Raw genomic sequence first — 56,966 nt, forward strand, 5'->3', positions numbered from 1 at the left:
GCACCGCCTCCACCCGCGGAGCCACCACACCACCCGGACCACCCTCAACCGACTGACCCGACCCCTGACCAGGAACAGCACCCTGCTGACCAGGCACAGCATGACCCGGAACAGGCGGAACAGACGAACCCGGATTGGCCTGCGACGGACCGGCCTGACCCGGATCGCCTGCTCCATTCGGCTGACCGGACCCCGACTGGCCCGGGCCTGGAGCGCCGGACTGCCCCGGTCCAGGGGACGGGCTACCAGGCTGTCCCGGCACCCCACCCGGCCGTTGCCGCTGCTGATCCGGCCGGTTCGACCACGGCGTCACCGGCCCCGGCGTCGCCTCGGGGTCCTCGCCGGTCTCTATCTGGGGCTCTACTTCTGTTGGCGGCATCGCTTACTCATCACATTCCACTGCCGAGCACTCGCTTCACCCGCACGTCGTCCGCACTGGGGATTGACCGTTCCACCAAGCCTCCGCTCGACGAATCCACGAAGACGAGCGTGGTGCCGCCGACCGCGATCCCGACTTCGGTCGGCGCATTGTTCCGGTAGTTCCAGAAGACCAGATCACCCGCCGATACGGCCGAGAGGTCCACCCGCTGACCGCAGGCACCCTGCGCCGCCACGGTATTCGGCAGTACGACGACGGAGGCGCCCGAGCTGTCGGATTGTCCGCACGCTCGCCGAACCGAACTGTCCTGCGGGCGTGCGACGTCCGCCGACGGCGTCTGCGCGCCGACGGGCGCGGTGAGTGAGCACTGCCCCGTCGACTGCGCGGCGGAGGCTCGGTAGATCACCGTTCTGGTGAACTCGGCGGCATCCATCCGCGCACCGGCACTGCTCTCCGCTCCGCTCGACGCGCCTCGTGACTGCGCGAGCGCCAGTTGACGCGCGCAATCGGCGCCGACTCCCGAGCCCACCGTCAGCAACGGCGCGTTCTGATACGGCGCGTCTTTCAGCGCCGTCGCACAGGCACGCTGCCAGTCGGACGCGCCGGTGTCGTCCGGGGCGATGGTCAGTTCCGCGTACGGGTTGGTGGTGGGAACGGTGGTCACCCCACCCGTCGGCGCGCTCTGCGCCGTCGGCCGCGCCACCGTCGAGGCGCGACTCGCCGTCACGGTCAAGGAGGGGTCGGGCCCCACCGCACTGTCGCACTGGTAATGCAGGTCGGACGCGATCGATGAGGTGGCGCCGCCGATGACCAGTACCAGGCCCATCAGAAGCAGCAACACGGCGCCGACGCCCCCCAGCACCACCCATACCCACATCGGCATCAGTATGAATGTCAGGAGACGACCAATCATCGAGAACCTTTCTGTGCGTTTCGACACGTTGCCATACGCTTCGAATCCCGATGCGGATCAGGGACGTCTGTTTCTGAGATTATCTATCAAATCCCACGGTATGCGAGGCTCGTCTGGATGCCTCGGGTCCGGCGGCGTGAACGGGCTGTGAGCGGTGTCCGGTTGCGCGAGCGAGTTGGCACCGGTACTCATCTTCCCTTGTTGATATTGGATTGTCTGGGTGCCGTTGTCGATCTCGGCACGCAGCACCCGAACCCGTTCGAGGTCGGTTGGATCCTGCGCCACCCAATTGGTGGCGGCCTGGATGCGAAGTGCATGCTCGTTGGTGATCCATTTCCCCAACCGGTCCGCTTGTTCGGGGTTGACGTCGGCAATATGGGCGCCGTGCACCAAGATAGTATCGGATGTATCGCCGCTCGCAATTTTCTGCAATTTTGTAATGAAATCCATTTCAGGATGCAAGACATACGATCTGCCGAGATTTTCCAATTCCTGACTCCGGAGCGCGACGCCACCGGGGAAATCGCCTCGATACCGATCGACGACGGCCTCCAGGGCATGGAACCTGGCCATCATCATATGCGGATCATGTCCGTTCACCAGATCGTTCTCGAAAAGCCCGTGAGCGGCGACGACGCTTCCGATGTGACCCGACTGAAGCGGCTCTTTATCAGTATGCTTGATGACATCCGTTGCGGCGTTCCAGGCCCGGTGCAAGACGCTCTGCCTGACACCGGCCATCTGGAGGGCGAAGGGGATATTGGACGACATACCTGTCATATGCACGACATTCTGCGCGGCGAACGCGGCTTCCCTATCCGCAGTCGAGGCCAACCGAAGGTCCCGAGCGCGCCGCCTGGCGCGTGCGATGCCGTCGCGGGCGGTATTCGCGTTGTGCACTTGCGTGTTCACCCCCGCGTGTGCAGCCGCTCGCAGGTCCTTGGTCTTCATGCCCCGCGCCTTGTTCTTCTTGTCCATATGGTCCAGCCAGGACCACGGACTGAACGGGTTGAGGCGCCCCCCGGCGAGCCACGCTGTGACCGGCGAACTGTTGATGGTGCTGACCGCGCCGAGCATCGCGAGCGCGGACATGGAGTTGGCCGCACCCGAGTTGCCCATGCCCAAGCCCATACCCAGTGGGGCGCCACCGCCGCCCCCTGACGATCCGCCGCTTTGTATCGCCGCCCCGATACGGTTGGTCACCCAGTCGTTGGCCTCGTCGATATTTCGGCTCAGGCGCCGCACCTGGATGATAGCGATGATCTCGACACCCGCACCAATGACGAAGACCACCATGATCTGACCGTTCGCGGCCCGGAACAGGCTGCCCAGCAACAGTTCGTAAACGCCGAGCGCGATCACGAAGAAGGCCATCTTCCCCGCGGAGATGAAGCCGTGCACCACGCAACGAACGGTGAACGTCTGCGTCGGGCCATAGATGTAGCCACCCGCGGCGAACCCGAAGATCGACGCGAACCCGTAGTAGATGAGGTCGAGCGCGGCCCACATGATCTTGATGGACAGATACGCGGCGAAGGCCAAGAGAATGACCGCGCACAGCAACAACAGCAGTCCGGCTCCGATCTGGCCGACGCCAGGATTCTGCATCGCGGAATATGCGGCGCTGTCGCCGCACGATCTCATCCCGTTGCGCACCCGGTCTTCGCTGCCTGCCGCCATGCCTGCGGACCACGCCGCCCGGCAGGACGGGTTGCTGTCCACGACGTGCCCGGTGTTCCACACCTGCAACGGATAGCGCACGAAATTGTCCGCCATGGTCATTTGTAGCGTGGCGACCAATTGGTTCGGATTAGGATTGCTGTTCCCGTTCAGACCCGCCGCGACCGAGAGTCCCAAGTCACGCCCTTGCACCAGCACCCCGTGGTCGGACAGTGCCTCACCCAACGGGTTCGCCAGGAAGAACACGCTTGCGATAGCGAAGAAAATCATCGTCACGACCTGCGTAACGGCCTTGGCGTACAGGGCACGAACGATGAAATAACCCACGAAGAAGGCACCGATCGCAAGCGCCGTCGCGGCCATCAGGGGCGTCGCGATCTGCGTTGTCAAGTTGCGGGCCATCGCTTGCACTGGGGCGCTGATCAGGTTCAGCCACTGGAAATCCAGCGCCTTGGCCGGGAGCCAGACCCCTGTGATGGATAAGAGCTGCCATACCGCGAACAACGGCATGAGGATGATCCACAGTGCGAAATTGCCCAGATTCAGCACTCCGCCGCGATCGACCACCAGCATATAGCTCGACACATTGACCCCGTAGGAGTCCCTGATGTTCATCCAGCTGGTCGCGGCGTTGGGTGCGGTTCCCTGAGTCGCGGTGCCAGGCTGGGCGCCGGACACCGCATGAACGAGGCCCGGAAAGACGAACAGCGCGAAGAGGGCCAGGACGATCCACGCGGTTCGCCGACGACGACGGGATGCGGCGATCCAAGTCCGGAATCGCCGGAACATTATCTGCGGCCGCCAACGGTCCGTGTCCCAGAACTGCGGTTCCCAGGGCATCCCGAAAGAAGACTGATCTGTGCGAATGCTCGAGCCGAGTAGAGATCTCATCAGCGCACCAATCGCTCCGGCAGGCTGGACCGCACACTGTTGACGCTGGTCGGGGTGCTCGTGATCGCCGCGGCCCGGTCGGGACGCGCCGGACCGAGCACCTTGCCGCGACCGATGCGGTTCAGCGCGTCACGCATGAACATCTCGCCACGGCGCTCCTCGGGGATCTGCCGACCGGGCCCGACCGGAGGCGAGGTCTCTTCGCGCAGGATCTGCAAAAGGAACGGGGCTTCCTCCAGATCGACGCCCAGCCACTCCAAACTGTTGCGCGCCAGCGTCTCGTCGCGCTGCCGGAAGACGAACCGGTTCGGGATGAGGTTGTGCGCCGCACCCTGGAAGTCCGTGGCCGGGTCGTGCGAGGCGAGCCCGATCGCGGCCAAGTGCTTGCGGCCGTCACGGCTGAAATCCGAAGTGACCGAGGAGCCGACCTGCGTCTGCGTGAAATGGTGTGCCTCGTCGCCGACCAGCAGGCCGAACCTGCCGTTGTCGGAGAGGAACGCCTCCCGTGCCGCCACGCCGACCAGTTCGTACAGCGCCGTGCCGAGCCGCTTGGTCAGCGGCAACCTGTTGTACAGGTGCGGGGTGGTGAGTTCCTCGGCGCTCGGCAGTTGCAGGTTGTGACTGCGGACCACCGTCGCGGCGGCATCCAGGCGCAGCGGTCGCAGCTTGGGATCGAACAGCACCGGCACCCGCTCCACCACGGTGCCCAGCCGCGCCGCCAAATCGGCGTACTCCTCGCCTCGCTCGGGATGCTCTCGCAAGCGGCGCACGACGTGAAACAGATCGAGCAAGCTCTTGATCTTGTGCTCGGCCATGCCTCGTGGTGACAGCAGATTGCTCGCCGCCGCGCCCGCACCCGAGGTCGGTGACAGATCCAGGAGCGGAAGGATGGAGTCCAATGCCCGTTCACCGGCGATCCGCGGGTTGAACAACCGCAACGGATCGAGGGACACCGTGGGATTCGCCAGATCGATGATGACCGCGTCATCGATCGACCGCGCGAAGTGCTCCCATTCGCCGACTTGACTGCGGTCGATGGCGAGGAACTGACCGCCCATGTCGTGTACGAGCACGGCCATCAACTTCAGGAAATACGACTTGCCCGAACCGAGTTCGCCGGTCACCGCGAAGGATGCGGACAGGTCGTGCAGCGCGGCTTCCATGATGCCGAAGTGGATCGGCTCGAAATGGCCGGACAGCAGGTTGACCCCGATCACCGGACCGCTGTCGTCGCCGATCTGACTGGTGGTGAACGGCACGAAGCCGGCCCACATGTCCGAGGGGACGATATGGGCGTAATCGTCGAAGGCCCGCCGCGGCGCGCTGCCGGGTATGAACATCGACCACAGGTCGACCTGCGCGCCCACCGGCGCGGTCATGTCGACCTGGAAACGCTTGTAGCGCCGCTTGAGCGTGTTGACGGCATCCATCGTGGCGTCCCGTGACGGGCCGCCGATGGCGATGACGGTGGTGAACGAAACCTCCGATTCACCGCCGTTGACTTCGAAGTGCTGGTTGTATTCGCCGAGCATCCGCGCTTTCGACGCCAGCGTGTTCTGCGCGAAGGAGACCTCCTGATCCCGCTGATCCATCTGCTCGCCCAGCCGGCGCAAACTGAGTTCGTTGTTCTTGAGGACCTGCTCGGCGGGCTTGGTCGAGATCCGCATAGCCCAGTCGACGGTGACGTCGCCGAGACCCTCCAGCACGTTGAGGAACTCGCTGCCCCCGGGAAACGTCATGCCCGCGTAGGGGAACGAGTGCGGCGTCAGCATCGCCTGATACGACGGACGGTATTCGAAATCCGGCTGCACCACCTTGACCACCGGGACGAACGACGGCCGGATACGCCGGTTGCTGTCGGCCTGCGCGCCCTCGTCGAGCGCCGCGGAGCGGAACACCGCCGCCGTCGCGTCATCCAACGCGCCCGCCCGGGTGGGCGCCACCGGATCACCTGCCGCGCCACGCGAAAGGTAGTGCTCCCAGAGCCATTGGAACAGGGCGGCGGGCACCGGCACCGGATCGAAGTCCCCGCCGACCCTGGACAGGATCTCGTTCGCCTTCTCGTCGTATTGGTCCAGGTCGGCACGGGAGATCGCCGTCGCGTCGATGGTGGTGGTGCTGCCCCGCCACAGCCGCGACAACGCGGAAATGCTGGAGTTGCTGGCCCCGACCGGGATCGACAGCAGGAAGATGCGAGTCTGCGGCATGATCGCATACACACGCTCGTAGGACGCGACCACCTCGTCGGCGTAGTCCTCGCACTCGTCCAGGTCGACGCCCTCGACCATCTTGGTGAGCACATCGATGGTGTTCAGCCGCGCCTGGATGCCCAGCAGCAGCGATCCGCTCGGCAAGTTGGTGACCAGCGCGTGATGCGCCAGCTTCACGTCGTACTTGTCGCTGGCCTTGCGCAGCCCGTAGCCGAGCGGATTGATGAAGTAGGTCGCGGTAACCAGCCCGGAATGGGTGAACTGGAGATTGCCGCGAATCGCCGCGGTGGGCTGTAGGTCTCGTCCGAGTGCCATCAGGGGCGTCCTCCGGGATTCGGGCCGTTGCCGTTGCCGTTGTCGTTACCGTTCAGCCGCCGCCACAGGTCGGTAGCCTTGCCGCCCCCACTCACCACCTCGAGCATGCGGATACCAGGCTTCGGCTCGGCGGCCACGGCCGCGCCGGGGTGGTCGGGCAGCAAGAGGACCACGGTCTCCTCGATGAACATGGTGTGGCGCACCGAGTCGCCGGTGATCGGCATACCGGAGGCGGACACCGGCTTGCGGTAGACGATGAGCCTGCCCAGCCACAGGGCCCGCGAGGTCATCCGGACACCCGTATAAGGGACGAGGCCCAGCACGAAGACCACCAGGATGGTCAGCGCCAGGCCCGTGATGAACGTGACGGCAGGGTTGAGCGGGAAAGTCATGGCGCACACCGAGGTCACCGACATCATCGCCACACCGGCGGCGACCTGGGGCAGGGTGTAGGGACCGAACGGAAGCTTCTGCCCGTTCTGCGCCTTGCCGATCATCGTGGGAACACGTTTGATCGGCGTGAACACCTTGATGACTTGGGTCATCGATAACCACCGATAGGGTGATCGGGAACGATCAGGTTCGCGTCCGTGCGCGCGTAGTTGATGGTCGTGGGCAGAATCCAGATCACCACCCCGGCCATCAATCCCGATCCGAAGACGACGATGATCCGCGCCGGCGACAACCTCGATTTCGCTGCCTCGGAAATCACCACACCGATGGTCACGATGGCGATGATGATCATCCCGCCCCATCGGACAAAGATCAGGATGCCATAGAGGATGTTGCTCAGATTACCCATCGGGCTGCCTCTCGGATCAGTTCTGTGTCGCCGGCGGAATCGTCACCGTCGGCGAGGAAGACGAGGTGGAAGTGGGCGGCGCTCCGCCGCGGGAATCCTGACCGACGACTACCGCCAGCGGACTCGACAAGGCGGGAATCGGATCTATGGACACCACCTGCCACTGGCCCGCATTGCGGATCATGGTGAGCGGGTAGGCCAGCGTCGCGGTCGCTCCCGTATCGGCTTTGGGGTTGACGGTGGCCAGCACTTGGGCCTTCGCGCCGCCGGAGCCGCAGCTCGAATCGTCCGTGGTGAGCGAGGTCAGTTCGACGGCGGTGAAGGGCGGCGGTTTCAGCGCGGCCAGCCCGGCATCGGGAGTGATGTAGCGGGCCACGTCACCGTTCCCGGCCAGCATGGCGCTCAGGAAACCCGCCGCGACCTGTCCGAGCGGAGTATCCGGCGCGCAGGGCGCACCGTAGGCCAGTTTGAGATCGACGCCCTTCGAAGGAGCCTGGACGAGGGCGGGTGTCGACAGCGCACGCAGCCGTCCGTCGGATATCGAGACCGCGACACGGTAGAACTGCCGCTGGTCCGGCGCGGTCGCGGCGCCGACTTTGCCGACTCGGACCGACACCGTCACCGACCAGACTTCGAGCCCGCCCGCCGAGAGCGCGCGCGATACATAGACGACCGACGGGTCGGAGACTTGACGCGCTGATGAAGGCAACGCGATCTGCTGATTGGAGCCGACGTATTCGCCGATCCGGTCCTGCTGTCCCGCGACGGCGCTGAGGTAGGCGACGACGAACTGCTCGGCGTAAGAACCGGCCAATTGCGCATGCCCGACGATTGCCGTCGTCGAATCATCCGACGGCGCGGGCGGACCGGAGTCGAAGACACTGAGAATCGCGTGGCCGCCGCCGAGTACGGCGAGAACGGCGAGCACCGCGACCACAATGTTGTCGCGACGGCGGCGGGCGGCCATCCGGCGAAGCAGTGCCTCACCCGAATCTGCCGACTCCCGAATGCCTGTCCTCACTCTCGAAATGGTAGAGAGCACAGGCCTTGTTAACCGGCCGGTAGTTCCCACTCATGGGAACTAAACTGTCAGCAGGCGGGGTTGCTTTTCATCCGGCCCGCGAGCCAATGACGCAATTGTTCGTCGTAGCCGATGGGCGCGTTTCGCTGCCGCGGTTCCAGCACCTGGCGAGGGGTTTCCAGCAACGGAACGTCGTCGGCGACACGGACCAGCTGGGCGATCGCCAGCTGTCTGCTGGAGTACCCGGGATAGGGGTAGAGGAGCAGCGACGTGGGCGTGTAACCGCCGCCGTAGTTGAGTACCCGCAATGTCACGCCGCAGCTGTCGCCCGACCGCAGCCGTTCGCCGAGCTCCGCCAGCCGGGGACGGTCGTCCGGATGGAAGACGTCGACCGGACGGAAGAGATAGTCCCACCGCACCCACGGCGCGGGATCGGTGAGCCAGTGCGAGATGCTGGTGTGCTCGAGCTGGACCACGGCCAGATGCGTACCCGCCCGGCGATGCGCCTCCCGCAATCCGATTCGTTCCAAGGTCGGCCACGCCGCCGGCGCGTTCTCCGAGGTCACGTCCTCGATCAGCCACCAAGCGCCGCGCGTGCGGTCGTCGTCGCGGGCACGAATGGTGATCCGCCATTGGGCCGGCCGCCCGAATCCGTGTATCACGGTGGTGTCGAATTGCATTCGCTCACCGGGCTTGGGGTCGTAGAGCAGATCGAGCATCTCGGCGTGCCGGTCGAAACTCGATACCCGGTGGAACAGTTCCGCGATCGACATCCTAGGGACGTACTCTTCGGCGGTACTGCCGGACAGCCGCGTGATGCCGCTCGGTTGCTGAATGGTCTGACTGCTCAGGTCCCAGATGGCGCCCACCGCCGGGCGCAACGTAGGCACCCGCTCGGACGCGGGGCCCAGCCACAGTCGCACCGCGTGCACGTCGCCCGCCGGGCCGAAGATCGGGCGGATGAGCAATTGGTGCCGCCCCGCCCGCGTCTGAATCGCGAGGTCGACGTCCTGCGCCTGATCGTGCGCGGCCTGGATCGCCTCCGTCAGCCCTGCGGTCGTGAGTTTGTCGTACAGCGCCGGTGTTTTGGACAGGGTTCGCTGCAGCACCCGCTGCCAGCTCGCGAACTCACGCGGTGCATCCCCCACCGACGCCACGGACATGCCGTCCGGCGTCAACGTCTCGATCGTCACCCATGGAATCACTGTGCCACTTCGCTTCGCACTTGCCCGACCAGCCGTTCCTCCGGGTCCGCCAACCCGTATGAGACATTGTGACTCAGGCAATGTACCGTTATTTAGCGGCGCAATCAACTCCGTGACATCGCCGCCTGTTCTTATGAAGTCTCCACCATGTCGACGAAGCACGCGCCGCCGAGTTCATTTTGTTCACGTCCAGTTCGGGAGAACCCCCTTGGACCGGCGCGCAGCCCAACGGCACATCCACCGCAAACTGGTCTACAAGATCAACGGAAGCCGTCGACCGCAGCCGACGGCATTCCGGCGGCAATCCATACGCGGCTCGAATACGCTCGCGCGCAGGGCATTACACCACCGCGCGATCGATCAGGCATTCCTTCCGGACAGGGCAAGCACACCCGCGCCCATGATCGTCGCGACGTCTCCCAGCTGCGAGGGAATCACCCGCAATCCGGGCAGAAAGCTCACCCTGGCATGCGTGGCGACCGCCTCGCCGAGTGGTTTCCACAGCGCGGGCCCCGCGGCGGCGAGCGAGCCGCCGAGCACGACGAGGTCGAGATCGAGCAGTGCCGCCGCGGAGGCGATCGCGCGGCCGAGCGCCGTTCCGGCTCGACCGAGCGCCGCGGCGGGAATGTCCTCGCCCACGCGGGCGGCGTCCAGCAGTTCCTGCACCGACGCGCCCGCCCAGCCCTGCTCCCGCGCCCAGCGCACCACGGCCAGGCCACCGGCGACCGCCTCCAGGCAACCGCGGCCGCCACACGAGCACCGATCGTCGAAGCCGGGAACCAGGACATGACCTATGTGGCCCGCGTTGCCGGTACGCCCCACCAACACGAAGCCGCCGACGACCACACCGCCGGTGACGCGATCGGAGACGTTGAGCGCCAGACTGTCCATCACTTCGCTCGTCGCGCCGAAACCTCGCTCCGCCAGCGCCAGGCAGACGCCGTCCAGCGCGAGCGGAACCTGCGCTTTAGGAAACAACTTCCGCGCGGCTCGAACGATGCCGAAACCGGCTCGCCATTCCGGCACCTCGGAAGGAGCGATCACCCCCGCCGCCATGTCGATCGGCCCGGCCGAAGCGATGCCGAGTGCGGTGACCTCGCCACCACCCGCGACCTCGAGCAGCAGCTCCTGGCATCTATCCCAGGCGCCCGTCACCGGGATCGGGATCCTCCGGACGTCGTCGGTGTCGACATCGTCCGCGACCCGGGTCGCCGCGAAGCCCGACGACCCGATCTCCAATGCCAGCACTGTCATGAGTTACGCACCACCGAAGGACTCGACGCGGAAAGCTGCACGCAGCATAGTCACAGACCGTCGGTGCCGGTCGGCTTCAGGGGCTGCCCGAGCACGATGTGCCGACGGGGCGCGGGAAGAGTGGATATGGTGCGCAGCGGACGCGGGCCGTTGCGAATGATGCGCATAGGGCGCTTGTGGTCGATCGGCGCGGCGCGATGCCGGTCCAGGTTCTCGATGACGCTGCCGGAGTTGTCATAGGCGACGCCGGCCCAGATCATCGCGCGAGGACCGTCACCACGGGTGGTCAGCGTCTGCGCCAATTGGCGGCACTGCGTGAGCAGCGGGCAACTCTGGCAGGTACGCACCGCCGCTCGCCAGGCATCCGGATTCCCGCTGTCCATGTCCCAGTTGTCCGGGACGTCGGCGCACGGGGGCCGCTGGTTCGACTTTGCCGGAATCGACGAGATCTTTGCTGACGCAATGGATCCCGTGTCCATCGGAAGGGTTCGCGTAATGCTCATAGCCATCTCCGGGGATGCCGAGCACACACCTCTGGCAGGTGCGTGGCCCATGGATCGGACGTCATCAGGGCTGCTCAACAGTCCCCGGAACCCAGCCGCGATAAGCTGGTCTACGCACGGTAGCCCACTGTTGCCCAGCACACAACCCTTTGTACCGCTATGTAACGGCTCGTTGACCTTCAAGCAACACCCAGCTACCGTCTTTAACGGCACGTTATGAAACGGACCGTTTTCCACGGGGGCCCGACTATGGTTTCCTTTTAAACATGGCTGCAGACTCTGAATTCACGATCGACGAACTGGCACGGGCAGCCGACACCACCGTGCGCAGCGTCCGCGTGTACCACGAGCGAGGCCTGCTGCCCTCGCCGGAGGTGCGCGGGCGGATCGGGTACTACGGGTCGGACCACCTCAACCGGCTGCAAACGATCAGCCGCTTGCTGGGGCGGGGCATGAAGCTGAACGGGATCAGGGAACTGCTCGAAGCCTGGGACCGTGGCGACGGACTCGCCGATGTACTCGGAGTGAAGAGTCAGAACGCAGCCGAAGCAGACCCGGAAGCCACCACCGAGCCACAGGACGGCTACGCAGAGTTGCCGGACTACGCGAAGCAGGCGCTGGCCTCCAGCGAGGACCCGCTCGAGGCGTATCGGGTCACGAATCCACGGTGCTGCGATCTGGCCACCCGGCTGCACGACACCGGGCTGCCTATGCAGGACACGTTCCAATTGGTCGAACGTCTGCGCGCCGACTGCGATCGCATCGCCGACCGCTTCGCCACCGAGTTGTTCTACCGGCTGGCCGGGCAGACCTACGAGGAATCCGCACGAACCCCGCGGGATCGCACGAAACTGGAGACCGATCTGGCGATCGCCCGGTTGATCGTCACCCGCGCCACGTCGGAGCTGATCGATCAGGCGTTCGCCCGGCACTCCGAGCTGCCGCCGGTGGCCACCAGCCCGCAGGGGCAAGCCGAACAGTGACGGCGCGGGCCGCGAACCGACCGTTCTCTTATTTCCATCCGGCGCTGTCGAATACTTAAGTAGGCAAAATCGTTCGAGCCTTTCGAGCGCTGCGCCGGTGACGGCGACCCGAATGTCTCGTATCCCGATCTCGCGCGTCGAACGCGACGGCCGGCGAATCGTCGAACTGGGCTACTCAGGACCGGTGCCGAAGGGTTGCCACGGGGTGCCCAGCGACCGCAGCGGCAGACGGAAGCGATGATGCGGGTACTTCTCCGGAGGCTCCTCGCCTTGCCCATGGCCGCCGTCCCACGTGGGCGAAACCCGCTGGGATACGTAGGTATACCGATCCGGTGATCCAAGACGGCGCGGCGGCGGCACCGCCTGCCGATCGAGATCCGAGCACGAACCTCACCCCCGAACGATGGTCGGGGTGACAGGATTTGAACCTGCGACCCTCCGCTCCCAAAGCGGATGCGCTACCAAGCTGCGCTACACCCCGTGGCCCTCGCGGCGACGCGGCGGCCGTCGACGAGGATGAATGCTCCGTGGAGCGGGTGACGGGAATCGAACCCGCACCATCAGCTTGGAAGGCTGAGGTTCTACCATTGAACTACACCCGCAGGCATACGACACCGATGGGATCGCCACGATGTCGTGTGCGATCCGACTGTACCGAACCAGGCTTCCGAAACGCCAATCAGCCCCCCGCGCAGCGCGATCTCGCAGGTTGCCCGCCGGAGCGCTCCAGGGTTGCCGCATCCAGTGTCGCACGGCGGGCGCGCGGGCACGCGGCACCGCGCGCGCCGGAAATTTTAAAGGTAATTTTTCATTGAAACTCTGGCGTGTCGGATTCCGGTGGGCGAAACTCAGATGACACAGATGTCACGCCAGGAACTTCGCTCGAGGGAATTCCGATGAGGACCGCACGACTCGCTGTCACAACCGCCGCGCGCGGCGTGTCGAGCAGCCACGGCCACGATACCGAGCAGGGTTCCGGGCGGTCTGCGCCGAGAAGTCTTTCCAGCGAACCCTCGGCCGAGCGCACGGCAACCCGATGGCGGGGAGAGCGGGATGACACCGACATCGTGCCACTGGGCGGCGAACGGTACCCGAGCCGGTTCGGCCCGAGGACAGCGAGCGGGCGCCCGCCCCGAGCACGCCCGGAACAACCATTCGCCACTCGACAGGGAAGACGAGGACGTCGCGTGCGAGAACAGATTCTCGTGAAGCAAGCGGCGCGGGGACGGTCCGGACCGCCCCCGTGGCTCACGCACCGCTCTCCGCACCCCTCGTACAGCGTGTCGCCAGCGCGTCGCGCCGCGATTTTGCAGCGAACGGGAATCCGGTGTAACACCAACGCGACGGGAACGATCACATACCCGATCGCCATTCGCCGGGCCTCGAGAACATGTTGCAAATCGCCGCTTTTCGATGCCGAGTGGCTTGCTAGGATCCTTTTTGCCGGACGGGGGTATCTGGAAAGGGGGCGGTGAACGTGTGCCGAACCAGGTGGACGCAACCGCGTAGCAGTGGGAACGATCAGGGTGACGCCGGCGCCTGTGTGACTACAGGGCACCTGGGTACCGACGTCGCCCACACCGGGTGAGTCCGATGTCGACCGACATCGAGCCCCCGGTAGCCGCCATGGCCCGAGCATGGGCCCGTGCGGTCTGTGCCGAGCCCGGTTCGGGCGCGGCGCCCCAGCAGTTGGAACCGGTGCTGATCGAGATCGTCGAGCGCCTGCTCACACTCGCGCGATGCGAGCCGTTCCCGGTTCCGGAAGCACGCATGCTCGGGGCCCGGCTCGCCGAGGCGCCGTTCGACCGGATCCGGATGCTGGCGCAGGCCACGCGCTGGCTGCTCGGCTTCCCCTCCGGCACGCCCGGCTCCCTGGTGGCCACACGCTGGCCGTTCATCGCCAGTCAGGCCATCGACAGCTACGCCCAGGCGCTTCAGGAGCGCGCTCTCGCGCAACAGGAACAGAACCTGTCGGCCAAGGTGTCGCTGCGCGTGCAGGAGATCGCCGCGCTGCAGCACCGGTTGCGCCACGAGGCCACCCACGACGCGCTGACCGATCTGGCCAACCGGACGCTGCTGCAGGACAAGGTGCGCCTGATGGCCACCGACCCGACGCGCGGCGTCGGGTTGCTGCTGATCGACCTGGACCGGTTCAAGCAGATCAACGACGGGTACGGGCATGCGATCGGTGACGAAGTGCTGGTCGAACTGGCCAGCAGGCTGCGCGAAGCGTGCCCGCCGGACACGGTGATCTGCCGGTACGGCGGTGATGAGTTCGTGCTCGCGACCAACCCCCACCACAACAACCTCGGTGACCTCGCGCATCGGATCGTGGCCGCGCTGCGTGACCCGGTCTGGTCGTCGGCCGGGCCCGTTCCGGTGTCGGCCAGCGTGGGCACCGCCTACAACCCGCCGGGCAGCCCGCTCGATTTCACCGATCTGCTGCGCCGCGCCGATCGCGCGATGTACTCCGCGAAGACGGCCGGTGGACGTCGCTTCGCCCTCGCGGACGAGCCGGACATCGACACCGCCGTCGCCGGCTGACCCGGCCGATCCGGGTCAGCCGGGTTGGCAGGTGGGGCACCAGAAGAGATTCCGCGCCTGCATCACCTGATGGGCGATCGGCGTCTCGCACAGACGGCACGGGGCGCCTTGGCGGCGGTAGACATAGGTGCGCGGGCGATCCGGGGCATACGAGGGCTCGCCGTGATCGTGTTCGGGCCGCACCACGACCATCTTCCCGACGCGCACCCCTACCCGCATGAGCGCGACCAGATCGGACCACATGTCCGCCCATTCGCCCGCGGACAGCTCCGTACCCGGACGATGCGGGGAGATCCCATGGCGGAACAGCAATTCCGCGCGATAGACGTTGCCTGCCCCTGCGACCACCTGCTGGTCCATCAGTAGCGCGCCGATCGGCCTGCGGGAACGATGGATGCGCTGCCACGCCCGGTCCGGATCAGCGCCGCGCCGCAGCGGATCGGGACCGAGCCGGTCGGTGAGCGCCGTCACCTCCGGCGGCAGCAGGATCTCGCACGCGGCAGGCCCGCGCAGGTCGGTGCCGAAGCCCGGCTGCCCGTCCGGCTCCCCGAACAGGCGCATCCTGACCTGCCCGACCGGCTCCCCCATCGGCAGCGCGGATTCGGTGAACGTGCCGTACAGGCCGAGATGCACGTGCACCGCCAGGCCCGAGTCGTAGTGGTGCAGGAGGTGTTTGCCCCACGCCTCGGACTTCGTCAGCACCTGCCCGTCCACCCGGGCAGCGCCCGCGGCGAACTTGCCTTGCGGGCTCGATACGCGCACCACACCGCCCGCGAGGCGACGCTGATGCAGCCGCGCCAGGCGGTGCAGCGTATGTCCTTCCGGCACAGCCGACTACGACCTCGATGCGCTCAGTACGCGGGAACCGCCGGCGCGATGCCGGTCTTCTCGTACTCGGCCAGGATGTCTATGCGACGCTGGTGGCGCTCCTCGCCCGACCAGGGGGTGGAGATGAACGCGTCCACGATGGCCAGCGCCTCCTCGGTCGAGTGCATGCGGGCGCCGATGCCGGTCAGCTGCGCGTTGTTGTGCTCGCGTGCCAGCTTCGCGGTCTCCACGCTCCAGGCCAGCGCGCACCGGGCGCCGGGCACCTTGTTCGCGGCGATCTGTTCGCCGTTGCCGCTGCCGCCGAACACCAGGCCGAGGCTGCCGGGGTCGGCGACGGTCCGGCGGGCCGCCTCGATGCAGAAGGCGGGGTAGTCGTCCAGCGCGTCGTACTCGAGCGCGCCGCAGTCGACGACCTCGTGGCCCGCCTGCTCCAGATGGGCCTTGACGTGATTCTTCAGTTCGAAACCGGCATGGTCGGCACCCAGGTAAACGCGCATGGCAGGCATTGTGTCAGGTGGCCGCCGCGCGGCGGCGAGAGGGTTTGCCCCGCGATTAACACCGCGGCGGGCCCGCGCGAATCGACTGATGCGCCAGTTGTGTTCGCGACCACAGTGCCCGATGACACGGCCGACGCGCCGACCCCGTTCCCGGCAACTGAATAGAGTTCATTCCATGCAGCCGTTCGAACCCCAGCCGTCCGACCAGGCGGGCCGACAGGCCGACCCGTATGCCCAGCAGGGCGGGTGGGTCTCGGACGCGAGCACGCCTGCCGCGTCGTACGGCCAGCAGTACACCTCGGGCTCCTATCCGTCCGCGCCCCCGGCTGCGTATCCGGCGCCCTATGGGTCCTACCCCGGCGCCCAGGTGCCACCCGCGGCGCCGCCGCAGCGGCAGCCCCGCGGTCTGTCGCCGTTCGGCATGCCCGCACGGCACAGCTGGGAGATACCGATGCTCGTCGTGGTGGTGGTGCTCACCGTGTTCGCGTATCTGGTCGCGCTGGTGCTGCTCGCCACCGGGAACTTCGACCAGTATGTCCTCGCGTTCGCGGCCGCCCCGCTGCTGCTGTGGTTCGGTCGCGGCATCAACTACGCGGGCCAGCGGGTGAACGGCGTGAAGATGTCGCCGACCCAGTTCCCCGAGGGCTATCAGATGGTGGTGGACGCCGCCGCTCGCTTCGGCATGGCGAAGGTGCCGGACGCGTACGTGGTGCTCGGCAACGGCCAGATCAACGCGTTCGCCAGCGGGCACGGGTTCCGGCGCTACGTAGTGGTCTACAGCGATCTGTTCGAGATCGGCGGCGCCGCACGCGAACCCGACGCGCTGGCGTTCATCATCGGCCACGAGGTCGGTCACATAGCGGCGGGGCACACGTCGTACTGGCGGCAGCTGGGCATGTTCCTGGTGCCGTTCCTGCCGGTCGTCGGCAACAGCTTGATCCGCGCGCAGGAGTACACCGCCGACAACCACGGCTTCTGCAACCGGCACACCGGCGCGTCCGCCGCCATGGGCACCCTGGCCGCGGGCAAGTACATGAACCGGCTGGTCGGCTTCGACGAGATGGCCGACCGGGCGGCCGTCGAGAAGGGCTTCTTCGTCTGGATGGTGAACGCTCTGTCCAGCCACCCCGTGCTCACCTGGCGGATGTGGGCGCTACGCGATCGCAGCAGGCACGGGAAGCTGTTCCTGCGCCCTGCCCCGCCCGCGGGCGCCGGTGTGCCCGCGGGCGGGTACGCGAGTTCCTACGGCCAGGTGCCCGCGAGCCCGCCGAAGTCCGCGTTCTGACCGGGCCGGGTGCCGCGCGACGGCACCCGGGCGCGGGTGCTCAGTCGAACGACGGATCTTCGGTCCGCGTGCGCTTCAGCTCGAAGAAGTGCGGGTAGGACGCCAGTGCCACCGCGCCGTCCCAGACCTTGCCCGCCTCCTCGCCGCGGGGAATACGGGACAGCACCGGACCGAAGAAGGCGGTCCCGTTGATGTGGATGGTCGGGGTGCCGACGTCCGGTCCCACCTTGTCCATGCCCGCGTGGTGGCTCTCGCGCAGCGCCTCGTCGTAGTCGGTGCTCTCGGCGGCCGCGGCCAGCTCGGCGGGCAGACCGACCTCCGCCAGCGCGTCGGCGATCACCGCGGCGAGGGTCTCCTTGCGGCTCTCGCGTTCGTACTCGGCCCGCCGGTTGTGGATGCGCGTGCCCATCGCGGTGTACAGCGGCGACAGCACCTTGTCGCCGTGCTCCTGCGCCGCGGCGATCGCGACGCGGACCGGGCCCCACCCCGTGTCGAGCAGTTCCTTGTACTGCGGCGGCACATCTCTGCCCTCGTTGAGCACCGAGAGGCTCATCACGTGGAACCGGGCTTCGATGTCGCGCACCTGCTCGACCTCGAGGATCCAGCGGGACGTGATCCAACACCACGGGCACAGCGGGTCGAACCAGAAATCGGCGACGTCCTTGGTGGCTTCGTCGGTCACGGGCGGCTTCCTCTCGATCGCATGCGGACGGGCGGCCGCACACCGCGCCGCCCTACCGAGCAACCACGGCGGCGCGCGATTCGTTCCCACCCGCGGCATCCGTTTTCCCGAGCGGCGCGCACGGCTGCCAGTAGGGTTGACCGGCAGGAGCTTGGTTCCCTTCGGAGAAGGAGTCCGCGATGAGTTCTGACCAGCATTTCGTCATAGTCGGCGGCGGACTGGGCGCGGCCAAGACAGCGGAAGCCCTGCGGGAGAAGGACTTCGAGGGAAGCGTGACACTGATCGGCGCCGAGGAGCACCTGCCCTACCACCGGCCGCCGCTGTCGAAGGAGCATCTGCTCGGGAAGAAGGCGCTGCCGGAATTCATCGTCGATCCCGCGCAGTGGTATCGCGACCACCACATCGACATCCGCCTCGGCACCACCGTCACCGGGCTGGACCCCGCGGCCAAGACGGTCACCCTGCCCGACGGTTCCACACTGTCCTACGACAAGCTCGCGCTCGCCACCGGCTCCACGCCGCGGACACTGCCCGTTCCCGGCGCCGACGCGCCGAATGTGTACACGTTGCGCACCATCGAGGACTCCGACACGTTGATCGAGCTGTTCGGCAGCGCGACGCGGCGGCTCGTCATCATCGGTGCGGGCTGGATCGGCCTGGAGGTCGCCGCCGCGGCCAGGGCGGCGGGCGTCGAGGTGACCATCGTCGAACACGCCGACCTGCCGCTGCTCGCGGTGCTCGGACCGGAGATGGGCGAGGTGTTCGCCGATCTGCACCGGGCCAACGGCGTCGACCTCCGGTTCGGCGCGCAGGTCGAGGCGATCACCACCGAGGACGCGATCGCGACCGCGGTCGCCAACGGCGTCCGGCTCGCCGACGGCAGCACGATCGAAGCCGACGCGGTGCTGGTCGCCGTCGGCGCGCGCCCGAACGTGGAACTGGCCGCCGACGCCGGTCTCGCCGTGGACGGCGGCGTACTGGTCGACGAACGCCTGGCCACCAGCGATCCGGACATCGTCGCGGTCGGTGACATCGCCGCCCAGCAGCATCCGGTGCTCGGCAGGCGGGTCCGGGTGGAGCACTGGGCCAACGCGCTCAACCAACCCGCGGTCGCCGCCGCGACCATGCTCGGCAAGCGGGCTTCCTACGACCGGCTGCCCTATTTCTTCACCGACCAGTACGACCTGGGCATGGAGTACACCGGGTACGCCGCGCCGGGCGAACACGCCAGGGTCGTCGTGCGCGGCGACACAGCGGCACGCGAGTTCGTGGCGTTCTGGCTGGACGGGGACAACCGCGTGCTCGCCGGGATGAACGTGAACGTCTGGGACGTGACCGACCGGATCAAGGAACTGATCCTGGCGGGCGAACCGGTCGATCCGGATCGGCTGGCCGACACCTCGACCGAGCTGTGATGTGGATCACCGAAGAGATGTGTCGAACGCACGCGACGTGCTCCGACCTCCTCGCGGGCGCCACCGGAGCGCTCCCAGCGACCGAACGCCGGAGAGGAAATCGACCATGAAATACATGCTGCTGAAGACCTACGCACCCACCAAGTACTGCGACACACCGATCAACGAATGGTCCCCGGAAGAGATCCAGGCGCACATAGACTTCCAGCGCGCGCTGGGTGCGCAACTGGCCGAGGCGGGCGAGTTGGTGGACGCGCAGGGATTGGCCGGGCCGGAGGAGGCGCGGATCGTCAGTTCGGACGGCCGGTCGGCGCCGGTGGTCACGGACGGGCCTTTCCCGGAGACCAAAGAGTTCTTGGCAGGGTACTGGATCGTCGACGTGGACAGCCCCGAGCGGGCCTACGAGATCGCGGCGCAGGCCTCCGCCGCCCCCGGCCCCCGGGGCAAACCGATCGGCGAGTACATCGAAGTTCGCGCGGTGATGGGCGCCCCCGCCACCGAGCAATGAGCGACCGGAGTGCGGTGCCCGACGACACACCGCTCCCGGCGAGCACCGAGGACCTGCTGCGCGCACTGGCGCCGCAGGTCCTCGGAACGCTCGTCCGCCGCTTCGGTGATTTCGACACCGCCGAGGACGCGCTGCAGGAAGCGCTGCTCGCGGCCGCGACCCAGTGGCCGATGGAGGGCCTGCCGGACAATCCGCGGGCTTGGCTGATCCAGGTCGCGCAGCGCCGCATGGCCGACGCCGTGCGCGCGGAGGTGGCCCGGCGGCGCAGGGAGACAACGGCTTTCGACCGCGAGGTGACCGATACCGTCCCCGTGGACCACGACGACACGCTGACCGTGCTGTTCCTGTGCTGCCACCCGGCGTTGACGCCCGCCGCCGCCATCGCGCTGACGCTGCGCGCGGTGGGCGGACTCGGCACCGAACGGATCGCCCGCGCCTTCCTGCTGCCGGAAGCGACCATGGCGCAACGGATCACGCGAGCGAAGAAGAAGCTGGCCACCGTCGAGCGGCCCTTCGCGCAGCCGGGCGATCAGCGGTGGCGCGAGCGGCTGGGGGCGGTACTGCACGTGTTGTACCTCATCTTCAACGAGGGTCATACCAGCAGTTCAGGGCACACGTTGCAGCGAACGGACCTGTCCGATGAGGCGATCCGGCTCACCAGGGCCGTGCACCGGCTGCTGCCCGGCGACAACGAGGTCACCGGGTTGCTCGCGTTGATGCTGCTCACCGACGCCCGCCGGGCCGCACGCACCGGCGCGCACGGCGAACTCGTCCCGCTGGCCGAACAGGATCGCGCGCTGTGGGATCGTGCGCTGATCACCGAAGGGACGACCTTGGTCACCGGCACGCTCTCCGGCGGCTTGCGCGGGCCCTATCAGATCCAGGCGGCCATCGCGGTCCTGCACGCGCAGGCTCCGCGTGCCGAGGACACCGAATGGACCAAGATCCTCGCGCTGTACGACCGGCTCGAACGGCTTTCGGACAACCCGATGGTGACGCTGAACCGGGCGGTGGCGATGGCCATGGTGGCGGGGCCCGAAGCTGGTCTCGCGCTGGCCGACACCCTCGACGAGCACCTGTCGGGTACCCACCGGCTCGACGCCGTGCGCGGCCATCTGCACGAGATGGCCGGTGCGATCGACGCGGCCATCGCCTGCTACACCAAGGCCGCCGCCCGCACGACGAGCGTCCCCGAGCGCGACTACCTGACCATCCGTGCGGCACGGCTGCGCCACGAAGCGCGGGCGGATCGCACCGGCTGAGTGGATGTCCGAATGGCTGTGGCGGGAGCAGCTGTGCGACGCGCCGGGCACCAGCATGCGGGCACTCGACCGATCGCGACCGGGCAGACTACTCGGTGTGGCAGGCAAACACAGTGCGGGAGTCCTTCTCTTCCGCCGGAACCCCGACGGCGCCGTCGAAGTGTTGCTCGGGCACATGGGCGGTCCGTTCTGGGCGCGAAAAGACTCGGGCGCGTGGTCGATTCCGAAGGGCGAGTACGAGCCGGAGACGGAGGACGCCGAGGTCGCGGCGAGCCGGGAGTTCGCCGAGGAACTCGGGCTGCCGGTCCCGGACGGCACGTGGCTGCCGTTGGGCGAGGTGCGTTACAGCAGCGGCAAGAAGGTGCTCACCGTCTGGGCCGTCGAAGGCGACCTCGATCCCGCCGCCGTGGTACCGGGAACCTTCCAGTTGGAATGGCCGCCGCGCTCCGGCCGCCTCACGGAGTTCCCCGAGATCGACCGCGCGGACTGGTTCGACGCGCCCACCGCGCGAGACAAGCTCGTGGCGGGCCAGCGGCCCTGCCTGGACCGGCTGACCGAGCTGCTCGCGGACTGACCGCTATCGCGGCACGCCCGCCCAGGTCCGGCCGGTGATGAGTTCGTAGGCCTCGACGTACTTCTGCCGGGTCGCCGCGACGACATCGGCCGGTATCTCCGGGCCGGGCGCCTCCTTGTTCCAGCCCGTGGAGGTGGACCAGTCGCGGACGAACTGCTTGTCGAACGAGCGCTGCGCGCGGCCCGGCTCCCACTCGTCGGCGGGCCAGAAACGCGACGAATCAGAGGTGAGCACTTCGTCGCCGAGGGTGAGTACATCACCGTCCCAGCCGAATTCGACCTTGGTGTCGGCGACGATGACACCGCGTTCGGCGGCGTGCGCGGCGCCAAGGGCGTAGATGTGCAAGGTGAGTTCGCGCAGCCGCTCGGCGACCTCGCGTCCCTCCTGGTTCACCACGTCCGCGAAGGTGATCGCCTCGTCGTGCCCCTCGGACGCCTTGGTGGTCGGTGTGAAGATCGGCTCCGGCAGCTTGTCGCCCTCGCGCAGACCGGGCGGCAGCGCGATCCCGCACACCGAGCCCGTCTGCCGGTATTCCACCAGCCCGGACCCGGTCAGGTAACCGCGTGCGATGCATTCGACCTGCACCATCTTCAGCGGCTTCACCCGAATGCCGCGACCGGCGAACTCGGCGGGCACGTCGGTGGCCGAGACCACGTGGTTGGGCACATCGGTGAAGTACTCGAACCACCAGTTGGACAACTGCGTGAGCAGGGCGCCCTTGTCCGGGATCGGCGTCGGCAGCACCACGTCGTACACCGAAACCCGGTCGGACGCGACCAGCACCAGTGTGTCGCCGTCCTCGTACAGGTCACGCACCTTCCCGGCGTGCACATGCTTCAACGTCGAGCCTCCGAATCCGTGGGGTGAACCTGCGCTGTACCAGGCACAATACCGCTGTACCCGAGCACCGCCGCCGCGCCGTCCGCCGCACACAGCGGACCGGCGCGTAAGTGCCGCGAACATTAGGGTTGGTCGGGAAAGTCCCGCGCGGCCTGCCACGCCGAGGTGGCATTGTGGGTTTGCCCGTGCCAGTTCTTCGACCACGAAGGAGCCTTATGTCCGCACCCAACCTCACTCGCGACCAGGCGATCGAACGCGCCGCGAAGGTGTCGGTCGAGAACTACCGCGTCGAGCTGGATCTGACCGACGGCGCGGGCAAACCGGGCGAGCAGACCTTCTTCTCCCGCAGCACCGTGACCTTCGGCGCGACACCGGGTGCGAGCACGTTCGTCGACATCGTGGCGCGCGGCGTGCGCTCGGCGGTGCTCAACGGGACCGCGCTGGACGTCTCCGGTTACGACGAGTCGACCGGGATCACGCTGACCGACCTGGCCGAGCACAACGAGCTCGTGGTCGAGGCCGACTGCGAGTACTCGCACACCGGCGAGGGTCTGCACCGGTTCGTCGACCCCGCCGACGACGCCGTGTACCTGTACTCGCAGTTCGAAACCGCCGACGCCAAGCGGATGTTCGCCTGCTTCGATCAGCCGGATCTGAAAGCCACCTTCGACATCGCCGTCACCGCACCGGAGGACTGGCAGGTCGTCTCCAACGCGGCCGTGGTGCAGACGCTCGTGGCGGAGCCGGGCAAGCACGTCTTCCGCACCACCCCGAAGATGAGCACCTACCTGGTCGCGCTCATCGCGGGCCCGTACGCGCGGTGGACCGACGTCTACACCGACGACCACGGCAATATCCCCCTCGGCATCTACTGCCGCGCCTCGCTCGCCGAGCACATGGACGCCGAGCGGCTGTTCACCGAGACCAAGCAGGGCTTCGGCTTCTACCACCGCAACTTCGGCGTGCCGTACGCGTTCGGCAAGTACGACCAGCTGTTCGTCCCCGAATTCAACGCGGGCGCGATGGAGAACGCGGGCGCGGTGACCTTCCTGGAGGACTACGTCTTCCGGTCCAAGGTCACCCGGGCGTCCTACGAGCGCCGCGCCGAGACCGTGCTGCACGAGATGGCGCACATGTGGTTCGGCGACCTGGTCACCATGAAATGGTGGGACGACCTGTGGTTGAACGAGTCGTTCGCCACGTTCGCGTCGGTGCTGTGCCAGTCCGAGGCCACCGAATACACCAACGCCTGGACCACCTTCGCGAACGTGGAGAAGTCCTGGGCCTACCGGCAGGACCAGCTGCCCTCCACCCACCCGATCGCCGCGGACATCCCCGATCTCGCCGCGGTCGAGGTCAACTTCGACGGCATCACCTACGCCAAGGGCGCCAGCGTCCTCAAGCAGCTCGTCGCGTATGTCGGGCTGGAGCCGTTCCTCGCGGGCCTGCGCGCGTACTTCGCCGACCACGCCTACGGCAACGCCACCTTCGATGATCTGCTGTCGGCGCTGGAGAAGTCGTCCGGCCGCGACCTGTCCACCTGGGGTGCGCAGTGGCTCAAGACCACCGGATTGAACATCCTGCGCCCCGACTTCGAGGTGGACGCCGAGGGCAGGTTCACCTCCTTCGCGGTCGTGCAGGAGGGGGCACAGCCGGGCGCGGGCGAGCGGCGCGTGCACCGTCTCGCGGTCGGTGTCTACGACGACGAGGACGGAAAACTGGTGCGCACCAAGCGCGTCGAGCTCGACCTCGACGCCGCCGAACGCACCGAGGTACCCGAGCTGGCCGGCGTGCCGCGCGGCCAGTTCGTGCTGGTCAACGACGACGACCTCACCTACTGCTCGATCCGCCTCGATGCCGGTTCGCTCGACGTGCTGGTCAACCGCATCGCCGACATCGCGGAGCCGCTGCCGCGCACGCTGGCCTGGTCGGCGGCCTGGGAGATGACGCGCCAGGCCGAGTTCCGCGCCCGTGATTTCGTCGCGCTGGTCGAGCGTGGTGTCGGCGCGGAGAGCGAGATCGGTGTGGTGCAACGGCTGTTGATGCAGGCCAACACCGCGCTGGGCAGCTACGCCGAGCCGGAATGGGCCGCGACCACCGGCTGGCCGGAATACGCGAACAGGCTGCTGGAGCTGGCGCGCGAAGCCGAACCCGGCTCCGACCACCAGCTGGCCTTCGTCAACGCGCTGACCGCCGCGAAGTTGTCGGCCTGGCACACCGAGGTGCTGAGCGAACTGCGCGACGGCGATCCGGCGAGGGTCGGTTTGCCCGGCCTGGTGGTCGATACCGACCTGCGCTGGCGGATCGTGTCGGCGCTCGCGGCGGCGGGCGAGATCGACGCCGAGGGGCTGCACACTCCGGTCATCGATGCGGAGCTGGCCAACGACCCCACGGCCGCGGGCAGGCGGCAGGCGGCCGCCGCAGCGACGGCGCGTCCGATCGCCGAGGTGAAGGAGCAGGCGTGGGCGACGGTGATGGGCGACGATTCGGTACCCAACATCACCGCCCGCTCGATCGTCGGTGGCTTCGCGCCCGCCGGGCAGGGTGAGCTGCTCGCCTCCTACGTGGAGCGGTATTTCGCCGAGGTGCCCGGCGTCTGGGAGCGTCGTTCCAGCGAGGTCGCCCAGACCGTGGTGGTCGGCCTCTACCCGCACTGGGCGATCAGCGAGGACGCGGTGGCCGTCGCCGACAAGTTCCTGGCCGGGGATCATCCCCCGGCGCTGCGCCGGCTGGTCAGCGAGGGCAAGGCGGGCATCGAACGCTCGCTGCGGGCCCGCGCCTTCGACGCACAGCCGTAAACGAAAATCGGCGCGTCCACCCTTTCAGGTGGACGCGCCGGACTTACGGCAGCCACTGCCCTACGCAACCACAGCGGCCTACCCCGTCTTTCGAGCCACAAAAGGGCCGCGAACACGCAACGCCATAGCGCGCTGCGGACGAGGCAACTACCTGCCGATGGCGGCGGCCATCACGCGGACGGCCGAGACCACGCCGTCGATCAACTGGCCTTGCCGGAACGAGCTCAGCGCGGCGGTGACGCCGAGCTGGCAGACGCGATCGTTCGCACGGTCGGCGACCGCCCGGCCCGAGCGCACCTCGATCGCCTTCTCGTTGGGCGAGACGGCGATGAGCACCGAGTGCGCCGCCTCGGGCGTGCCCGGGAAGATCGCGTCCGCGGACGCGGCCGGGTCCTCGCCCAGATCGCCGATGTAGACGTTGAAGCGCACCTTCGTCGCGCGGGTCGCCTCGGTGAGCACGTTGTCCATGGTGAGCCGCTCTACGTCGTTGAACGGCGCTTCCTTGAACACGTCGCCTGCCTCGTGCACGCCGGAGACGCGTCCGCTGCTGGTGATCGCGTATCCGTGCGGCAAATCGGCTTCGACCACCGCGGGCCACTTAGAACCTGCCACTTGCCCGTCCTCCGATCAGCTCCACCGCGGTGGACTCGATGGCCGCATGCTGCTCATGCGGCGTTTCCGCGAAATGGTGACCCGAGCCGATCACCTCTTCGGTGGCACTCCACAGCACCGGCGACGCGGTCCACTTCTGGCCGAGGGCGAAGTGGACCGGCTTCTCGCCAGGCAGCGGCTTACCGAGGAACGACAATCCGGCGATGATGCCGTAGATCACCAGCGGTATGCCGGCGAAGATCAGCACTGTCTCGAGAATGCTCACGGATCAAAGGTAGACGATCCTCTGTAGTAGTTCTCCGTCCGGTCGAGCCGGATCGCCCTCCGTGTCGATTGCATCGGCTCCGAGCTGGGACTTTCCGGCGCGCCTCAGACCAACCAGGCGGTCGCGTTCGGCGCCAGCTGGCCTCCGTCGGTCGGCGCGCTGGCCAGCAGCACGTCTCCCGGCGGTAGCTGGATGGGCGCGTCCGAGGCGTTGAGCACGCAGACCAGTCCCCCCGGCCGGCGGAAGGCGAGACAACCCGCCGGGCTGCCGTACCACTCGATGCGGTCCCCGGCGAACTCCGGCCGCAGCGCGCGCAGTTCGAGCGCCAGGCGATACAGCGACAGAGTCGACCCCAACTCCTCGAGTTGCGCTTCGACGGTCAGCGACGCCCAGTCGCCCGGAATCGGCAGCCACGGTGTCCCGGTGGTGAACCCGTACGGCGGCGCGGCACCCTCCCAGGGCAGCGGCACTCGGCAGCCGTCGCGGCCCCGCTGCGTGTGGCCGGAGCGCTCCCACACCGGATCCTGCAAGACATCGTCCGGCAGGTCGTCGACGTTGGGCAGCCCCAGCTCGGCGCCGTTGTAGATGAACACCGCGCCCGGCAGCGCCAGTTCCAGCAGGATCATCGCACGCGCCCGCGCGACGCCGAGCGCACCGCCGCCGTAGCGGGTGACCTCACGCTCGATGTCGTGGTTGGACAACGTCCAGGTGGGCACGGCGAAGACCGGTGCTACGGCGGACAGCGAGTTGTCGATCGCGTCACGCACCGCGTCGGCGTCGAACGCCGATTCCGCGAGGCGGAAGTTGAACGCCAGGTGCAGTTCGTCGGCACGCACGTACTCGCCGAAGCGGGTGTTGTCGTTCACCCACACCTCACCGATGGTGACCGCGTCCGGGTACTCGTCGACCACCTTGCGGATCCGGCGGTGGATGTCGTGCACGGCGGGATTGTTGAACCGCGGGTCGCTGTCGTCGTGCGCGAGCAGGGCCGAGACGGACAGCTCGGGCATGTCGGGCAGACCGTCGGGTTTGGCCATGCCGTGCGCGACGTCGATCCGGAATCCGTCCACCCCGCGGTCGAGCCAGAACCGCAGCGTCTGCTCGAAATCGGCGGCGACCTCGGGGTCGGCCCAATTCAGGTCGGGCTGCTCACGGGCGAAGATGTGCAGGTACCACTGGCCGGGGGTGCCGTCGGGTTCGGTGATCCTGGTCCAAGCGGGGCCGCCGAAGATGCTCGGCCAGTTGTTCGGCGGCTCGGCGCCGCCGGGGCCGCGGCCGTCGCGGAAGATGTATCGATCGCGCTCCGGGCTGCCGGGAGCCGCCGCCAGCGCCGCGCGGAACCACGGATGCTGGTCGCTGGTGTGATTGGGCACCAGGTCCATGGTGACCTTGATCCGGCGGGCATGCGCCTCGGCGATCAGCGCGTCCATCGCGGCGAGACCGCCGAAGAGCTGATCGATGTCGCGGGGATCGGCAACGTCGTAGCCACCATCGGCCATCGGCGAACGCATCACGGGGCAGATCCACAGCGCGTCGACGCCGAGCAGTTCGAGGTAGCCCAGTTTGTCCCGGACTCCCCCGAGATCGCCGACCCCGTCTCCGCTCGAGTCCGCGAAAGATCTCGGATAAACCTGGTAGAACACGGCCGACCGCCACCACGACTGCGTGGTGCGATCTACCGGCGCCGTTAAGGCTGGTGCATCACTCACATCCGCAATAGTGCCAAAGTTTCGATGCGAAGCTTTCTCCCGGCACACAGTTTCGAATGACGGGCAAATACTTAGCACGGACATCCGCACAGGCGAAAAACGCTGCTCCGCTCCGCTTCTCGCGCGCAACCGCCACGTCACCCGCTGTGCACCAGCGAATATTTCGCCACCACAACGCGGTAGAAAACACACCAGCGCCGCGGTGCGGCGCCGCGGTCAGAACGGGGCGTTCACCAAAGAGTTGGCAGCCATTTCCAGGTAGTCGAGCAGCGCCTTACGGTGCTCGTCGTCGAGCGTTTCCGGCTCGATCTCGGCGACCGCGATACGCATGCACCGCAGCCACGCGTCCCGCTCGATCGGCCCGATGGTGAACGGCATGTGCCGCATGCGCAAGCGGGGATGACCGCGCTCGTCGGAGTAAGTGCGCGGACCGCCCCAATACTGCTCCAGGAACATCCGCAAACGACGCTCCGCCGGACCGAGATCCTCCTCCGGATACAGCGGGCGCAGCACCTCGTCGGCGGCCACCTCGCGATAGAACGTCGCGACGAGCCGCCGGAACGTCTCCGCCCCACCGACCGCCTCGTAGAACGACGTCGCCGTTTGCTCGCCCGAAGTCATAGACCCTCTCGCTTCACCGGATGCGCCGCTGTCCATTGTGCCCGCGCCCGGGCACCGCCGCCGCACCGCCCTTGCGCCGCCGATCGGCAACCGGAACATCGCGCCGGAATGGCACTTCAGCCACAGTTAACCGGACATTGTCGAAAATCACCGTGCAATGCCCGACATTCCATGGTCAACTGGGGGACAGTCTCTGCTTTGCAGATACCACATGATCCTGCCAATCATGAAATCGAGGTCGAGATGAAGCAGCGGCACGGCGCCCGATCACATGAGGCGCGAGCGCACCGACAACTCCAGCCCGCCGACGTCCACAATCGTGGGTCGGGGGCTACTCCGCTGCACATCGTGTCCGAACGATATCCGGGTGGACATCGTGGCCATCACGACCACGGACCCCGCCCGACCGCCCCGCCCGCCGAGGGCACGAACTGGCTCAAGACCAGGGTGTTGCTGTTGAACGCCACCTACGAGCCGCTCACCGCATTGTCCGCGCGCCGCGCGATCGTCCTCCTCATCTGCGACAAGGCCGACGCCGTTCACCACAACGACGAAGGGCCGGTAGTGCACTCCGCCGATACGTCGGTGGCCATTCCCTCGGTGATCCGCCTGCGCACCTACGTGCACGTTCCGTATCGCGCCAGGGTGCCGATGACCCGCGCCGCGCTCATGCACCGGGATCGCTACCGCTGCGGCTACTGCGGCGGCAAGGCCGAGACCATCGACCACGTCATCCCGCGCAGCCGCGGCGGGGAACATTCCTGGGAGAACTGCGTCGCCAGTTGCGCGCCCTGCAACCATCGCAAAGCCGACAAACTGCTCAGCGAGCTGGGCTGGACGCTGCGCGCCCCGCTGGTCTCCCCGAAGGGCCCGCACTGGCGCCTGCTGTCCACTACCGCCGAACTCGACCCCGTGTGGTTGCAGTATCTCGACGAAGGCGCCGCCTGACCGATCAGGTGTACTCCACCACCAGCGTCGCCCAGGTCGGCGACGCCAGTGCCTCGAACACGTGCGGTTGGTCACCCGGGTAGGCGATGTAGTCGCCCGGGTGTAGTTCGACGGGCGCGTCGACGGGGCCGACCAGCGCGCGCCCTTCGGCGAGCAAGACGTGCTCGACCACACCGACGCTATGCGGATCCGATCGCCGCGCATGCCCCGGTTCCGCGGTGATGCGGAACAGGTCGCGGCGGGAACTGGCCGGCCCGGCCGCCAGCAGCGTCGCCCGGTACTCCGACTGCTCGGCCGCCACCACCGGCCCCTCACCGGCGCGGATGACGTGCACGTTCGGGCGCGGCGGGTCGAGCAATCGGGAGAACGGCATGTCCAGGGCGACGCACAACGCCCACAAGGTCTCCAGGCTCGGATTCCCCGTTGCCGATTCCAATTGCGACAGAGTGGATTTCGCGATACCCGCCCGGCCGGCGACCTCGCTCAACGAGAGTCCGGCCCGGGTGCGCTCGCGGCGCAGCGCGGCGGCGATCACCGCCTGTGGTGTTGTCGTCGCGTCCTGCTGCGTCATTCCCACCTCTGCTTGTTTTGCAGCGCCTTCGGCGCTGCGTGTGCCGCGATTATGCCGTGGTGTTGTGGTGTTGTGGTTGCGCTGGAGTGCTGGGCGGCTGCGGCGCGGACATGTTCGGAGCGCGTGCCCCTTCGGAGCTCTCGCCGGGAAACCATGTTGACGAAGTGCGGCGTCATGTTCACTATAAGCTACATGCGTTCGATATGGCGAACACTCGATCGGAATGCGCTGCTCGGGATCGGGGCGGTGTGCCTCGCCGTCGGTGTGATCGGGATTTCCTATGGGGCGACCGCGGTCGCGGCGGGCTTTCCGGTCTGGCTGCCGGTGCTGCTCGGGTGCGTGGTGCTGGCCGGGAGCTCGGAGTTTCTGTTTCTCGGGATCGTTGCCGCGGGCGGCAACCCGATCGCGGCGGTGCTGGCGGGACTGCTGGTGAACGCGCGGCACGTGCCGTACGGGCTGTCGGTTCCCGACGCGGTCGGCACGGGCTGGCGCCGCTCGCTCGGTGTTCATCTGATGAACGACGAGTCCGTCGCGATGACCATCGCGCAGCCCGACGCGCCACGCAGACGGGCGGCCTACTGGATCACCGGCGCTGGGGTGCTGCTCGCCTGGCCCGGCGGCGCCGCCGTCGGAGCGCTGATCGGCTCGGTGGTCACCGACACCTCGGCGCTCGGACTCGATGCGGTGTTCCCCGCGGTCCTGCTCGCGCTGGTGTTGCCCGCGCTGCGTGACCGGACCACCCTCGCCGCGGTGGGTGTCGGCACCGCGATCGCCCTGGTGAGCGCTCCGTTCCTGCCCACGGGGCTGCCGGTGCTGCTCGCCCTGTCCGGGGTGCTGGTCGCGGCGCGGCGAAAGCCTCTGCCAGCGACCGCGCGGGGAGCGGCGTGATGCTGGCCGCCGGAGTCGTCGCTCTCGCCGCGGGCACCTACGCGTTCCGCTGGGCCGGACCCGCACTCCGCGACCGAGTGCGCCTTCCCGCACGTGTGGTGTGGCTGCTGGAGATCGGCGCCGTCGTATTGCTCACCGCGCTCGTGGCCGTCACCACCTTGCCGCTGGGCACCGCAGACCTCGGATTCGCCGTGCCAGCAGGCGTTTTCGCGGGTGGACTCGTCGCGTGGTTCCGACGCCCCATTCTGTTGGTCATCCTCGCCGCAGCCGCGACGACAGCAGCCCTCCGCTACCTCGGCGTCTCTTGAGCGGCACCGTGCCCGCAGAAGGAGGCGGCGCCGTCCCCTCCTGCCGACGGCGCCGCCTGTCTCATCGATCGCATCCGAGCCCGCCTGTGCTACTCGGGTTCACAGTCTGCGGCCCGCATTGGCAGCCATCCAGTGGCAGCGAAAAGAACTGGCCGTCATCGTCACCCGGCGACTCACGCGACGGAGCGATACAGCGCGCGTTCGGACGGCTTCGCACCGCCGCGGCCGGAGCGGCATGCGCTCGGCACCAATCCCGTCAAAACCAACGGAAAACGCAGTTCGCACTACGGAAACCGGCCCGACGCGGCTGTAGGGCCTTGTCCTCCATAGCGGGAGACGTGGGTCGCCTACCGCGGATCGCGGGCGAGCAGGAATGAACGCACCAGCACTTCGTGAGGAGGGCAGCGGAGCAGCCGAGCCCCGCGACCTCATCCGAATGGTGATCGGTAGCGATGGTCCCCGGCGGACCGCCCTCCCGCGCGGATCGGGCGCCGCACCCGGCGACGACCATCGAGCGACGCGATCAACGCGGTAGCAGAGGAATTCCACCGCCGAGCCGACGCGCGACCGAGCCGTAGCGAGCGTCGAGCCGCAGCCAGGTTCTGGTCGCGCGAACACGGACGATCTCGGCGGCTGGGATACGGCGAGGGTCGGCCTTCTCCCCCGAGTGCGGGATGAAATCCATCGCCGTGAGCGCGAAGACGACGCGCATCGGCACCTGCACCCGGGTGCCCGCGCCGGACACGGTCAGCACCGCCTGATCGAGCAACGAGGCGGGCGGGCCGTGGCCGCTGCCGTGTTCCTTCGCCAGCTGCGCACCCTGCTCGGCGAGCTCGACCAGGGTGCGTGCGGGCACGTCGTCGACGTGCGCGAAACCGTCCATGGGCGGCAGTGCGCCGCGCCACGCGGAGTCCATCGAATACCCGAGGTCGATCGGACTGCCACCGGCCGAACCGGCCAGCACGAGATCGGCGCCGACCGTCACGTCGTCGACGCCGAGTTCGGCGACCACGGTGCGCATCACCAGCGCTTCGAAACCCGTCGCCACCCAGGCCGAGACGTATTTCTCCCCGCGGCGGCGCAGGCGCACCACCGCCCCGGGGTCCAGCCGCACGGCCCTGGTCAGAAACGTCGCGAGATTCTCCCGCTCCGCCGGATCGGGCACATGCAGCACTCGTTGTTCCGCCATCACGGCCGCTCCGCCGTCAGCACTCCGCCACCACCGACGCGGTCGCTCAGTCCATCCATTCGGACAGGTAATCACGCTCGGCGTCGGTGAGCCTGCGCAACCGCTGCGCCCGCATGTCGAACGCCGCGATCTGCGTGGACGCCACCACGGCCGCGGGCGAGTCGGGCAGCGCGCCCGCCGCCCGCACCTCGTAGCCGATGGTGAAGTCGACCGCGCGCAGCTGCTCGATCCACATGGCGATGTCCAGCGGCGTGTCCTCGTGCCGCAATTGACCGCGGTAGCGGACACGCAGATCGGCGAGGACGCACCCCTCGCGCAGCGGTGCGGTCGGGCGGCCGTCCTCGAACAGCCACGGAATGCGCGCCTCTTCCAGCAGCGTCACCATCCGGGCATGGTTGACGTGCTGGAACACGTCCATGTCCGACCACCTGACATCCACCTTGGCGTGGAACCGCTTGGGCAGCACCAGGCTGCCCGCGGCCTTCCCGCTGCCCCTCACCGAACTCGTCAACGTGGTACCTCCGATTGAGCGCCCACCCCGCTCACCATGCTCCGCACTTGCCGCGCTGCAACCGACAACGTGGCGAGATCGTGGGTTCCGGACTCGAACAATTCCGACAGCGCCGCCCTGGCTCTGCCGAGGCGGGACTGATTCTTCGACTCCCAGTATGCAATCTTCTCGTCCGCCGTCTCCTCGGGGTCGCCGCCGGAGAGCACGTCGAGCGTGAGCGAACGCAGCGACCCGTACATGTCGTCGCGCAGCGCGAGCCGCGCCAGCGCGTGCCAGCGGTCGCCGCGTTCGAGGTGGCTGACCGCCTGCAGCAGCCAGTCGATCTTGAGGTGGTCGTTGAGCGCGTAGTACAGCGACCCGACCTCGTCGCCGTCCCGGTCGGTGATATCGGCGATGTCAACGATGTCCAGCAGCGGGAAGAGGTGGAGCAGACCGAACACCTCGGTGGCGAGGTCGGTCGGCGCACCGCGAGCGATCAACTCGGCGGACCGGTCGGTGAGCGAGAACACGTGGTGCCCGCGCAGCCATCCCGGCACCTTGGGAGCGAGTTGCCGCACGTCGGCGCGGTACCGGCTGATCTCGGAGCCCACCGCGATCGGCTGCGGGCGATTGCTCAGCAGCCACCGGGACGCCCGGTCGAGGGTCCGCTTCGTCTCCAGTTCGAGCAGGTCACGCACCGGGGTCGGCGCGTCGCAGGCGCGGATTCGCGCCCATCGTTCGTCCAGGTCGAAGATTCCGCTCGCCGCGGCGAAGGCGCGCACCGCGTCGGTGGTGGTGGCGCCGACCTCTTCGTTCAACCGGTGCGCGTAGGTGATGCCGCCGTAGTCCACCATCTCGTTGACGATCATGGTGGTGACGATCTCCCGGCGCAGCCGGTGGCGTTTGATCGCCGCTCCGAACCGGTCGCGCAGCGGCGTGGGGAAGTACTCCGGCAGCCGCGCGGCGAAGTATTGACTGTCGGGCAGGTCGGAGTCGAGCAGATCGGCCTTGAGCGAGAGCTTCACGTGCGCCATGAGATTGGCCAGCTCGGGCGAGGCCAGTCCGGCGTTCTCCTCCAGCCTGTGCTTCATCTCCTGGTCCGAGGGCAGCGCCTCGAGTTCGCGGTCCAGGCCGCGACGCTGTTCGAGTTCCTCGATGAGCCGCATCTGCACGCTGAGCATGTGCGGCGCCTCGGTGCGCGAGATGCCCATGAGGAAGTTCTGCGCCACATTGTCCTGCAGGACCATCTGAGCGACCTCGTCGGTCATGGAGGCCAGCAGCGGGTTGCGCTCGTCCGGCGGCAGCTGACCGCCGGAGACCACCGCGTCGAGCAGGATCTTGATGTTGACCTCGTGGTCGGAGCAGTCCACGCCCGCCGAGTTGTCCAGCGCGTCGGTGTTGATCTTGCCGCCGTTGCGGTTGAACTCGATGCGGCCCAGCGCCGTGGCGCCGAGATTGCCGCCCTCGCCGATCACCTTGACCCGCAACTGATTCCCGTTGACCCGGACCGCGTCGTTGGACTTGTCGCCCACCTCGGCGTTGGTCTCGGTGCTCGCCTTGATGTAGGTGCCGATACCGCCGTTCCACAACAGATCCACCGGAGCGAGCAGGATCGCGCGAACCAGCTCGGGCGGCGACAGCGATACGACGTCGTCGCCCAGGCCGAGAGCCGCCCTGGCCTGCGGGCTGATCGGCACGGCCTTCACGGTGCGATCCCACACACCGCCACCGGGGCTGATCAGCGACGTGTCGTAGTCCGCCCACGACGACCTCGGCAACGCGAACATCCGCTGCCGTTCCTGGTAGGAACGCGCCGCGTCGGGAATCGGGTCGAGGAAGATGTGGCGGTGGTCGAACGCGGCCACCAGACGAATGTGCTCGGACAACAACATGCCGTTGCCGAACACATCACCACTCATGTCACCGACACCGACCACCGTGAAGTCCTGGGTCTGGGTATCGATCTCCATCTCACGGAAGTGCCGCTTGACACTTTCCCACGCACCCTTGGCGGTGATGCCCATCGCCTTGTGGTCATAACCCGCCGAACCACCGGAAGCGAACGCATCACCCAACCAAAAGCCATAACTCTGAGCCACGTCGTTGGCGATATCGGAAAACGTCGCGGTGCCCTTGTCCGCGGCCACCACCAGATAGGTGTCGTCACCATCACACCGCACGACCCGGGCCGGGGGCAGTACCTTCCCGCTCGCGCGATCGACGTTGTCGGTGACGTCCAGCAGACCGGAAATGAACGTGCGATAGCAGGCCACGCCCTCGGCGCCAAGCGCCTGCCGGTCCGCGACCGGATCGCCGGTGGCTGCCGGTGGCTGCTTGACCACGAAACCGCCCTTGGCGCCGACCGGCACGATGACCGCGTTCTTCACCGCCTGCGCCTTGACCAGACCGAGAATCTCGGTGCGGAAGTCCTCCAACCGGTCCGACCACCGCAAACCACCACGAGCGACCGAGCCGAAGCGCAGGTGCACGCCTTCCACCCGCGGCGAGTACACGAAGATCTCGAACTGCGGCTTCGGCCTGGGCAGTTCGGCGATCTCCCGTGGCTCGACCTTCACCGACACGAAGTCGCGCGGTTTGCCTTCCGCGTCGGTCACGTAGAAGTTGGTCCGCAGCGTCGCTTTGACCAGGCCGAGGATCGCGCGCAGGATGCGGTCCGCGTCCAGGCTGACCACCTCGTCGATCCGCCCGCGCACCTGGGTCTCCAGTTCCGCGGCCTGCTCGGCGGAGACGGTGTCGGGATCGAAGCGCGCCGCGAACAGGTCGACGAACAGGCGCGCGATATCCGGATAGGTTAGCAGCACACGGCAGATGTTGGCCTGGCTGTACGGAAAACCGGCCTGCTGCAAGTACTTCGCGTAGGTGCGCAGAATCGACACGGCCCGCCACGGCAAACGGGCACGCAGCACGAGCTCGTTCATCCCGTCCGCCTCCGCGCGGCCGTACCACATGGCCGCGAAGGCTTCCACGAACCGTTCCCGCAGGCCGCGCACCTCCGCCGCCAGCACATCGGCGCGTTTGGAGGACTCGAGCAGTTCGGCGTCCAGATCGCGATCGAGCGAACTGCGCAGCAGCTCCGGGCGGGCGAGCAAGCCGAAGTCGTAGATCCACCGCTCACCGCCGGTGCCGTCCGCCGCCGCCTCCAGCGCGATCTGGTACGGCCGCTCGTCGACCACCTCCACACCGAGGCTCTGCAACAGCGGAAGCACCTGGCTCAAGGAGATGCCGCTACCACCGATGTAGAGCGTGAAACGCCACGAGCCCGGCGCCGAATCCGGCTTCCGGTACAGATATTGATCGATGACGCCGTCTCGCAAATGTTCCAGGCGCACGATGTCCCGCAGCGCGCGGGCCGCGGCGAAATCCTGTTTGTAACCCTCGGGGAAGGCCTCCGCGTATCGCTGCACCACCGCGGGATCGAGCACCGTCGACGTGCTCACCTCGTCGTTCAGCCGGTCCTCCCAGGTGCGGGTGGCCTCGGCGAGCATGTTCTGCAAGCGCAGCCGGGTGGGCTCGGAGGTATCGGCGCCGGGCGGCGTACGACGCGGGACACCGAACTCGGCCTCCGGCATGCGCACGGTGAAATACACTCGCGCCAAATCGCTTTCGCCCACCCGCGCGGAATAGTCGATGGACACGCCACCCAGTTCGCGGACCAGGATCTCCTGCATCTCGAGCCGCGCGCGGGTGGTGTACCGGTCACGCGGCAGATAGACCAGGCAGGCGACATAGCGGCCGTAGGTGTCCGCGCGCAGGAACAGGCGCACCTGACGCCGCAGGCTGACGCTCAGCACGGCGGTGGCGGTGCGGCGCAGCGTCTCGGCATCGGCGGAGAACAGCTCGGTGCGCGGGAAGGACTGGATGACCTCGAGCATGGCCTGACCGGAGAACGAGTCCAGGTCGAATCCGCTCTCCTCGATCGCCGAACGGACCCGGCGTTCGATCACCGGGATGTCCAGAACGTTCTCGTGCACGGCGGTGACGGTGAAGACGCCGATGAACAGGTGTTCACCGACGATGGTTCCGTCGGCGTCGAAATCGGCGACACCGACGAAGTAGGGATACACCGCACGATGCACGGTGGCGGGGACCAGCCCCTGAGTCAGTGTGAGCAGCGGACGGTCACCGCCGTTGACCGGCACGTGGAAGTCGGTGCCCACGTCGGGCCGAAGCACGCCGAGGCAGGTCTCGGGCACGACGGTGGACATCTCGCGGCCCTGGTCGGCGCTCAGCCGGTAGCGCGCGTAGCCCAGCAGGGTGAAGTTCCCCCCGGCCAGCCAGCGCAGCAAGTGAGCGGTGTCGGTCAGTTCGGTCGGCTGGAACGGCGCGGACCCGGATTGCGCGGCCGATTCGAGATCGTCGGCCAGTCTGCTCTGCACGTCTTCGATGGCCTCGGTGTCGCCGATCACCTGACGCACGTCGTCCACGACGTCCGGCACCGCGGATTCGACCTTGGCCAGCAGCGCCGCACTGGTCGACGGGTGCAATTGCACGTGCATCCAGGACTCCCGCAGTCCCGCCCCGCCGGTGCCGTCCACCTCGTGCGCGGCGGCGTGCGTCAGCCGCCCCTCCTCGTCCCGCTCGACCTCGAAGATCGGGTGGATGATCTCGCTGACGCTGACGCCGATCCGGCTCAGCGACGAGCTGATCGACTCGACCAGCAGCGCCATGTCATCGGTGACGATCTGCACCGCCGCACCGATTCCGGAGCCGTCGTCCGGGTGGTACACCCGCACCAGGGCGCGACCGGGGCGGCGCATCACCGCCAACTCCAAGTGCCTTCGGAAGATCTGGGTGATGCCGGTGATCGCACAGTCCACATCGCCCGCGTCGACGTGGCGGAAGTACGCCTCCTCGAGCGTCGCGAGTTCGCCGCGCAGTGACTGCGGCAAACCCGCGGCCCACGCCGCGCTGGACAATTCGGACGAGACGGTCATTTTTCGCCAACTCCCTCGGATATCGGTTCCGTAACAAAGTGACGCCGGTCCGAGAGTAACTGTGCGCCGATGACGCGTGGGTGAATTCCTTTTCCACATCCGGTGGTTCACCACGGCGGCGGAGTTCGCCGCTCGTGTGCCGAGATCACACGCGACAACCTCGGGCACAGCACAGAAGTCGGACCCGCGAACGTCAGGTGAGCGCGACAGGTCGTATCCGTGGCGGCAGCGGCGCCGCACCGGTACCTCGGGTCAGCTCGACCACCGCGTCGGCGGTCGAAGCCACCGATTGCTCGAACTGCGCCTGCGCATTCACGACTCCCACCCTAGCGAGCTACGCGCGGGTAGGTGTCACTCCTGTTCCGCGTTCCCCGGAAAGACTTTTCGCGCCACCCCACCGCGGCCGTCACCCCCAGCTCTCGACCCGAATTCCGGGCTCAACCGCTCCGCATCGCACACCAGCAAATGCCAGGCAGCGCCCGCTCGCTCGTGCCCGGCAGCGGGCACCCTGGCAAGGAGAAACCTCGCCATCACCAGATCCAGCGGCGGTGAAGGCGCCCCGGACAGTCGGAGCCCTTCCCCGCTCACCGGCCAGGCCGAACAGGTTTACGCGGCGCGGTGCGAACTGCACCCGGGTGACCCACCCCGGGAACATATGCGTCCCATGTCCCTGTCTTGCCCCCAATGGCCCCCAGCAAGCACCGCCAACCGGGGCCTTCCACAGGCGAGGTCCTGCGCCGCCCGAAGTCGAACCGTGCGGGTCCGCCGAAATCCGGGCTTTCGCGGCGGTGTCGTCCTCGCCCGGCCACAGCATCCAGGCAGTGCGGGCACGTAGGGCGGGTGCGGCCGCACCGTGCACCCGCCTACGCCGCCGAACTCAGCCGCGGGTGAGTTTGCGGTGCGTAACCCGGTGCGGGCGGGCCGCTTCCGGGCCGAGCCGCTCGACCTTGTTGGCTTCGTACGCTTCGAAGTTGCCCTCGAACCAGAACCACTTGGCCTCGTTGTCGGAGTCGCCCTCCCACGCGAGGATGTGGGTGCAGGTGCGGTCCAGGAACCAGCGGTCGTGCGAGATGACCACGGCGCAGCCGGGGAACTTCTCCAGCGCGTTCTCCAGCGAGCCGAGGGTCTCGACGTCGAGGTCGTTGGTCGGCTCGTCCAGCAGGATCAGGTTGCCGCCCTGCTTGAGCGTCATCGCCAGGTTCAGCCGGTTACGTTCACCGCCGGACAGAACGCCCGCCGGCTTCTGCTGGTCGGGGCCCTTGAAGCCGAACGCGCTCACGTAGGCGCGTGACGGCATTTCCTGCTGGCCGACCTCGATGTAGTCGAGACCGTCGGAGACCACCTGCCAGACAGTTTTCTTGGGGTCGATGCCGGCACGATTCTGGTCGACGTAGCTCAGCTTGACCGTCTCGCCGACCTTCACCTCGCCGCTGTCCGGCGACTCGAGCCCCACGATGGTCTTGAAGAGCGTGGTCTTACCGACGCCGTTGGGCCCGATCACGCCGACGATGCCGTTACGCGGCAGGGTGAACGACAGGTCCTTGATCAGCTGACGGTCGCCGAAGCCCTTGTCCAAGTGCTCGACCTCGACCACCACGTTGCCCAGGCGCGGGCCCGCGGGAATCTGGATCTCCTCGAAGTCCAGCTTCCGCATCTTCTCGGCCTCAGCCGCCATCTCCTCGTACCGGCCCAGACGGGCCTTGTTCTTGGCCTGCCTGGCCTTGGCGCCGGAACGGACCCAGGCGAGTTCTTCCTCGAGCCGCTTCTGCAGCTTCTGGTCCTTCTTGCCCTGCACCTCGAGCCGCTCGGCCTTCTTCTCCAGGTAGGTGGAGTAGTTGCCCTCGTACGCGTGGGCGCGACCACGGTCCAGCTCCATAATCCACTGGGCGACGTTGTCCAGGAAGTACCGGTCGTGGGTGACCGCGAGCACGGCGCCCTGGTACTGCGCCAGGTGCTGTTCGAGCCAGTTCACGCTCTCGGCGTCCAGGTGGTTGGTCGGCTCGTCGAGCAGCAGCAGGTCGGGCTTGCTCAGCAGCAGCTTGCACAGCGCCACGCGGCGGCGCTCACCACCGGAGAGGTTGGTGACCGGCTCGTCCGGCGGCGGGCAGCGCAGCGCGTCCATCGCCTGCTCGAGCTGGGAGTCCAGGTCCCACGCGTCGGCGTGATCCAAGTCCTCCTGCAGCTTGCCCATCTCCTCCATGAGCTCGTCGGAGTAGTCGGTGGCCATCAGCTCGGCGATCTCGTTGAAGCGATCCAGCTTCACCTTGATCTCGCCCATGCCCTCCTCGACGTTGCCGCGGACGGTCTTCTCCTCGTTGAGCGGCGGCTCCTGCTGGAGGATCCCGACGGTGGCGCCTGCGGCGAGGAACGCGTCACCGTTGTTCGGCTGGTCCAGTCCGGCCATGATCTTCAGCACGCTGGATTTACCCGCGCCGTTCGGGCCGACGACGCCGATCTTGGCGCCGGGAAGGAAGTTCAAGGTGACATCGTCGAGCACGACTTTGTCGCCGTGCGCCTTGCGAACCTTCTTCATTTGGTAGATGAACTCAGCCATAAGTGTGAAGCCTATCGGTGCGAGAGATGGGGGGACGAAGCAGAGCTACCCTGCCGCCGGGACGAAAACCGGCCATGCGATCAAGCGTCGACCGGCTCGGGCGCGCTGCCGCGCGGAGGTGCCGAATCGGCGGCAACGATATTCTCCCCCGGCGCGCCGCCCACCGGCACCTGACCTTCAGCGCTCGCGACCGCGGAAGTATTCCGTGGCGGCAGGTCGGACAGCCGCGTCAGGTGCGCGACACAGCGGGACAGGTCCGGTCCGACCGCGGTGGCGCGCATCTCCAGGTCCCGTCGCTCCACACCGTCCTTGCTCCGGTACTCGTGGGAGCGCAGCTGGCCGTAGGCGATGATCGGATCGCCGCGCCGCAGGGACGCGTCGACACCTGCCACCAGCCTGCGCCAGCAGCTGACGGTGAGATACAGAGTGCCGTTGTCCACCCACTGCCCCGACGTCTGGTCCAGTCGGCGGGAATTGCTCGCCAACCGGAAGGTGACCACCTGCTCGCCATTGGTCAGATCACGCTTGACCGGATGGGTGGCGATCGTTCCGATCACGGTCGCATTCGCCTCGTACATAGCTACGCCCCTTCACATTCGGATCCGGAACCGCCCGGAACGTCCTCCCCCTCCAGGAGGCACTTCCAGCGTGCGCCGATTTCGCGGACCCGAGCGATCCGATCCAGGAATGTGCACAACTTCCCGAAATGTGAAGACCGAGCTTTCACGCTCGCGTGGTCAGAACACCGCCACGTCGGTATTGGCGCCGCAGAGGACAACCACCGGTCGCTCGTCCGGCGCGGGAACGTAGACGCCGCTGTGCACTGCGGCCAGCGCCGTGGCGCCGGACACTTCCACCAGGATGCGGAACTCGCGCCACAGATATTCCCGCGCCGCGCTGATCGCGTCGTCGCTGACCAGCACCGAGCGCACGCCGTGGCGGCGGGCGACGTCGAGTGCGATGTCGCCGATACGGGTGGGCCCCAGCGAGTCGACGGTGATCCCGGACCCGACAATGTCCACCGGACGCTCGGCCGCCAACGCCGCGCGCAGGATCGCGGCGCCGTCGGGTTCCACCCCGATCACCCGCTGACGCCGCCCGACCGCGGCCGCGATGCCCGCGACCAGTCCGCCACCGCCCACCGCGGCCAGCACCGGCGGCCGACCACGTACCTGCTCCTCGAGTTCCAGCCCCACCACACCGATGCCTGCGACCACCGCGGGCAGGTCGTAGCCGTGCAGCAGCAGCGCGCCCCGTTCGGTGGCCAGCTCGGTCGCGTGCTGCAAGGCCTCGGCGTAGCAGGTGCCGTGCCAGAGCACCTCCGCGCCGTGCGACCACATCGCGGCGACCTTGGTGTGCGGCGCCGTCTCCGGGACGACGACGGTGCAGGATTTCCCGAGCCGCGCCGCGGCCAGCGCCGCCGCGATACCCGCGTTGCCGCCGGAGGCGATCACCACCTGATCGATCCCGGCGCCCGACTCGAGCAGCGCGTTGAGGCTGCCGCGTACTTTGAACGTCCCGCCGTGCTGGAGGTGCTCGAGCTTGATCGTCACCGGGACGGGACCGGACGGGCTCGCGATGGAGGTGTGGAAGACCGGCGTCTTACGGATCTGCCCGGCCAGCCGCCTGCGTGCGGATCGCACATGCGACCGTTCCACCCGCCCGGCCGCTCTGTGTGGGGAGACCGTGGTGGCGCGTTCACTCACTTACGCACTTCTCCATCTCGCTTGGCCAGTTCGGCGAACATCGCGTTGTGTGCGGCGAGTGCGGCGTCGTTGTCGCGTTCGGCGGCTCGATCGGTGCGCTGGGCGAGTCGCTGGTCGCTGCGCGACCATTGGATCAGCAACGCCAGCATCACCACCACCAGGGGGACCTCACCGCTCGCCCACGCGAGGCTGCCGCCGGTGCGCTGGTCGCCGAGCAGATCGCCGTTCCAGCCCAGACCGAGGCCGTGGTAGAACCAGCCGCCGAGCACCGTGGTCATGCTCATCAGCGCGATGCCGAAGAACGCGTGGAACGGCAGCGAGCCGAACACCATGGCGAGCTTGGTCAACGGCTCCACCTGCCTCGGCTTGGGATCGATCCCGATCACCACCCAGTAGAACAGATAACCGCTGAGCAGGAAGTGCACGTTCATCAGCAGGTGCGCCGCGTGCGAGTCGGCGTAGGCGTCGAAGATGCCGCCCAGGTACAGCGCGTAGAAGCCGCCGACGAAGATCGCCGACGCCACGATCGGGTGGGTCAGGAAACGCGAGACCGGGTTGTGCACCGCGGCCAGTAGCCATTCCCGTGGACCGGGCACGCCACCGCGGCCGGCCGGGGGCAGCGCACGCAGCGCCAGCGTCACCGCGCCACCGAGCGCCAAGAGGATCGGCGCGAGCATGGACAGCGCCATGTGGGCTCCCATATGAACGCTGAACATCGCGGGGGAGTACCGGCCGACGCCGGAAGAGGTGGCGACGAGCAGCACCAGACAACCGGACAGCCAGGCGAATGTCCGCCCGGCCGGCCACGCGTCACCCCGCGCCCGCAGCCGCCGCACGCCGAGCAGGTACAGCACCGCGAGCACGATGGACAGCGTTCCGAAGATCAGATCGAACCGCCAGTCGAACGCCAGGCGGGCGAAGCTGGGCGGCCCGGCCAGGTTGTAGCCCAGCTCCACTTCGACCGGCGTCGGAACGGAATCCGGCGGTGGCGGCGGCGTACGGCCGAGCCCGACCGCGAGGCCGATGGTCGCGGCGAAGATCAATACTTCGACGCCCGCGTACCGCACCAGGGCCGACCGGTCGCCGGGGTCGGCCGCCAAGGCGGGCAACGAGGCGCGGCGCTGCAGGTAACCGAATACACCGAGCACCGCCAGCGCGGCGGCCTTGGCCAGCACCAGCCTGCCGTAGGTGCTGGAGAGCAGCTCGTCCAGCGGCACGCGGACCCAGGAGTTGATCACGCCGCTGACCGCGATCACGGCGAAGGCGACCGTGGCGGTCGACGAGAAACGCCGGGCCGCGACGTCGGTGTGCGCACCGCCGCGCAGGGCGTGCGCGAGCACCGCGAACAGGCCGCCGACCCAGACGGTGGACGAGATCAGATGCAGGATCAGGCTGTTGGTCGCCACGTCGTGCGACCCGCCCGAGGAGGAATGGCCGGTCAACGCCAGCGGCATCATGGTGGCGATCGCGGCCCCGAGCAGGACCGGAGTCCAGCCCCAGCGCAACGCGAGGCGGCAGCCCACGGCGACGATCAGGGCGAAAACGACGGTCGTCCGCCAAGCTCCGGCCAACTCGATCCGATCGATCGCCTGCCACAGTTCCTGCGGGCGCAGAACGTCCCCCACCGGCCGTCCGGTGGTGTCCGAAACCGTCAACGGCACCAGCAGCACCGCGCAACACGCCCAGACCACCGCGAAATTCGATGCCCTGCGCACCGCGCGATACCCGCCGACGTCCAGCAGCCCGTTCGACTGCGGCGGCACCAGGAAGGCCGCGAACAACAGCGAGCCGACTGTCAGCGCGGCCGACAGGTCGGCGAGCGCCCGGACCGCGGGCAGTCCGTAGATGGTCGCCGCGCCCGGATCGGGGATGCCGAGCAGGCTCAGTGCCTGCGCCGCCGACAACCCCACCACCAGCGCCGCGACCACGGCCGCGATGGCGCCGGCCAGCGCGGTGATCGTGCCGAACGTCGCCCCCGACCGAGCGGCCTCGGCTCGGGGAGCGGCGGACGAGGTGGGGGCGGAGGACATACGACTGAGCGTAGTTCGGCGAGTATTCCGTGGCCCGGTCGGGTTTGTACCGATATCCTTGGCCCCGATCACCACGGGCGCGTCACTACTGTCTCGGGATGGCTGAAACGTTGCTAAGGCTAAGAATCCGGCCACCTGGACGCTCGCTATAATCGACTCGCTGGACAGCGCGGCCAATGTCGGCCATCGTAGAACCCGCTGCCTCCGTAGCTCAGTTGGATAGAGCAAGGGCCTTCTAATCCCTAGGTCGCAGGTTCGATTCCTGCCGGGGGCGCAACAACCCCTGTGACCTGTACATACAACGGGTCACAGGGGTATTACCCACCGAGTACGACGCCCAAACCCCAAAGAACATTGGCCGGTCGGCTTCCTTGTCCGGGGGCGTGATTCCGCCGATCCTGCCGAGTTCGCCGACGATTTCGCGACCGAGTTGCGGCACCGCTTCGGAGCAGCCGGCCAGGAAATACGGCAGCACGCCGGAGGTGGCCAGGAACCTCGAGGTGGGTGAGCACGCCCACGATGAGAATTCGGTCGCGGATGGCCGCATTACGCTGTCGCCGGTGAGTAGCGCGATCGTGCACGCGCTGCACATCGACGGGCGCGCACCGTTCAGCCGTATCGCAGCGGTGCTCGGCGTGTCCGATCAGACGGTCGCCCCGGCGGCACCGCAGGCTGCGTTCCACCGGGCAACTACGGGTGGTCGGCCTGCCGAACGCCCGGCGGCTGGGGTGGGTGGAGTGGTTCGTCCGCGTCCAGGTGACCCCCGACGCGGCGGTGGCCGTCGCCGATGCGCCGGCCCGGCGGCCGGATACCTCGTGGGTCTGCCTCACCTCGGGCGGCACGCAGATCGTCTGCGTCACCCGCACCCGCGGTTCTCGGGACAGCGATGCCCTGCTGCTCGGGCAGTTGCCGAAGACGCCGCGGGTCACCGGCGTCACCGCGCACTGCCTGCTGCGTGTCTTCGCTGGCGGTCCGGCCGGCTGGCACGGCCGGGCATGTACGGAAAGCCTTTATCCGCACACCGCTTCCATCGCTGCCGCCAATAGCCGGATGCCGTGGTCGATCTCGTCGTCGGCGATCGTCAGGGGCGGCATCAACTTGATCACCTCGTCCAACGAACCGGACGTCTCCACGAGCAAGCCACGATCGAAAGCGGCCCGGCCGACCTTTTCCGCGAGAGACGTGTCCTCGAACACGACGCCGTGCACCAAACCCCGCCCCCGCGTCGAGACTCCGGGGAAGGTCGAGACGAATTCGCTCAGGGCTCGCGCGATCCGCTCTCCCTTGGCGACGGTCGCGAGTTCCAGTGCGGAGTCCGACCAGTAGTGCTCGAGCGCGACACGCCCCGTCACGAATGCCGCGTTGTTGCCCCGGAAGGTGCCATTGTGCTCACCGGGCGCCCACTGATCGAGCTCCGGTCGCAACAGCACCAACGCCATCGGCAGGCCGTAGCCGCCGATCGACTTCGACAACGTCACGATATCGGGCGTGATCCCGGCGGCCTCGAAAGAGAAGAACGGCCCGGTACGGCCGCAACCCATCTGCACGTCGTCGACGATCAACAGAATGCCGCGGGCCGAACATAATTCGGCCAGTCCACGCAACCACTCCGCCCGGGCCACATTGATGCCGCCTTCGCCCTGCACCGTCTCCACGATCACCGCCGCGGGCTTGTCCAACCCCGATGACGGATCATCCAGCGCCTTACGCATCCACAGCAGATCGTCGGCGACACCGAGATACCCGTCGTATGGCATCGGCATCGCATGCCCGAGCGACACTCCGGCGCCCGACCGCTTCGCGGCGTTCCCGGTGACCGCCAGCGCGCCCAGCGACATCCCGTGGAAAGCGTTGGTGAAGCTCAGCACGGTCTGCCGCCCGGTCACCTTGCGCGCGAGCTTCAACGCGGCCTCGACCGCGTTGGCTCCGGTCGGCCCGGGGAACTGGACTTTCCAATCCAGCCCGCGCGGGGCGAGGACGTTGTCGCGCAACACTTCCAGCAACCGCCGCTTGGCGACGGTGGACATGTCCAGCCCGTGGGTGATGCCGTCCCCGGCGATGTAGTCGAGCAGCGCTCGCTTGAGTACGGGGTTGTTGTGGCCGTAGTTGAGCGAGCCCGCGCCCGCGAAGAAATCCAGGTACTCCTTGCCGTTCTCGTCGCGCAACCACGCTCCGCTGGCGGTGTCGAAGACGGCGGGCCAGCAGCGACAGTACCCGCGCACGTTCGATTCGAGTGCCTCGAAAACAGTCATCTCGGCGACGGTCATCGGCGTTCCTTACTCGTCGTGCGCGAGCGCTCCACAATCTGAAGTGAGAGTGTTTCTAACACCGGCGGAGCTCGGATGTGGCCTTTTCCCTGAAACAGCGCCGAAGCCTTTCCCGCGCCCAGTGGGGCCGGTAGAGTCGACTCCTTGTGCGCGGCAGACCGGAGGGGGGCGGACAGCGTGCCGTCGGGGAACGATTTCGCAGCGCCGTCGTCCTCTACACATCGCTTGTGGGCGCCGGATTCCGCAGACAGTGGCAATACAAAGCGGCCATGTTCGCGGGGCTGTTCACCAACTGCGTGTTCGGGTTCGTCCGCGCGGCCGTCCTCGCCGCGGCGGTGGATGCCGCGGGCGACTTCGGCGGGTACGACCGGGGCAGCATCGGCGCCTACGTATGGCTCTCGCAGGGCCTGCTCGGCGCGTTGCAGTTCATGGGACCGCTGGGACCGCTGGACGATCGGGTGAAGAACGGCGACATCGCGATCGACTTCCTGCGCCCGGTCGACATCCAATGCGGCTATCTCGCCGACGACCTCGGGCGCGCGGCGTGCACCTTCCTGCCGCGCGGAGTGCCGAGCGTGCTGGTGGGCACCCTCACCTTCGGGCTGGCGATGCCGGTCGGCTTCGCCCCCTACCTCCTCGGGGCGCTGAGTGTCATGTTGGCGGTGGTCGTTTCGTTCCTGTGCCGGTTCCTCGTGGTGCTGATCGGGTTCTGGGTCGTGGAAACCCGCGGCATCCGAGTGCTGTACTACACCGGGGGCACGTTCCTGGCCGGACTGTTCGTACCGGTGCACATGTTCCCGTCGTGGCTGGCAGCTGTCGCGGCGGCCTCGCCTTTTCCCTCGATGCTGCAATCTCCGATCGACGTGCTCTCGGGACGGATCACCGGTGCGGAAGCGCTCTCGGTCGTCGGCGTCCAGGTGTTCTGGGTGCTGGTGACCGCGATCGCCGGGCGCGTGCTGCTGGTCGCGGGCCGTCGCAGGCTGGAGGTGCAGGGTGGGTGACACCGCTCCCCCGCGCACCGCGTCGTGGTCGACGCCCTACGTGGCCGTGTTGCGCTCCAGGATCCGGGCGCAGCGCAGTTACCGGTTATCCTTCGCCAGTGAGCTTTTGAGCGCTTTCCTGGTGGGCCTGGTCGAATTGGCCGAAGTGTGGTTGATCTTCCGCACGGCACGCGTCCTCGGCGGACTCGACCTGGACGGCGCACTGTTGCTGTTCGGGCTGAGCAACACGAGTTTCGCGCTGTCCCAGGTACTTTTCGGCCACCTGGACACACTGCCGGTCCTGATTCGGATGGGCCGGCTCGACGCCTACCACCTGCGGCCGCAACCGCTGCTGCTGCAACTGATCACCAGCGACATCTCCCTGCGGCGGTTCGCTCGCGCCTCGGTCTCGGTCGTCGCGCTGGTGGCCGGCGCGGCGCGCAACGACATCGCCTGGAACGCGACCGCGACCGCACTGCTGGCACTCACGCTCGTCGGCGGTATCGCGCTGTTCGGCGGCGTGTTCGTCTGCGCCGCCGGATTGCAGTTCTATCTGATCGACGGCGCCGAACTCACCAACAGTTTCACCTACGGCGGCTCGTTCGCGGCGACGCAACCCGCGTCGCTGTTCCCCACACCCATGCGATTGCTTTTCGGGTTCGCGATTCCGGTTTCGTTCACCGCCTATCTGCCCACCCTCGCGCTGCTCGGCCTGCCCGGTCCACCACTGCTGCCCGCCTGGCTGGCCTGGCTCACCCCGGTGGCGGCGCTGTGGGTCTGGCTGCTGGCGCTGGGTTTGTGGCGATCGGGCACTCGGCACTACCAGGGAGGCGGCGGATGAGCACGGGTGGGTTCGGCAGCCCCGAGGCGATCATCGACATGGATGGACTCACCAGGCAGTTCGTCCTGTATCGCAAGGACGGCCGCCGCTGGCGCAGGCGCCGCGAGACGCTCACCGCGGTCGACGGGATGACCGTCCGGATCGAGCGGGGCTCCGCCGTCGGCTACATCGGCGCCAACGGCGCGGGCAAGTCCACCACGATCAAAATGCTCACCGGCATCCTGGTCCCCACCGCAGGCACCGTACGCACCTGCGGGCTGGATCCGGTGCGGCAGCGACGCGAACTCGCCGGGCGGATCGGCGTGGTGTTCGGCCAGCGCTCGCAGCTGTGGTGGGATCTGCCGCTGCGCGAATCGTTCTCGATCCTCGCCGCGATCCACCGGCTGGAGCCGAACGCCGCGCGCAAGCGCGCGCACGAGCTGATCGAGCAGCTGGAAATGGCCGACACACTCGACACACCGGTGCGCCAGCTCTCGCTGGGCCAGCGCATGCGCGCGGAAGTCGCTGCGGCACTGCTGCATTCGCCCGAGTTGGTCATCCTGGACGAGCCCACGATCGGCCTCGATGTGCTGTCCAAACAACGGCTGCGCGAGTTCCTGCGCGCGGAGCGGGCCGAGCGCGGCACGACCCTGCTGCTCACCACCCACGACATGGGCGATATCGAAAGGCTTTGCGAGCGTGTGCTCGTCGTGGATCACGGCCACTTGGTGTACGACGGGTCGCTGACCGGCCTGGCGGCCACCGTCGGCGCGCGCCGGGTGCTGGTGGTCGACCTGGCCGAACCGGCGCCCGACCTCGACGACCTTCCCTCGGCCCAGCTGCTGGGCACCGAAGGCGACGGCATGCGGCAGCGACTGGCCTTCGATCCCGAGCAGACCACAGCCGCGCAATTGCTGGCCGCGGTGTCCGACCGCGCCGAAGTGCGGGACCTGTCGATCGAGGAGCCCGAGATCGAGGACGTGGTGCGGCGGATATACGAATCCGCCCGCTGACGGGGCGGGCGGATCCGGTGTCGATATCGAATTCAGTCGGATTCGCGAGCGCCCTGGTCGAGCCGGAAGGGCGGGTACTCGTCCCGCATCAAACCGGCGTAGGCCTGCACGCGGACGATCCAGCGATTGACGCCCATCACGAAGTCGTAGATGCCCTGCGGGTAGCGCGCCGTGAACAGCAACCCGATCAACGCGACGATCAGCAGGATGCTCAGCAACGAGATCGAGCCGCCGCCCCAGTCGTCACCGTCGCTCCCCGCGACCGCGATGCCGCCGCTGAGCACCGCTCCGATGATCAGGTAGTGCGGAATGGCGAGCAGCCACCACTTCACCAGCACGAGGCCGCGGTGCAACGTGTCCGGATAGTCGATCTCCAGGTCGGCCGGGTAGTCCGCGTTCGGTTGCAGGCTGAACGGCGGGTACTTGTCGGTGCCCAGTACCGAGAGCGCGTAGAAAGTCACCCGCCATCCCCAGCGCATGACGCCGACGTTGAAGTCGAACAGTCCCCGCGGGTACTTGCCGGTGATCAGGATGGCGAAGAAGGCCACCACCGTGAGCACGGCGTACGCGATGTGCAGGAAGAACAGCACGACGTAGTGCGGAATCGCCAGTAGCCACTTGACCAGCCACAGCCACCGCGACAGCGCGGGGTCCAGATCGCCTCGAACACGAACCGGGCTAGGCGGTGTGACGGGCTTCTCGAGTTCCATGAGCGACGCTCCTTACGGTTGCTGTGATCCATGCCACAACCAGTAGGTGTCCTGATTGTCGCGTATCCGGCTGCTCGCGAACGGCACCATCTGATACCGACACGCCAACGAATCGGGGTGCATTCGGTCTTCGGCGAACGACCGGCGTTGTCCCGCAGCCGATATCACCCGCACCGCGACCGCATCGTCGTTCCCGCCCGCGGATCGTCGCGCGGAGGAACTTGTACCATCGGACAGCGTGACGTTCGGCGCGCTGCGGCTACCGGTGATCCGGATGATCGTGGCTCTCGCGTACACCGTCTGGGCGGTCGCTATGGCGGTGCCCCAGTGCCATGTCTTCGGCCACGCTGTCGCGTCACACGCCCACATCGAAGCGTCCGGGCCCGTCGTGGCCTCTATCGTCTCCCCGGCGATCCTCGTCGACCGGCACCAGCACGCCGCCGAGCCGGACCGGCATGTGCCCGCCGACGGTGTGCTCGCGGCCCTGCCACGCGCCGCCTCGCTGCTGCTGTTGCTGTTGATCGCGTCCGTGTCGGTGCTGCTCGCGGCCCCTGGGTCCGCGCTCGGGGCCGGCGTGCGCGCACCCCCGGTCGCGACCCTCCCGGTGTATCCGGGTAGAGAACGACTCACTCGATTCGGCATCGATCGGAACTGATCGGTCAGCGTCAGGCCGGAGCCTGCCGGGGCCCGGCCGGTGTTCGTGCGAAGTCCGCACTCACACCGTCGCTGCGACAGCGACCGCACAGAATCGACGATTCCCCATGACTTCTGCGCTGCAGAACCCGGCTGTGCCCGATCCCGCTCCGCGCGAATTGGAGACGACCCCGCTCGCGAGCCCGGCGAGTCTCCTGACGGCGGCCCTGCGCTGTCCGCGTCCGGCCACCATGGTGGGCAACACGCCCGTGCTCTGGATCACCGAACCGCTCTGCGGCACAACGCGACCGGACGGCCTCGGCTTCTGGGCCAAGCTGGAGGGCGCCAACCCCGGCGGCATGAAGGACCGGCCCGCGCTGCACATGGTCGAACGCGCCATCGCGCGCGGTGACCTCGCACCGGGCGCCCCGATCATCGAATCGACCAGTGGCACACTCGGTTTGGGCCTGGCGCTGGCGGGCATGGTGTATCACCATCCGGTCACGCTGGTCACCGACCCCGGCTTGGAACCGCTCATGCGCCGCATGCTCGCGGCCTACGGCGCGCGCGTGGAACTGGTCACCGAACCGCACCCCACCGGCGGCTGGCAGCAGGCGCGCCGTGACCGCGTCGCCGAGCTGCTGGCGCGAGATCCCCAGGCGTGGTGTCCCGACCAGTACCGCAACCCCGACAACCGCGACGCCTACGAGACCCTGGCACTCGAGCTGGTCGCGCAACTGGGACGGATCGACGTCCTGGTCTGCTCGGTCGGCACAGGTGGCCATTCCGCGGGGATCACGCGCACGCTGCGCCGATACTTTCCGCACCTGCGCTTGGTCGGCGTCGACACGGTGGCGTCCACGATCTTCGGACAGCCCGCGGGGCCACGGCTGATGCGCGGACTGGGTTCGAGTATCCATCCGGACAACGTCGACTATTCGGCGTTCGACGAGGTGCACTGGGTCGCGCCCGCGGAGGCGGTCTGGGCCTGCCGCAGACTCGCCGCGACACACCACGCCAGCGGCGGCTGGAGCGTCGGCGCGGTCGCCCTGGTCGCGGGCTGGCTGGCCCGCACCGGCGATGCGGCCACGCGGATCGCCGCGGTCTTTCCCGACGGACCGCTGCGCTACTTCGACACGGTGTACAACGACGACTACTGCCGCGAGCACGGCTTGCTCGACATCGCACCACCCACCGCACCGCTGCGCATCGCGCATCCGGCCGACGCCGTCGCGCTCTCGTGGACCCGGTGCACGACGGTCGTCGATCCCCGCGGCGCCGCCGGGAAGGAGCGGACGCGATGACCGATCTGATCGCCACCTACCGCGGCTTCAACCGTCCCAGCCGGATGCTGATGGTCAATCAATTCGCCATCAACACCGGCTTCTACATGCTGATGCCCTACCTGGCCGGTTACCTGGCCGGTCCGCTCGGGCTGGCCGCGTGGGCGGTCGGGCTCGTCCTCGGTATCCGCAACTTCGCCCAGCAGGGCATGTTCCTCGTCGGCGGCACGCTGGCCGATCGACTCGGCTACAAGCCGCTCATCGTGGCCGGATGCCTGCTGCGCACCGGCGGTTTCGCGCTGCTCGCGGTCGCGGACACGCTGCCCGCGCTGCTGGTGGCCTCGGCCGCGACCGGCTTCGCGGGCGCGTTGTTCAACCCGGCGGTCCGCGCGTATCTGGCAATCGACTCGGGCGAGCGCCGCGTGGAGGCGTTCGCCGTGTTCAACGTCTTCTACCAGGCGGGCATACTGTTCGGCCCGATCGCCGGGGTCGCGCTGATGACCGTCGACTTCCGCGCGACCGCCACGGGCGCGGCGGTGGTGTTCGGCGTGCTGACGCTGGCCCAGTTACGCGCGCTCCCGCAGCACCGCGCCGAGCCGAAAACCACCTCGGTGCTGGACGATTGGCGCGTGGCGCTGGCCAACCGCCCGTTCCTGCTGTTCGCCGCGGCGATGATCAGTTCTTCGGTCCTGGCCTTCCAGGTCTACCTGGCGTTGCCCGTGCACGCCGCACGGATCGCGGGCGATTCGGCGACTGTGCTGATGACGGCGGTGTTCGTGCTGTCCGGGTTGATCGCGATCGCCGGGCAACTGCGTATCACCCGCTGGTTCGGGCAGCGGTGGGGCCGCGCGCACAGCCTGGCATTCGGCATGGCGATACTCGCGTCGGCGTTCGTGCCGCTGATGGTGATCCCTGGCACCGGCTTCGGCGTGTGGCCCGCGATCGGCGCACTGCTGCTGACCGCCGCCGCGCTGGGAATCGGTGCGGCAGCGGTGTTTCCGTTCGAGATGGACACCGTGGTCGCGTTGTCGGGCAACCGCCTGGTGGCGACGCACTACGGCCTCTACAACACCATCGTCGGCATCGGCATCCTGCTCGGGAATCTGGGCATCGGAACGCTGCTGGACCGCACGCGCGAGGCCGGGATGAGCGCACTGGCGTGGGCCGCGCTCGTCGCCGTGGGAGCGGCCGCGGCGGCGGGCCTGTTCGCGCTCGCCCGCTCCGGACGGCTCGACGCACCGCTACCGGTCGGGTGATCGATCGGACCGTCCTGGACGTGCGCCTCCGGGACGGTCCGGTCAGGCCGGTCCGCTCGACTGCGCCGAATACAGGCTGACCTCGCCATCCTCACTGAGAAAAGCGTTGACCAGCATGGTGCGGGTGGTGCGCAGCTCCTCCTCGTCCGGCGCGGCGGTGGTGATCGAGATCTGCGGGATGACCGCCCAGTTGACCACGTAGCGCTCCGGCGGGCCGTCGTCGTCGGACAGCCGGGCGAGACGGAAGACCGAGACGGTCTTGCGGACGATCAGATCACGCACGACCTCCGCGATTCGCTCGGGGTCTTCCAGCGCGAACATGAAGCCGAATGTCAGCTCCGGCGATGACACGTAGGCGGGCACGAATACCGAGGCTAGCCCATGCGGCGGCGGCGCGCAGCGCGCGCACCGAATCGGTTGCCGCTCATACGCTCGACAATTTCGAGAACGCACCGCCGAGCGCCGGTCCGGTTGACCGATCCGTAATGGAACATAACGATTTCCCGGCAGCTTTCGGATTCACAGACCAGAGTATTGCGCGGCTTCGGTTACCGCGCTTTCCTGAAAGTGTCCTGATTTCTCGGACCGTCTTCTCCCGCATCGTCGCGGATTTCCCGGTTTCTCTGCCGTGCTGGTGGAACGCGGGATGGCATCCGGGTGCGGGACTGCGCCGGAGCCGAGGGGCGCCCCTCCCCGAAATCCCCCTCGGCCCTGGCGCATCCAGGATTCATCGTGTCGCAGAGGTATGTCATGCCCACCGAATACGCTCAGCGCAGTTTCGGAGCCCAAGAGCTGCCGCCGCCCGCCGCACTGCTTCGCGCGATTCGCGAACCCGGCGAGAACCAGCACCGGCACAGCGTGCTGCACGCCGCGCGGAAGCTCGTCGACTGCCACGAGCGACGGCAGCGGACAGTCGAGCGATCACACGCCCCGGAGGCATCCAGCACCCGTGTCGCCGCCTGCACCCAGCAAGTGGAGCACATCGACCGCTGCCGCGCGGAATGGATCGGGCGGATCGACGCCTGGGTGGCGGAGAACGTGCAGCACCGAGAGGGCGCCTCCCTGCATACCGAGACACTCGGCGCGGTCATCGACCGAATCGCGGCGAAATGGGTCTCGGCCCGACACTCCTTGGACGACGAGATCACGACCGGGCCGCACCCGGGGCAGGCGGGCGGTGAGGCCCACCTGCAGTGGTCCAGGCTGGCCGAGCTGGTCGACGGCTATCAGGATCTGATCACCGACGTCATCGAGCATCGGCGCAGGCTGCCGGTCTGGTGATCAGCGCGGCTCGTCGACGCCCGGCTCGACGACCTCGGCGTCGAGGAACGCCTCCGTCGCGTCCGCCCGCGGTTTCGTGACCGTGACCTCGGTCTCGGCGTCGAGGTCACGATCGAGATCCCGCTGCGCCTCCGCGTCCCGGCGCGCCGCGGCCGCCGCCTCGTTCATCTCGATGGCGTCGGTGATCCACTCACCGATCTCCCTGGTGACCTCGGCGACCGTCCCCGTGATGATGTTGGCGATATTGCCGACGTGCCTGGCACCGGACGACGTCAATTCCTGAATGAGATCCTTGTTGCTTTCGAATTTCCCGATCATTCACACGCCCGCTTCGCTCGCCTTTCGCTGACGCATCACGATAACACCGGGAGACGGTTCGCTCTCGACCCAGCGCGGCGGAAGTGCCAGCTTGAAAATCTTCTTCCACACCGAGCCGATCTGCTTACCGAGCGAGCCGGTGTTGTACGGCAAACCGTACTTTTCACACAATGCGCGGACGGTAGGCGCCATCTCCGGATAACGGCTCGCGGGCAGATCGGGAAACAGATGGTGTTCGATCTGATGCGACAAATTCCCGGACATGATGTGGAACAGCTTGCTGCCGGTGATGTTGGCCGAGCCGAGCATCTGCCGGATGTACCACTCGCCGCGGGTCTCGTCCGCGGTCTCCTCCTCGGTGAACGTCTGTACGCCGGCCGGGAAGTGTCCGCAGAAGATGATGGCGAAGGCCCACACGTTGCGCACCAGGTTGGCGGTGACGTTACCCGCCAGCGTGTGGAAGAACAGCGGTCCGGTCAGCGCGGGGAACACCAGGTAGTCCTTGAGCACCTGCTTGCCCGCCTTGCGCCACTGACCGAGGATCAGGTTCTTGACCTCCGGCCACTTCTTCTTACCCGCCAGGATGTTCTCGACCTCGAGGTCGTGGCCCATCACACCCCACTCGAACAGCATCATGAGCACGAAGGCGTACAGCGGCTGGCCGAGCCGGAGCACGTTCCATTCCTGCGCCTCGTCCATGCGCAGGATGGAGTAGCCGATGTCGCGGTCCTTGTTGTGGATGTTGGTGTAGGTGTGGTGCAGGTAGTTGTGCGAGTGCTTCCACTGGTCGGCCGGGCAGACCGTGTCCCATTCGAACACACGGGAATTCAGGCCGGGCTCGCGCATCCAGTCGTACTGGCCGTGCATGACGTTGTGGCCGATCTCCATGTTGTCCAGGATCTTCGACACACTCAGCGCCGCCACGGCGGCCAGCCAGAAGGGCGGAAGGAAGCCGAGATACATCAGGCCGCGCCCGGCGATCTCGAATCCCCGCTGTGCCTTGATGATCGAGTACAGGTATTCCCGGTCGCGCTCGCCGAGGTCGGCGACGATGGCCGCGCGCAGCTCGTCGAGTTCGCGGCCGAGTTCCTCGATCTGGTCCGGGCTCAGGACCAGCGGTCCGTTCTCGGTTTCGGTCAGGATGGTCATGGTTGGTCCCCTTCGTGAATCAGATGTCGATGTCGACGTCGCCGACCGGCGCGTTGATGCACAGCTGGATCGGCTGGTCGGGGTCGGTGTCGGTCTCGCCGGTGCGCAGATTGCGCGTGCAACCGGAGCGGCGCACCGCTGTGCAGGAGAAGCAGATCCCCATGCGGCAGCCGTACTCGGGCGTGAGACCGGCGGATTCGGCTTGCTCGAGCAACGTGGCGCCGGTGTTGCCGGCGCTCACGCCGCTGGCCGAGAAGTTGACGGTGCCGTGTGCGTCGGCGGCGTCCACCGGCGCGACCGACAGCGTGAACTCCTCGGAGTGCAGCCGGTCCTCGAGTTGCTCGGCCTGATAGATCGTGCGCACCGCGTCCATCAGCGACGGCGGGCCGCAGACGAAGGTCTGCGCGTCGGCGAACCAAGGCGCGACGCGCTCCAGTTCGTCGTAGTCGAAGTACCCGCCGCCCTTCGGCTGGGCGAGATCCACCCACGGCGCATCCGAATCCGCCCGAGGCGCCAGATCCGGCATGCGATGCGGATAGCGCAGCTCGATGCGGAAGTTCGGATGCCGCGCAGCGATCGCGTCCAGTTCCGCTCGGTGCGGCAGCACAGCGGGCGACTTGGCGTAGTGCAGGAAGACGACCTCGCCCGGATGGTCCTCCGCGGCGAGCGTGCGCAGCATGGACAGCACCGGCGTGATGCCGCTGCCACCGCTGATCAGCAGGACGCGCCGCGGCCGCGACTCGGGCAGCCGGAACACGCCGTCGGCGGGCGCCAGGTCGACCACCATGCCGGGGGCGGCATGGCGGTACAGGTACTGCGACACCAAACCGTCCGGATGCGCTTTCACGGTCAGCTGGATATGACGATCCCGACCGCCTTCCGGGTTCACCGGCGAGTAGCACCGCGTGTGCCGTACGCCGTCGATGACCACGCCGATCTGGACGTACTGTCCCGCGACGTGGCCCTTCCAGTGCCGGGTGGGGCGCAGCGTGAGCGTCACCGAGCCCGGCGCCGACCGGCG

The 56,966-nt window shown here is 67.7% G+C and carries 51 protein-coding genes and 3 tRNA genes (1 of these 54 running past the window's edge); 20 read left to right on the forward strand and 34 right to left on the reverse strand.

Annotated elements, in window-relative coordinates:
* Nucleotides 1–389 precede the first annotated feature (389 nt).
* From ACWEH3_RS25530 to ACWEH3_RS25570, 9 genes are all read right to left on the reverse strand, one after another.
* On the reverse strand, nucleotides 390–1,262 hold the full coding sequence (locus ACWEH3_RS25530) for a hypothetical protein (protein ID WP_450019657.1): 873 nt from the start codon (nucleotides 1,260–1,262) through the stop codon (nucleotides 390–392).
* Nucleotides 1,263–1,349: 87 nt separating this feature from the next.
* Entirely contained in the window at nucleotides 1,350–3,812 is a 2,463-nt protein-coding gene (locus ACWEH3_RS25535; protein ID WP_450019659.1) for a hypothetical protein, read from the reverse strand.
* A gap of 50 nt (nucleotides 3,813–3,862) precedes the next feature.
* Nucleotides 3,863–6,388, reverse strand: a complete 2,526-nt coding sequence (locus tag ACWEH3_RS25540) for an ATP-binding protein (protein WP_450019661.1) — start codon at nucleotides 6,386–6,388, stop codon at nucleotides 3,863–3,865.
* Nucleotides 6,388–6,933 carry a hypothetical protein gene (locus ACWEH3_RS25545; protein WP_450019663.1) on the reverse strand — a complete coding sequence of 182 codons (546 nt, stop codon included), beginning with the start codon at nucleotides 6,931–6,933 and terminating at the stop codon, nucleotides 6,388–6,390. Before ACWEH3_RS25545 ends, ACWEH3_RS25540 begins: the two co-directional genes overlap by 1 nt.
* Nucleotides 6,930–7,190: a hypothetical protein gene (locus ACWEH3_RS25550; RefSeq protein WP_039796594.1), complete on the reverse strand. Its 261-nt coding sequence runs from the start codon at nucleotides 7,188–7,190 to the stop codon at nucleotides 6,930–6,932. Before ACWEH3_RS25550 ends, ACWEH3_RS25545 begins: the two co-directional genes overlap by 4 nt.
* 16 nt (nucleotides 7,191–7,206) lie before the next feature.
* Nucleotides 7,207–8,211 carry a conjugal transfer protein gene (locus ACWEH3_RS25555; protein WP_450019665.1) on the reverse strand — a complete coding sequence of 335 codons (1,005 nt, stop codon included), beginning with the start codon at nucleotides 8,209–8,211 and terminating at the stop codon, nucleotides 7,207–7,209.
* A gap of 68 nt (nucleotides 8,212–8,279) precedes the next feature.
* A complete protein-coding gene (locus ACWEH3_RS25560; protein WP_450019667.1) occupies nucleotides 8,280–9,404 on the reverse strand; it encodes a GAF domain-containing protein in 1,125 nt (374 codons plus the stop codon).
* A gap of 372 nt (nucleotides 9,405–9,776) precedes the next feature.
* Entirely contained in the window at nucleotides 9,777–10,670 is an 894-nt protein-coding gene (locus ACWEH3_RS25565) for an ROK family protein (protein ID WP_450019669.1), read from the reverse strand.
* Nucleotides 10,671–10,720: 50 nt separating this feature from the next.
* Entirely contained in the window at nucleotides 10,721–11,173 is a 453-nt protein-coding gene (locus ACWEH3_RS25570) for a hypothetical protein (RefSeq protein WP_379254301.1), read from the reverse strand.
* Between the two features lie 266 nt (nucleotides 11,174–11,439).
* Here ACWEH3_RS25570 and ACWEH3_RS25575 point away from each other — a divergent pair, with 266 nt between their 5' ends.
* Nucleotides 11,440–12,156, forward strand: coding sequence for a MerR family transcriptional regulator (locus tag ACWEH3_RS25575; RefSeq protein WP_450019672.1), 717 nt, complete (start codon nucleotides 11,440–11,442; stop codon nucleotides 12,154–12,156).
* Between the two features lie 404 nt (nucleotides 12,157–12,560).
* Here the strand turns inward: ACWEH3_RS25575 and ACWEH3_RS25580 are convergent.
* Together ACWEH3_RS25580 and ACWEH3_RS25585 are read right to left on the reverse strand one after the other, a co-directional pair.
* A tRNA-Pro gene (locus tag ACWEH3_RS25580) sits at nucleotides 12,561–12,637 on the reverse strand.
* A 47-nt stretch (nucleotides 12,638–12,684) separates the two neighbouring features.
* A tRNA-Gly gene (locus tag ACWEH3_RS25585) sits at nucleotides 12,685–12,758 on the reverse strand.
* Between the two features lie 991 nt (nucleotides 12,759–13,749).
* On the opposite strand from ACWEH3_RS25585, the gene ACWEH3_RS25590 reads away from it, so the two are divergent.
* The gene (locus ACWEH3_RS25590; RefSeq protein WP_450019674.1) at nucleotides 13,750–14,700 is read left to right on the forward strand and encodes a diguanylate cyclase domain-containing protein; all 951 of its coding nucleotides are present in this window, start codon (nucleotides 13,750–13,752) and stop codon (nucleotides 14,698–14,700) included.
* 15 nt (nucleotides 14,701–14,715) lie between these two features.
* Here the strand turns inward: ACWEH3_RS25590 and ACWEH3_RS25595 are convergent, their stop codons facing one another.
* A complete protein-coding gene (locus ACWEH3_RS25595; RefSeq protein ID WP_450019676.1) occupies nucleotides 14,716–15,528 on the reverse strand; it encodes an Fpg/Nei family DNA glycosylase in 813 nt (270 codons plus the stop codon).
* 23 nt (nucleotides 15,529–15,551) lie between these two features.
* Nucleotides 15,552–16,025 carry a ribose-5-phosphate isomerase gene (locus ACWEH3_RS25600; protein ID WP_450019678.1) on the reverse strand — a complete coding sequence of 158 codons (474 nt, stop codon included), beginning with the start codon at nucleotides 16,023–16,025 and terminating at the stop codon, nucleotides 15,552–15,554.
* 175 nt (nucleotides 16,026–16,200) lie between these two features.
* Here ACWEH3_RS25600 and ACWEH3_RS25605 point away from each other — a divergent pair, with 175 nt between their 5' ends.
* The gene (locus ACWEH3_RS25605; RefSeq protein WP_450019680.1) at nucleotides 16,201–17,310 is read left to right on the forward strand and encodes a M48 family metallopeptidase; all 1,110 of its coding nucleotides are present in this window, start codon (nucleotides 16,201–16,203) and stop codon (nucleotides 17,308–17,310) included.
* A gap of 40 nt (nucleotides 17,311–17,350) precedes the next feature.
* Here the strand turns inward: ACWEH3_RS25605 and ACWEH3_RS25610 are convergent, their stop codons facing one another.
* Nucleotides 17,351–17,992, reverse strand: a complete 642-nt coding sequence (locus tag ACWEH3_RS25610; RefSeq protein WP_355075946.1) for a mycothiol-dependent nitroreductase Rv2466c family protein — start codon at nucleotides 17,990–17,992, stop codon at nucleotides 17,351–17,353.
* Between the two features lie 179 nt (nucleotides 17,993–18,171).
* Here ACWEH3_RS25610 and ACWEH3_RS25615 point away from each other — a divergent pair, with 179 nt between their 5' ends.
* The 4 genes from ACWEH3_RS25615 to ACWEH3_RS25630 all read left to right on the forward strand — a co-directional run bounded on the left by ACWEH3_RS25615 (nucleotide 18,172) and on the right by ACWEH3_RS25630 (nucleotide 21,751).
* Complete coding sequence (locus tag ACWEH3_RS25615) at nucleotides 18,172–19,407, forward strand: NAD(P)/FAD-dependent oxidoreductase (RefSeq protein ID WP_450019683.1); 1,236 nt, start codon at nucleotides 18,172–18,174, stop codon at nucleotides 19,405–19,407.
* A 106-nt stretch (nucleotides 19,408–19,513) separates the two neighbouring features.
* Entirely contained in the window at nucleotides 19,514–19,915 is a 402-nt protein-coding gene (locus ACWEH3_RS25620; RefSeq protein WP_450019685.1) for a YciI family protein, read from the forward strand.
* The gene (locus ACWEH3_RS25625) at nucleotides 19,912–21,177 is read left to right on the forward strand and encodes an RNA polymerase sigma factor (RefSeq protein ID WP_450019687.1); all 1,266 of its coding nucleotides are present in this window, start codon (nucleotides 19,912–19,914) and stop codon (nucleotides 21,175–21,177) included. Before ACWEH3_RS25620 ends, ACWEH3_RS25625 begins: the two co-directional genes overlap by 4 nt.
* A 55-nt stretch (nucleotides 21,178–21,232) precedes the next feature.
* Nucleotides 21,233–21,751 (forward strand): NUDIX domain-containing protein, encoded by a 519-nt coding sequence (locus tag ACWEH3_RS25630; RefSeq protein WP_450019770.1) that lies wholly within the window; start codon nucleotides 21,233–21,235, stop codon nucleotides 21,749–21,751.
* A gap of 3 nt (nucleotides 21,752–21,754) precedes the next feature.
* Here the strand turns inward: ACWEH3_RS25630 and ACWEH3_RS25635 are convergent, their stop codons facing one another.
* Nucleotides 21,755–22,591, reverse strand: coding sequence for a phosphoribosylaminoimidazolesuccinocarboxamide synthase (locus ACWEH3_RS25635; protein WP_450019689.1), 837 nt, complete (start codon nucleotides 22,589–22,591; stop codon nucleotides 21,755–21,757).
* 215 nt (nucleotides 22,592–22,806) lie between these two features.
* Here ACWEH3_RS25635 and pepN point away from each other — a divergent pair, with 215 nt between their 5' ends.
* Nucleotides 22,807–25,389, forward strand: coding sequence for an aminopeptidase N (gene pepN / locus ACWEH3_RS25640; protein ID WP_450019691.1), 2,583 nt, complete (start codon nucleotides 22,807–22,809; stop codon nucleotides 25,387–25,389).
* Between the two features lie 147 nt (nucleotides 25,390–25,536).
* Here the strand turns inward: pepN and ACWEH3_RS25645 are convergent, their stop codons facing one another.
* The 4 genes from ACWEH3_RS25645 to ACWEH3_RS25660 form a co-directional block, all read right to left on the reverse strand.
* Nucleotides 25,537–26,001 (reverse strand): DUF5130 domain-containing protein, encoded by a 465-nt coding sequence (locus ACWEH3_RS25645; RefSeq protein ID WP_355075932.1) that lies wholly within the window; start codon nucleotides 25,999–26,001, stop codon nucleotides 25,537–25,539.
* Nucleotides 25,988–26,266: an aa3-type cytochrome oxidase subunit CtaJ gene (gene ctaJ / locus ACWEH3_RS25650; RefSeq protein ID WP_355075930.1), complete on the reverse strand. Its 279-nt coding sequence runs from the start codon at nucleotides 26,264–26,266 to the stop codon at nucleotides 25,988–25,990. Before ctaJ ends, ACWEH3_RS25645 begins: the two co-directional genes overlap by 14 nt.
* 104 nt (nucleotides 26,267–26,370) lie before the next feature.
* On the reverse strand, nucleotides 26,371–27,975 hold the full coding sequence (locus ACWEH3_RS25655) for a glycoside hydrolase family 13 protein (protein ID WP_379254282.1): 1,605 nt from the start codon (nucleotides 27,973–27,975) through the stop codon (nucleotides 26,371–26,373).
* A 216-nt stretch (nucleotides 27,976–28,191) separates the two neighbouring features.
* Nucleotides 28,192–28,596, reverse strand: a complete 405-nt coding sequence (locus ACWEH3_RS25660; RefSeq protein WP_195043276.1) for a globin — start codon at nucleotides 28,594–28,596, stop codon at nucleotides 28,192–28,194.
* 243 nt (nucleotides 28,597–28,839) lie between these two features.
* On the opposite strand from ACWEH3_RS25660, the gene ACWEH3_RS25665 reads away from it, so the two are divergent.
* On the forward strand, nucleotides 28,840–29,544 hold the full coding sequence (locus ACWEH3_RS25665; RefSeq protein WP_450019695.1) for an HNH endonuclease: 705 nt from the start codon (nucleotides 28,840–28,842) through the stop codon (nucleotides 29,542–29,544).
* Between the two features lie 4 nt (nucleotides 29,545–29,548).
* On the opposite strand, the gene ACWEH3_RS25670 is transcribed toward ACWEH3_RS25665, so the two are convergent.
* On the reverse strand, nucleotides 29,549–30,115 hold the full coding sequence (locus ACWEH3_RS25670; protein WP_450019697.1) for a helix-turn-helix domain-containing protein: 567 nt from the start codon (nucleotides 30,113–30,115) through the stop codon (nucleotides 29,549–29,551).
* 192 nt (nucleotides 30,116–30,307) lie between these two features.
* Between ACWEH3_RS25670 and ACWEH3_RS25675 the strand changes: the two genes are divergently transcribed.
* Complete coding sequence (locus ACWEH3_RS25675; RefSeq protein WP_450019699.1) at nucleotides 30,308–31,003, forward strand: AzlC family ABC transporter permease; 696 nt, start codon at nucleotides 30,308–30,310, stop codon at nucleotides 31,001–31,003.
* A complete protein-coding gene (locus ACWEH3_RS25680; protein WP_450019701.1) occupies nucleotides 31,003–31,311 on the forward strand; it encodes an AzlD domain-containing protein in 309 nt (102 codons plus the stop codon). Before ACWEH3_RS25675 ends, ACWEH3_RS25680 begins: the two co-directional genes overlap by 1 nt.
* A gap of 523 nt (nucleotides 31,312–31,834) precedes the next feature.
* Here ACWEH3_RS25680 and ACWEH3_RS25685 read toward each other — a convergent pair.
* The 8 genes from ACWEH3_RS25685 to ACWEH3_RS25720 all read right to left on the reverse strand — a co-directional run bounded on the left by ACWEH3_RS25685 (nucleotide 31,835) and on the right by ACWEH3_RS25720 (nucleotide 44,235).
* Nucleotides 31,835–32,500 (reverse strand): hypothetical protein, encoded by a 666-nt coding sequence (locus tag ACWEH3_RS25685; RefSeq protein ID WP_450019703.1) that lies wholly within the window; start codon nucleotides 32,498–32,500, stop codon nucleotides 31,835–31,837.
* A gap of 46 nt (nucleotides 32,501–32,546) precedes the next feature.
* Nucleotides 32,547–33,011 carry an acyl-CoA thioesterase gene (locus tag ACWEH3_RS25690; RefSeq protein WP_450019705.1) on the reverse strand — a complete coding sequence of 155 codons (465 nt, stop codon included), beginning with the start codon at nucleotides 33,009–33,011 and terminating at the stop codon, nucleotides 32,547–32,549.
* Nucleotides 33,008–37,945, reverse strand: a complete 4,938-nt coding sequence (locus ACWEH3_RS25695; protein WP_450019707.1) for an NAD-glutamate dehydrogenase — start codon at nucleotides 37,943–37,945, stop codon at nucleotides 33,008–33,010. Before ACWEH3_RS25695 ends, ACWEH3_RS25690 begins: the two co-directional genes overlap by 4 nt.
* Nucleotides 37,946–38,138: 193 nt before the next feature.
* Entirely contained in the window at nucleotides 38,139–38,261 is a 123-nt protein-coding gene (locus ACWEH3_RS25700) for a hypothetical protein (protein WP_355075915.1), read from the reverse strand.
* 561 nt (nucleotides 38,262–38,822) lie between these two features.
* The gene (gene ettA, locus ACWEH3_RS25705) at nucleotides 38,823–40,499 is read right to left on the reverse strand and encodes an energy-dependent translational throttle protein EttA (RefSeq protein WP_450019709.1); all 1,677 of its coding nucleotides are present in this window, start codon (nucleotides 40,497–40,499) and stop codon (nucleotides 38,823–38,825) included.
* A gap of 80 nt (nucleotides 40,500–40,579) precedes the next feature.
* On the reverse strand, nucleotides 40,580–41,077 hold the full coding sequence (locus tag ACWEH3_RS25710; RefSeq protein WP_450019711.1) for a single-stranded DNA-binding protein: 498 nt from the start codon (nucleotides 41,075–41,077) through the stop codon (nucleotides 40,580–40,582).
* 159 nt (nucleotides 41,078–41,236) lie between these two features.
* Nucleotides 41,237–42,205 (reverse strand): serine/threonine dehydratase, encoded by a 969-nt coding sequence (locus tag ACWEH3_RS25715; RefSeq protein ID WP_450019713.1) that lies wholly within the window; start codon nucleotides 42,203–42,205, stop codon nucleotides 41,237–41,239.
* Nucleotides 42,202–44,235 carry a cytochrome c oxidase assembly protein gene (locus tag ACWEH3_RS25720; protein WP_450019715.1) on the reverse strand — a complete coding sequence of 678 codons (2,034 nt, stop codon included), beginning with the start codon at nucleotides 44,233–44,235 and terminating at the stop codon, nucleotides 42,202–42,204. The genes ACWEH3_RS25715 and ACWEH3_RS25720 overlap by 4 nt, the downstream gene beginning before the upstream one ends.
* A 200-nt stretch (nucleotides 44,236–44,435) precedes the next feature.
* Between ACWEH3_RS25720 and ACWEH3_RS25725 the strand changes: the two genes are divergently transcribed.
* Together ACWEH3_RS25725 and ACWEH3_RS25730 are read left to right on the forward strand one after the other, a co-directional pair.
* Nucleotides 44,436–44,509 (forward strand) — tRNA-Arg (locus ACWEH3_RS25725).
* Nucleotides 44,510–44,810: 301 nt separating this feature from the next.
* Entirely contained in the window at nucleotides 44,811–45,281 is a 471-nt protein-coding gene (locus tag ACWEH3_RS25730; protein ID WP_450019772.1) for an AsnC family protein, read from the forward strand.
* Here ACWEH3_RS25730 and ectB read toward each other — a convergent pair.
* A complete protein-coding gene (gene ectB / locus ACWEH3_RS25735) occupies nucleotides 45,246–46,502 on the reverse strand; it encodes a diaminobutyrate--2-oxoglutarate transaminase (protein WP_450019717.1) in 1,257 nt (418 codons plus the stop codon). The genes ACWEH3_RS25730 and ectB overlap by 36 nt on opposite strands.
* A gap of 269 nt (nucleotides 46,503–46,771) precedes the next feature.
* On the opposite strand from ectB, the gene ACWEH3_RS25740 reads away from it, so the two are divergent.
* The 3 genes from ACWEH3_RS25740 to ACWEH3_RS25750 are packed head-to-tail and all read left to right on the forward strand — an operon-like array spanning nucleotide 46,772 to nucleotide 49,315.
* Nucleotides 46,772–47,503, forward strand: coding sequence for an ABC transporter permease (locus tag ACWEH3_RS25740; RefSeq protein ID WP_450019719.1), 732 nt, complete (start codon nucleotides 46,772–46,774; stop codon nucleotides 47,501–47,503).
* Nucleotides 47,496–48,323 carry an ABC transporter permease gene (locus ACWEH3_RS25745; RefSeq protein ID WP_450019721.1) on the forward strand — a complete coding sequence of 276 codons (828 nt, stop codon included), beginning with the start codon at nucleotides 47,496–47,498 and terminating at the stop codon, nucleotides 48,321–48,323. Before ACWEH3_RS25740 ends, ACWEH3_RS25745 begins: the two co-directional genes overlap by 8 nt.
* The gene (locus ACWEH3_RS25750; RefSeq protein ID WP_450019723.1) at nucleotides 48,320–49,315 is read left to right on the forward strand and encodes an ABC transporter ATP-binding protein; all 996 of its coding nucleotides are present in this window, start codon (nucleotides 48,320–48,322) and stop codon (nucleotides 49,313–49,315) included. Before ACWEH3_RS25745 ends, ACWEH3_RS25750 begins: the two co-directional genes overlap by 4 nt.
* Before the next feature lie 32 nt (nucleotides 49,316–49,347).
* Here ACWEH3_RS25750 and ACWEH3_RS25755 read toward each other — a convergent pair whose 3' ends face one another.
* On the reverse strand, nucleotides 49,348–50,025 hold the full coding sequence (locus ACWEH3_RS25755) for a DUF4389 domain-containing protein (protein ID WP_450019725.1): 678 nt from the start codon (nucleotides 50,023–50,025) through the stop codon (nucleotides 49,348–49,350).
* Nucleotides 50,026–50,263: 238 nt separating this feature from the next.
* Here ACWEH3_RS25755 and lpqS point away from each other — a divergent pair, with 238 nt between their 5' ends.
* The 3 genes from lpqS (at nucleotide 50,264) to ACWEH3_RS25770 (ending at nucleotide 53,197) form a co-directional block, all read left to right on the forward strand.
* Complete coding sequence (gene lpqS / locus ACWEH3_RS25760) at nucleotides 50,264–50,680, forward strand: putative copper homeostasis (lipo)protein LpqS (RefSeq protein ID WP_450019727.1); 417 nt, start codon at nucleotides 50,264–50,266, stop codon at nucleotides 50,678–50,680.
* Between the two features lie 106 nt (nucleotides 50,681–50,786).
* Nucleotides 50,787–51,962, forward strand: a complete 1,176-nt coding sequence (locus ACWEH3_RS25765; protein ID WP_450019729.1) for a PLP-dependent cysteine synthase family protein — start codon at nucleotides 50,787–50,789, stop codon at nucleotides 51,960–51,962.
* Nucleotides 51,959–53,197, forward strand: coding sequence for an MFS transporter (locus tag ACWEH3_RS25770; RefSeq protein WP_450019731.1), 1,239 nt, complete (start codon nucleotides 51,959–51,961; stop codon nucleotides 53,195–53,197). The genes ACWEH3_RS25765 and ACWEH3_RS25770 overlap by 4 nt, the downstream gene beginning before the upstream one ends.
* 42 nt (nucleotides 53,198–53,239) lie before the next feature.
* Here the strand turns inward: ACWEH3_RS25770 and ACWEH3_RS25775 are convergent, their stop codons facing one another.
* A complete protein-coding gene (locus ACWEH3_RS25775; RefSeq protein WP_450019733.1) occupies nucleotides 53,240–53,560 on the reverse strand; it encodes a hypothetical protein in 321 nt (106 codons plus the stop codon).
* A 387-nt stretch (nucleotides 53,561–53,947) separates the two neighbouring features.
* Between ACWEH3_RS25775 and ACWEH3_RS25780 the strand changes: the two genes are divergently transcribed.
* Nucleotides 53,948–54,478, forward strand: a complete 531-nt coding sequence (locus tag ACWEH3_RS25780; RefSeq protein ID WP_452358394.1) for a DUF4254 domain-containing protein — start codon at nucleotides 53,948–53,950, stop codon at nucleotides 54,476–54,478.
* Here ACWEH3_RS25780 and ACWEH3_RS25785 read toward each other — a convergent pair whose 3' ends face one another.
* The 3 genes in view from ACWEH3_RS25785 to ACWEH3_RS25795 are tightly spaced (at most 19 nt apart) and all read right to left on the reverse strand, a layout consistent with a single transcriptional unit that may run on beyond the window.
* Nucleotides 54,479–54,796, reverse strand: coding sequence for a hypothetical protein (locus ACWEH3_RS25785; protein ID WP_450019737.1), 318 nt, complete (start codon nucleotides 54,794–54,796; stop codon nucleotides 54,479–54,481).
* Nucleotides 54,797–55,945: a fatty acid desaturase family protein gene (locus ACWEH3_RS25790; RefSeq protein ID WP_397077107.1), complete on the reverse strand. Its 1,149-nt coding sequence runs from the start codon at nucleotides 55,943–55,945 to the stop codon at nucleotides 54,797–54,799.
* Nucleotides 55,946–55,964: 19 nt separating this feature from the next.
* Nucleotides 55,965–56,966, reverse strand: the 3' portion of a protein-coding gene (locus ACWEH3_RS25795; RefSeq protein WP_450019739.1) for a ferredoxin reductase. Its footprint extends 120 nt past the window's final position; 1,002 of the gene's 1,122 nt are visible here — the last part of the coding sequence; its start codon lies beyond the right edge, outside the window; it ends in the stop codon at nucleotides 55,965–55,967.

This window comes from Nocardia sp. NPDC004718 (genome assembly GCF_053601535.1).

Bases quoted from the DNA above. Each gene is read 5' to 3' on its own strand.
- ACWEH3_RS25615 (WP_450019683.1), top strand. From the start codon at position 18,172: ATGAGTTCTGACCAGCATTTCGTCATAGTCGGCGGCGGACTGGGCGCG.
- ACWEH3_RS25620 (WP_450019685.1), top strand. From the start codon at position 19,514: ATGAAATACATGCTGCTGAAGACCTACGCACCCACCAAGTACTGCGAC.
- ACWEH3_RS25675 (WP_450019699.1), top strand. From the start codon at position 30,308: ATGCGTTCGATATGGCGAACACTCGATCGGAATGCGCTGCTCGGGATC.
- ACWEH3_RS25545 (WP_450019663.1), bottom strand. From the start codon at position 6,933: ATGACCCAAGTCATCAAGGTGTTCACGCCGATCAAACGTGTTCCCACG.
- ACWEH3_RS25600 (WP_450019678.1), bottom strand. From the start codon at position 16,025: ATGCGCGTTTACCTGGGTGCCGACCATGCCGGTTTCGAACTGAAGAAT.
- ACWEH3_RS25565 (WP_450019669.1), bottom strand. From the start codon at position 10,670: ATGACAGTGCTGGCATTGGAGATCGGGTCGTCGGGCTTCGCGGCGACC.
- ACWEH3_RS25780 (WP_452358394.1), top strand. From the start codon at position 53,948: ATGCCCACCGAATACGCTCAGCGCAGTTTCGGAGCCCAAGAGCTGCCG.
- ACWEH3_RS25750 (WP_450019723.1), top strand. From the start codon at position 48,320: ATGAGCACGGGTGGGTTCGGCAGCCCCGAGGCGATCATCGACATGGAT.
- ACWEH3_RS25680 (WP_450019701.1), top strand. From the start codon at position 31,003: ATGCTGGCCGCCGGAGTCGTCGCTCTCGCCGCGGGCACCTACGCGTTC.
- ACWEH3_RS25570 (WP_379254301.1), bottom strand. From the start codon at position 11,173: ATGAGCATTACGCGAACCCTTCCGATGGACACGGGATCCATTGCGTCA.
- ACWEH3_RS25665 (WP_450019695.1), top strand. From the start codon at position 28,840: ATGAAGCAGCGGCACGGCGCCCGATCACATGAGGCGCGAGCGCACCGA.
- ACWEH3_RS25670 (WP_450019697.1), bottom strand. From the start codon at position 30,115: ATGACGCAGCAGGACGCGACGACAACACCACAGGCGGTGATCGCCGCC.
- ACWEH3_RS25720 (WP_450019715.1), bottom strand. From the start codon at position 44,235: ATGTCCTCCGCCCCCACCTCGTCCGCCGCTCCCCGAGCCGAGGCCGCT.
- ACWEH3_RS25550 (WP_039796594.1), bottom strand. From the start codon at position 7,190: ATGGGTAATCTGAGCAACATCCTCTATGGCATCCTGATCTTTGTCCGA.
- ACWEH3_RS25575 (WP_450019672.1), top strand. From the start codon at position 11,440: ATGGCTGCAGACTCTGAATTCACGATCGACGAACTGGCACGGGCAGCC.
- ACWEH3_RS25540 (WP_450019661.1), bottom strand. From the start codon at position 6,388: ATGGCACTCGGACGAGACCTACAGCCCACCGCGGCGATTCGCGGCAAT.
- ACWEH3_RS25660 (WP_195043276.1), bottom strand. From the start codon at position 28,596: ATGACTTCGGGCGAGCAAACGGCGACGTCGTTCTACGAGGCGGTCGGT.
- ACWEH3_RS25770 (WP_450019731.1), top strand. From the start codon at position 51,959: ATGACCGATCTGATCGCCACCTACCGCGGCTTCAACCGTCCCAGCCGG.
- ACWEH3_RS25765 (WP_450019729.1), top strand. From the start codon at position 50,787: ATGACTTCTGCGCTGCAGAACCCGGCTGTGCCCGATCCCGCTCCGCGC.
- ACWEH3_RS25605 (WP_450019680.1), top strand. From the start codon at position 16,201: ATGCAGCCGTTCGAACCCCAGCCGTCCGACCAGGCGGGCCGACAGGCC.
- ACWEH3_RS25740 (WP_450019719.1), top strand. From the start codon at position 46,772: ATGTTCGCGGGGCTGTTCACCAACTGCGTGTTCGGGTTCGTCCGCGCG.
- ACWEH3_RS25685 (WP_450019703.1), bottom strand. From the start codon at position 32,500: ATGGCGGAACAACGAGTGCTGCATGTGCCCGATCCGGCGGAGCGGGAG.
- pepN (WP_450019691.1), top strand. From the start codon at position 22,807: ATGTCCGCACCCAACCTCACTCGCGACCAGGCGATCGAACGCGCCGCG.
- ACWEH3_RS25590 (WP_450019674.1), top strand. From the start codon at position 13,750: ATGTCGACCGACATCGAGCCCCCGGTAGCCGCCATGGCCCGAGCATGG.
- ACWEH3_RS25710 (WP_450019711.1), bottom strand. From the start codon at position 41,077: ATGTACGAGGCGAATGCGACCGTGATCGGAACGATCGCCACCCATCCG.
- ectB (WP_450019717.1), bottom strand. From the start codon at position 46,502: ATGACCGTCGCCGAGATGACTGTTTTCGAGGCACTCGAATCGAACGTG.
- ACWEH3_RS25755 (WP_450019725.1), bottom strand. From the start codon at position 50,025: ATGGAACTCGAGAAGCCCGTCACACCGCCTAGCCCGGTTCGTGTTCGA.
- ettA (WP_450019709.1), bottom strand. From the start codon at position 40,499: ATGGCTGAGTTCATCTACCAAATGAAGAAGGTTCGCAAGGCGCACGGC.
- ACWEH3_RS25530 (WP_450019657.1), bottom strand. From the start codon at position 1,262: ATGCCGATGTGGGTATGGGTGGTGCTGGGGGGCGTCGGCGCCGTGTTG.
- ACWEH3_RS25790 (WP_397077107.1), bottom strand. From the start codon at position 55,945: ATGACCATCCTGACCGAAACCGAGAACGGACCGCTGGTCCTGAGCCCG.
- ACWEH3_RS25535 (WP_450019659.1), bottom strand. From the start codon at position 3,812: ATGCCCTGGGAACCGCAGTTCTGGGACACGGACCGTTGGCGGCCGCAG.
- ACWEH3_RS25630 (WP_450019770.1), top strand. From the start codon at position 21,233: ATGCGGGCACTCGACCGATCGCGACCGGGCAGACTACTCGGTGTGGCA.
- ACWEH3_RS25785 (WP_450019737.1), bottom strand. From the start codon at position 54,796: ATGATCGGGAAATTCGAAAGCAACAAGGATCTCATTCAGGAATTGACG.
- ACWEH3_RS25625 (WP_450019687.1), top strand. From the start codon at position 19,912: ATGAGCGACCGGAGTGCGGTGCCCGACGACACACCGCTCCCGGCGAGC.
- ACWEH3_RS25695 (WP_450019707.1), bottom strand. From the start codon at position 37,945: ATGACCGTCTCGTCCGAATTGTCCAGCGCGGCGTGGGCCGCGGGTTTG.